General features: G+C 56.7%; 57 protein-coding genes (2 of these 57 cut by a window edge). 24 read left to right on the top strand and 33 right to left on the bottom strand.

Features of this window, described 5'->3' with window-relative positions:
* A protein-coding gene (locus tag ACE38U_RS07610; protein WP_375529424.1) for a LysR substrate-binding domain-containing protein crosses the window boundary here: on the bottom strand, positions 1-134 show its 5' end (the start). The gene continues 727 nt to the left of window position 1, outside the view; the window shows 134 of its 861 coding nt (coding positions 1-134); the start codon lies at positions 132-134; its stop codon lies beyond the left edge, outside the window.
* Between the two features lie 104 nt (positions 135-238).
* On the opposite strand from ACE38U_RS07610, the gene ACE38U_RS07605 reads away from it, so the two are divergent.
* The 4 genes from ACE38U_RS07605 to modA all read left to right on the top strand — a co-directional run bounded on the left by ACE38U_RS07605 (position 239) and on the right by modA (position 2795).
* Positions 239-571 carry a carboxymuconolactone decarboxylase family protein gene (locus ACE38U_RS07605; RefSeq protein ID WP_052048994.1) on the top strand — a complete coding sequence of 111 codons (333 nt, stop codon included), beginning with the start codon at positions 239-241 and terminating at the stop codon, positions 569-571.
* Complete coding sequence (locus tag ACE38U_RS07600) at positions 572-958, top strand: tautomerase family protein (RefSeq protein ID WP_038476639.1); 387 nt, start codon at positions 572-574, stop codon at positions 956-958.
* Positions 959-1038: 80 nt separating this feature from the next.
* Positions 1039-2091, top strand: a complete 1053-nt coding sequence (locus tag ACE38U_RS07595; protein WP_176981228.1) for an ABC transporter substrate-binding protein — start codon at positions 1039-1041, stop codon at positions 2089-2091.
* Positions 2091-2795 (top strand): molybdate ABC transporter substrate-binding protein, encoded by a 705-nt coding sequence (modA, locus tag ACE38U_RS07590; RefSeq protein WP_176981227.1) that lies wholly within the window; start codon positions 2091-2093, stop codon positions 2793-2795. The genes ACE38U_RS07595 and modA overlap by 1 nt, the downstream gene beginning before the upstream one ends.
* 55 nt (positions 2796-2850) lie before the next feature.
* Here modA and ACE38U_RS07585 read toward each other — a convergent pair whose 3' ends face one another.
* Positions 2851-3132, bottom strand: coding sequence for a YjcB family protein (locus ACE38U_RS07585; RefSeq protein WP_176981226.1), 282 nt, complete (start codon positions 3130-3132; stop codon positions 2851-2853).
* A gap of 439 nt (positions 3133-3571) precedes the next feature.
* Between ACE38U_RS07585 and pdeC the strand changes: the two genes are divergently transcribed.
* On the top strand, positions 3572-5170 hold the full coding sequence (gene pdeC, locus ACE38U_RS07580) for a cyclic di-3',5'-guanosine monophosphate phosphodiesterase PdeC (protein ID WP_038476625.1): 1599 nt from the start codon (positions 3572-3574) through the stop codon (positions 5168-5170).
* Here the strand turns inward: pdeC and soxS are convergent.
* Complete coding sequence (soxS, locus tag ACE38U_RS07575) at positions 5161-5484, bottom strand: superoxide response transcriptional regulator SoxS (protein WP_038476622.1); 324 nt, start codon at positions 5482-5484, stop codon at positions 5161-5163. The genes pdeC and soxS overlap by 10 nt on opposite strands.
* 80 nt (positions 5485-5564) lie before the next feature.
* On the opposite strand from soxS, the gene soxR reads away from it, so the two are divergent.
* The 4 genes from soxR to ACE38U_RS07555 all read left to right on the top strand — a co-directional run bounded on the left by soxR (position 5565) and on the right by ACE38U_RS07555 (position 10488).
* The gene (gene soxR / locus ACE38U_RS07570) at positions 5565-6020 is read left to right on the top strand and encodes a redox-sensitive transcriptional activator SoxR (protein WP_038476619.1); all 456 of its coding nucleotides are present in this window, start codon (positions 5565-5567) and stop codon (positions 6018-6020) included.
* A gap of 309 nt (positions 6021-6329) precedes the next feature.
* On the top strand, positions 6330-6998 hold the full coding sequence (locus ACE38U_RS07565) for a glutathione S-transferase family protein (RefSeq protein ID WP_176981225.1): 669 nt from the start codon (positions 6330-6332) through the stop codon (positions 6996-6998).
* A gap of 344 nt (positions 6999-7342) precedes the next feature.
* Complete coding sequence (gene ghxP / locus ACE38U_RS07560) at positions 7343-8692, top strand: guanine/hypoxanthine transporter GhxP (protein WP_038476613.1); 1350 nt, start codon at positions 7343-7345, stop codon at positions 8690-8692.
* 149 nt (positions 8693-8841) lie between these two features.
* Entirely contained in the window at positions 8842-10488 is a 1647-nt protein-coding gene (locus tag ACE38U_RS07555; protein WP_176981224.1) for a Na+/H+ antiporter, read from the top strand.
* 5 nt (positions 10489-10493) lie between these two features.
* On the opposite strand, the gene ACE38U_RS07550 is transcribed toward ACE38U_RS07555, so the two are convergent.
* Complete coding sequence (locus tag ACE38U_RS07550) at positions 10494-11393, bottom strand: LysR family transcriptional regulator (RefSeq protein ID WP_038476608.1); 900 nt, start codon at positions 11391-11393, stop codon at positions 10494-10496.
* Positions 11394-11494: 101 nt separating this feature from the next.
* Here ACE38U_RS07550 and ACE38U_RS07545 point away from each other — a divergent pair, with 101 nt between their 5' ends.
* On the top strand, positions 11495-11920 hold the full coding sequence (locus ACE38U_RS07545; protein ID WP_038476605.1) for a CidA/LrgA family protein: 426 nt from the start codon (positions 11495-11497) through the stop codon (positions 11918-11920).
* On the top strand, positions 11913-12602 hold the full coding sequence (locus ACE38U_RS07540) for an LrgB family protein (RefSeq protein ID WP_176981223.1): 690 nt from the start codon (positions 11913-11915) through the stop codon (positions 12600-12602). The genes ACE38U_RS07545 and ACE38U_RS07540 overlap by 8 nt, the downstream gene beginning before the upstream one ends.
* A gap of 39 nt (positions 12603-12641) precedes the next feature.
* On the opposite strand, the gene actP is transcribed toward ACE38U_RS07540, so the two are convergent.
* From actP to acs, 3 genes are all read right to left on the bottom strand, one after another.
* Positions 12642-14291 (bottom strand): cation/acetate symporter ActP, encoded by a 1650-nt coding sequence (gene actP, locus ACE38U_RS07535; protein WP_176981222.1) that lies wholly within the window; start codon positions 14289-14291, stop codon positions 12642-12644.
* Positions 14288-14602, bottom strand: a complete 315-nt coding sequence (locus ACE38U_RS07530) for a DUF485 domain-containing protein (RefSeq protein ID WP_061275976.1) — start codon at positions 14600-14602, stop codon at positions 14288-14290. The genes actP and ACE38U_RS07530 overlap by 4 nt, the downstream gene beginning before the upstream one ends.
* Positions 14603-14681: 79 nt before the next feature.
* Entirely contained in the window at positions 14682-16640 is a 1959-nt protein-coding gene (acs, locus tag ACE38U_RS07525; protein WP_038476593.1) for an acetate--CoA ligase, read from the bottom strand.
* A 426-nt stretch (positions 16641-17066) separates the two neighbouring features.
* Here acs and gltP point away from each other — a divergent pair, with 426 nt between their 5' ends.
* Positions 17067-18380 (top strand): glutamate/aspartate:proton symporter GltP, encoded by a 1314-nt coding sequence (gene gltP, locus ACE38U_RS07520; protein WP_176981220.1) that lies wholly within the window; start codon positions 17067-17069, stop codon positions 18378-18380.
* A gap of 103 nt (positions 18381-18483) precedes the next feature.
* On the opposite strand, the gene fdhF is transcribed toward gltP, so the two are convergent.
* A complete protein-coding gene (fdhF, locus tag ACE38U_RS07515; RefSeq protein WP_375529443.1) occupies positions 18484-20631 on the bottom strand; it encodes a formate dehydrogenase subunit alpha in 2148 nt (715 codons plus the stop codon).
* A gap of 294 nt (positions 20632-20925) precedes the next feature.
* Here fdhF and ACE38U_RS07510 point away from each other — a divergent pair, with 294 nt between their 5' ends.
* Positions 20926-21660: a response regulator gene (locus ACE38U_RS07510; RefSeq protein ID WP_038476583.1), complete on the top strand. Its 735-nt coding sequence runs from the start codon at positions 20926-20928 to the stop codon at positions 21658-21660.
* Here ACE38U_RS07510 and ACE38U_RS07505 read toward each other — a convergent pair.
* The 4 genes from ACE38U_RS07505 to ACE38U_RS07490 all read right to left on the bottom strand — a co-directional run bounded on the left by ACE38U_RS07505 (position 21657) and on the right by ACE38U_RS07490 (position 25923).
* The gene (locus ACE38U_RS07505; protein WP_375529423.1) at positions 21657-22340 is read right to left on the bottom strand and encodes a D-lyxose/D-mannose isomerase; all 684 of its coding nucleotides are present in this window, start codon (positions 22338-22340) and stop codon (positions 21657-21659) included. The two genes, ACE38U_RS07510 and ACE38U_RS07505, sit on opposite strands and share 4 nt — an antisense overlap.
* Before the next feature lie 94 nt (positions 22341-22434).
* A complete protein-coding gene (locus ACE38U_RS07500; RefSeq protein WP_038476577.1) occupies positions 22435-23379 on the bottom strand; it encodes an ABC transporter substrate-binding protein in 945 nt (314 codons plus the stop codon).
* A gap of 35 nt (positions 23380-23414) precedes the next feature.
* Entirely contained in the window at positions 23415-24407 is a 993-nt protein-coding gene (locus ACE38U_RS07495; RefSeq protein WP_375529422.1) for an ABC transporter permease subunit, read from the bottom strand.
* Positions 24400-25923 carry a sugar ABC transporter ATP-binding protein gene (locus ACE38U_RS07490; RefSeq protein ID WP_375529421.1) on the bottom strand — a complete coding sequence of 508 codons (1524 nt, stop codon included), beginning with the start codon at positions 25921-25923 and terminating at the stop codon, positions 24400-24402. Before ACE38U_RS07490 ends, ACE38U_RS07495 begins: the two co-directional genes overlap by 8 nt.
* 185 nt (positions 25924-26108) lie before the next feature.
* Between ACE38U_RS07490 and ACE38U_RS07485 the strand changes: the two genes are divergently transcribed.
* A complete protein-coding gene (locus ACE38U_RS07485) occupies positions 26109-28691 on the top strand; it encodes an ATP-binding protein (protein WP_375529420.1) in 2583 nt (860 codons plus the stop codon).
* Here ACE38U_RS07485 and alsK read toward each other — a convergent pair.
* The 6 genes from alsK to ACE38U_RS07455 form a co-directional block, all read right to left on the bottom strand.
* The gene (gene alsK / locus ACE38U_RS07480; RefSeq protein ID WP_375529419.1) at positions 28624-29568 is read right to left on the bottom strand and encodes an allose kinase; all 945 of its coding nucleotides are present in this window, start codon (positions 29566-29568) and stop codon (positions 28624-28626) included. The two genes, ACE38U_RS07485 and alsK, sit on opposite strands and share 68 nt — an antisense overlap.
* Positions 29552-30247, bottom strand: coding sequence for a D-allulose 6-phosphate 3-epimerase (alsE, locus tag ACE38U_RS07475; protein WP_038476562.1), 696 nt, complete (start codon positions 30245-30247; stop codon positions 29552-29554). Before alsE ends, alsK begins: the two co-directional genes overlap by 17 nt.
* 135 nt (positions 30248-30382) lie before the next feature.
* Positions 30383-31363 carry a D-allose ABC transporter permease gene (gene alsC, locus ACE38U_RS07470; protein WP_038476559.1) on the bottom strand — a complete coding sequence of 327 codons (981 nt, stop codon included), beginning with the start codon at positions 31361-31363 and terminating at the stop codon, positions 30383-30385.
* Positions 31342-32874 (bottom strand): D-allose ABC transporter ATP-binding protein AlsA, encoded by a 1533-nt coding sequence (alsA, locus tag ACE38U_RS07465; protein ID WP_038476554.1) that lies wholly within the window; start codon positions 32872-32874, stop codon positions 31342-31344. Before alsA ends, alsC begins: the two co-directional genes overlap by 22 nt.
* A gap of 198 nt (positions 32875-33072) precedes the next feature.
* Positions 33073-34008 (bottom strand): D-allose transporter substrate-binding protein, encoded by a 936-nt coding sequence (alsB, locus tag ACE38U_RS07460; RefSeq protein ID WP_038483011.1) that lies wholly within the window; start codon positions 34006-34008, stop codon positions 33073-33075.
* A gap of 55 nt (positions 34009-34063) precedes the next feature.
* Positions 34064-34954: a MurR/RpiR family transcriptional regulator gene (locus ACE38U_RS07455; protein WP_038476551.1), complete on the bottom strand. Its 891-nt coding sequence runs from the start codon at positions 34952-34954 to the stop codon at positions 34064-34066.
* A 354-nt stretch (positions 34955-35308) separates the two neighbouring features.
* On the opposite strand from ACE38U_RS07455, the gene rpiB reads away from it, so the two are divergent.
* Positions 35309-35758, top strand: coding sequence for a bifunctional allose-6-phosphate isomerase/ribose-5-phosphate isomerase RpiB (gene rpiB, locus ACE38U_RS07450; RefSeq protein ID WP_176981214.1), 450 nt, complete (start codon positions 35309-35311; stop codon positions 35756-35758).
* A 68-nt stretch (positions 35759-35826) separates the two neighbouring features.
* Positions 35827-36147, top strand: a complete 321-nt coding sequence (gene yjdP, locus ACE38U_RS07445; RefSeq protein WP_375529418.1) for a DDRRRQL repeat protein YjdP — start codon at positions 35827-35829, stop codon at positions 36145-36147.
* Here the strand turns inward: yjdP and phnP are convergent.
* The 11 genes from phnP to phnF are packed head-to-tail and all read right to left on the bottom strand — an operon-like array spanning position 36144 to position 44186.
* Positions 36144-36902 carry a phosphonate metabolism protein PhnP gene (gene phnP / locus ACE38U_RS07440; RefSeq protein ID WP_375529417.1) on the bottom strand — a complete coding sequence of 253 codons (759 nt, stop codon included), beginning with the start codon at positions 36900-36902 and terminating at the stop codon, positions 36144-36146. The genes yjdP and phnP overlap by 4 nt on opposite strands.
* Positions 36880-37347: an aminoalkylphosphonate N-acetyltransferase gene (gene phnO, locus ACE38U_RS07435; protein WP_375529416.1), complete on the bottom strand. Its 468-nt coding sequence runs from the start codon at positions 37345-37347 to the stop codon at positions 36880-36882. Before phnO ends, phnP begins: the two co-directional genes overlap by 23 nt.
* Positions 37340-37927, bottom strand: coding sequence for a ribose 1,5-bisphosphokinase (gene phnN / locus ACE38U_RS07430; RefSeq protein WP_255483319.1), 588 nt, complete (start codon positions 37925-37927; stop codon positions 37340-37342). The genes phnO and phnN overlap by 8 nt, the downstream gene beginning before the upstream one ends.
* Positions 37924-39060 (bottom strand): alpha-D-ribose 1-methylphosphonate 5-triphosphate diphosphatase, encoded by a 1137-nt coding sequence (phnM, locus tag ACE38U_RS07425; RefSeq protein ID WP_154188522.1) that lies wholly within the window; start codon positions 39058-39060, stop codon positions 37924-37926. The genes phnN and phnM overlap by 4 nt, the downstream gene beginning before the upstream one ends.
* The gene (phnL, locus tag ACE38U_RS07420) at positions 39047-39751 is read right to left on the bottom strand and encodes a phosphonate C-P lyase system protein PhnL (RefSeq protein WP_038476531.1); all 705 of its coding nucleotides are present in this window, start codon (positions 39749-39751) and stop codon (positions 39047-39049) included. Before phnL ends, phnM begins: the two co-directional genes overlap by 14 nt.
* A 9-nt stretch (positions 39752-39760) precedes the next feature.
* Positions 39761-40519, bottom strand: a complete 759-nt coding sequence (phnK, locus tag ACE38U_RS07415; RefSeq protein WP_038476528.1) for a phosphonate C-P lyase system protein PhnK — start codon at positions 40517-40519, stop codon at positions 39761-39763.
* A complete protein-coding gene (locus ACE38U_RS07410; protein ID WP_008455722.1) occupies positions 40516-41361 on the bottom strand; it encodes an alpha-D-ribose 1-methylphosphonate 5-phosphate C-P-lyase PhnJ in 846 nt (281 codons plus the stop codon). The genes phnK and ACE38U_RS07410 overlap by 4 nt, the downstream gene beginning before the upstream one ends.
* On the bottom strand, positions 41354-42418 hold the full coding sequence (locus ACE38U_RS07405) for a carbon-phosphorus lyase complex subunit (protein WP_038476525.1): 1065 nt from the start codon (positions 42416-42418) through the stop codon (positions 41354-41356). The genes ACE38U_RS07410 and ACE38U_RS07405 overlap by 8 nt, the downstream gene beginning before the upstream one ends.
* Positions 42418-43002 carry a phosphonate C-P lyase system protein PhnH gene (phnH, locus tag ACE38U_RS07400; protein ID WP_375529415.1) on the bottom strand — a complete coding sequence of 195 codons (585 nt, stop codon included), beginning with the start codon at positions 43000-43002 and terminating at the stop codon, positions 42418-42420. Before phnH ends, ACE38U_RS07405 begins: the two co-directional genes overlap by 1 nt.
* Positions 42999-43460, bottom strand: a complete 462-nt coding sequence (gene phnG, locus ACE38U_RS07395; RefSeq protein WP_176981209.1) for a phosphonate C-P lyase system protein PhnG — start codon at positions 43458-43460, stop codon at positions 42999-43001. The genes phnH and phnG overlap by 4 nt, the downstream gene beginning before the upstream one ends.
* On the bottom strand, positions 43461-44186 hold the full coding sequence (gene phnF / locus ACE38U_RS07390; RefSeq protein WP_038476516.1) for a phosphonate metabolism transcriptional regulator PhnF: 726 nt from the start codon (positions 44184-44186) through the stop codon (positions 43461-43463).
* A 224-nt stretch (positions 44187-44410) separates the two neighbouring features.
* On the opposite strand from phnF, the gene ACE38U_RS07385 reads away from it, so the two are divergent.
* Positions 44411-44590: a hypothetical protein gene (locus ACE38U_RS07385; RefSeq protein WP_375529414.1), complete on the top strand. Its 180-nt coding sequence runs from the start codon at positions 44411-44413 to the stop codon at positions 44588-44590.
* A 193-nt stretch (positions 44591-44783) separates the two neighbouring features.
* Here ACE38U_RS07385 and yjdN read toward each other — a convergent pair whose 3' ends face one another.
* Together yjdN and ACE38U_RS07375 are read right to left on the bottom strand one after the other, a co-directional pair.
* Positions 44784-45212, bottom strand: coding sequence for a VOC family metalloprotein YjdN (gene yjdN / locus ACE38U_RS07380; RefSeq protein ID WP_038476513.1), 429 nt, complete (start codon positions 45210-45212; stop codon positions 44784-44786).
* 99 nt (positions 45213-45311) lie between these two features.
* Complete coding sequence (locus ACE38U_RS07375) at positions 45312-45647, bottom strand: zinc ribbon domain-containing protein YjdM (RefSeq protein WP_038476510.1); 336 nt, start codon at positions 45645-45647, stop codon at positions 45312-45314.
* 409 nt (positions 45648-46056) lie between these two features.
* Here ACE38U_RS07375 and ACE38U_RS07370 point away from each other — a divergent pair, with 409 nt between their 5' ends.
* The 3 genes from ACE38U_RS07370 (at position 46057) to ACE38U_RS07360 (ending at position 50068) form a co-directional block, all read left to right on the top strand.
* Positions 46057-46725: a WYL domain-containing protein gene (locus tag ACE38U_RS07370; RefSeq protein ID WP_038476507.1), complete on the top strand. Its 669-nt coding sequence runs from the start codon at positions 46057-46059 to the stop codon at positions 46723-46725.
* A 104-nt stretch (positions 46726-46829) separates the two neighbouring features.
* Positions 46830-49196: a clamp-binding protein CrfC gene (gene crfC / locus ACE38U_RS07365; RefSeq protein ID WP_375529413.1), complete on the top strand. Its 2367-nt coding sequence runs from the start codon at positions 46830-46832 to the stop codon at positions 49194-49196.
* On the top strand, positions 49193-50068 hold the full coding sequence (locus tag ACE38U_RS07360; RefSeq protein WP_038476501.1) for a diguanylate cyclase regulator RdcB family protein: 876 nt from the start codon (positions 49193-49195) through the stop codon (positions 50066-50068). The genes crfC and ACE38U_RS07360 overlap by 4 nt, the downstream gene beginning before the upstream one ends.
* A gap of 14 nt (positions 50069-50082) precedes the next feature.
* Here ACE38U_RS07360 and ACE38U_RS07355 read toward each other — a convergent pair whose 3' ends face one another.
* Complete coding sequence (locus ACE38U_RS07355; RefSeq protein WP_375529412.1) at positions 50083-50442, bottom strand: winged helix-turn-helix transcriptional regulator; 360 nt, start codon at positions 50440-50442, stop codon at positions 50083-50085.
* Positions 50443-50564: 122 nt separating this feature from the next.
* Between ACE38U_RS07355 and ACE38U_RS07350 the strand changes: the two genes are divergently transcribed.
* From ACE38U_RS07350 to ACE38U_RS07335, 4 genes are all read left to right on the top strand, one after another.
* Positions 50565-51308, top strand: coding sequence for an SDR family oxidoreductase (locus tag ACE38U_RS07350; RefSeq protein ID WP_038476498.1), 744 nt, complete (start codon positions 50565-50567; stop codon positions 51306-51308).
* 386 nt (positions 51309-51694) lie between these two features.
* Positions 51695-52021 carry a PTS sugar transporter subunit IIB gene (locus tag ACE38U_RS07345; protein ID WP_375529411.1) on the top strand — a complete coding sequence of 109 codons (327 nt, stop codon included), beginning with the start codon at positions 51695-51697 and terminating at the stop codon, positions 52019-52021.
* Positions 52018-53421, top strand: coding sequence for a glycoside hydrolase family 1 protein (locus tag ACE38U_RS07340; RefSeq protein ID WP_375529410.1), 1404 nt, complete (start codon positions 52018-52020; stop codon positions 53419-53421). The genes ACE38U_RS07345 and ACE38U_RS07340 overlap by 4 nt, the downstream gene beginning before the upstream one ends.
* Positions 53408-54736, top strand: coding sequence for a PTS sugar transporter subunit IIC (locus ACE38U_RS07335; RefSeq protein ID WP_375529409.1), 1329 nt, complete (start codon positions 53408-53410; stop codon positions 54734-54736). Before ACE38U_RS07340 ends, ACE38U_RS07335 begins: the two co-directional genes overlap by 14 nt.
* Positions 54737-55149: 413 nt before the next feature.
* On the opposite strand, the gene ACE38U_RS07330 is transcribed toward ACE38U_RS07335, so the two are convergent.
* On the bottom strand, positions 55150-55797 hold the 3' portion of the coding sequence (locus ACE38U_RS07330) for an amino acid deaminase (RefSeq protein WP_375529408.1). The gene runs 573 nt beyond the window's last position; the window shows 648 of its 1221 coding nt (coding positions 574-1221); its start codon lies beyond the right edge, outside the window — the gene reads right to left on this strand; the stop codon is at positions 55150-55152.

Here is a 55797-nt window from a genome sequence, read left to right as displayed (position 1 = left end):
TGCTCTTCAAGTTTCTTGAGCTGAGCGCTGACGGCTGACGTCGATCGCCCCAGCCGTTCGGCCGCACGGGCAAAGTTGCCCAGCGTAATGCCGGTAACAAAAGTCCGCAGTACATCGAGATCTAAGTGGGTCATTGAGGATAGTCCTGAAAAACGGGATGGTTGGTCAAAAAGTATCTGATTTTTGGAATGATATTCGATGAGTATGCTGAGGCTGTCAACATCACTCAGGAGGCTCTATGAGCGAAACATCAGATGAAATTCAACGGGTTTTGAGTCGGGCGCCAAAACTCGCCAGCATGAGTAACGAACTGTTATTTAAAGATATCTGGGAAAGGCCTTTGCTCAATAAACGCGAGCGTAGCCTGATTACCGTGGCGGCGCTGCTGGCGCTGTACCGGCTGGAGCAGCTCCCCATTCATTTCGAACTGGCGGGCAAACATGGCGTAACCCACGAGGAATTAAGCGAACTGATTACCCATCTTGCCTTCTACGCAGGTTGGCCTGCCGCCCATAGCGCTTTAAAAGTGCTGGACGCAGTAATAGTCGCGGATAGTCAGGAGGAAAAATAAATGCCGGTTCTCCACCTCACTTTACTTAAAGGCAAAAACGAGGCGTACCTGGACGCGGTTTCGTCCAGCGTACAGCAGGCGCTGGTCGAGGCTTTTGAGGTCCCGGCAGCCGACCTGTTTCAGGTCTTTCACGAGTCAGAGAAGTCGGCGCTGCGGTTTGATCGCCATTATATGGCGGGACCGCGTAGCGATAATTGGCTGCTGATTGAGATAACGGCGGGTAAGCCGCGGAGTATTGAGACGAAAAAGCGTTTCTACCAAACCCTCACTGAAAAGCTGGCGGCGGCTCCCGGCATTCATCCCAACGACGTGATGGTGGTGATTCGCCACAATTCTTCTGAAGACTGGTCGTTTGGTGGAGGTGTTGCCAGCCTGCACCGGGAATAGTTCCTACCCCTTAAAATCGCTGGGCGCGGGGGAGTCATCGCTGTATATTTTTATACACAACGATCATAAGGACTCCCACCGTGAACCTATTTACCCGCCGCCTGACGTTAGGCGCCCTGTTAGTACTTTCCCCGCTCGCCGCGTTGGCGAACCGCACCATCACTGACCAGCTTGGCCGCCAGGTCACTCTCCCCGATGAAGTTGACCGCGTGGTGGTGCTCCAGCATCAGACGCTCAATCTGCTGGTACAAATGAACGCCACCGACAAAGTGGTCGGCATTCTTGCCAACTGGAAGCAGCAGCTTGGCAGCGGCTATGCTCGCCTGGCGCCGGAGCTTGAGCACAAAGCCCAACTGGGGGATTTAACCAGCGTGGACACCGAGAAGCTGGTGGCGCTGCATCCTCAGGCGGTGTTTGTGACCAACTACGCGCCAAAAGAGATGATCGACGGCATCAGCAAGCTTGGCATTCCGGTTATCGCCATTTCGCTGCGTCACGATGCGGCGGGCGAGCAGGACAAGTTAAACCCTTCTATGGGCGATGAAGAGCAGGCCTACAATCTTGGCCTGAAAGAGGGCATCGAGCTGATTGGCGAAGTGGTTAATAAAGAGAAGCAGGCGAAGGCGCTGATCGATGCCACCTTTGCCGGGCGCAAGCTGGTTAGCGACCGCCTGAAAGATATCCCGGAGAGCCAGCGCGTGCGCGCCTACATGGCTAACCCCGATCTGACGACCTACGGCTCCGGGAAATATACCGGCCTGATGATGGCTCACGCGGGCGCGCTAAACGTGGCGGCATCAACCGTAAAAGGCTTCAAGCAGGTGTCGATGGAGCAGGTGATCGCCTGGGATCCGCAGGCGATCTTCGTGCAGGATCGTTATCCGAAAGTGGTGGATGAGATCGTCCACAAGCCCGAGTGGCAACCGATCGATGCGGTGAAAAACCATCAGGTCTGGCTGATGCCAGAATACGCCAAGGCCTGGGGCTACCCGATGCCGGAAGCGATGGCCATCGGTGAACTGTGGATGGCGAAAAAGCTTTATCCGGCCAGATTCAAAGATATCGATATGAAGAAAGTGGCCGACAGCTGGTATCAGCGCTTTTACCGTACGCATTATGAAGGGGTGGAGTAATGCCTTTGCAGGTGCTGGCGGCTGGAAGCCTGCGGCGGGTCTGGCCGCCGCTAATGGCGGAGTTCGAACGGCAAACCGGTATCTTAACGGAAACGCAATTTGCCCCTGCGGGGATGCTGAGATCGCGTATTGAAGCCGGTGAAAACTGCGCTCTGTTTGCTTCGGCGAACATGGCGCACCCTCAGACGCTGTTGGCGCAGGGTAAAGCGCTGGCGGTTCAGCGGTTTGCCGGAAATACGCTCTGCCTGACGGCGGCGGCGCACTGTGTTGATGCGCAAAGCAGCTGGCTAACGCTGTTAAGCAATCCCGCGTTGCGCATCGGCACGTCTACGCCGGGGAGCGACCCTTCCGGGGATTATACCTGGCAGCTTTTTGCCAGATTAGAAGCTGAATTTGGCATCGCATTGCGCTCGAGGGCTCTGCGGCTGGTTGGCGGGCCGGGCACGCAGGCAGTGCCTGACGGTATGCTCGCCGCGCAGTGGGTTATTTCTGGCGGGCAGGCCGAGCTGATGATTGGCTATCGCAGCTACGCTGCAGCGCTGAAGTCTCACCGGGAGCTGCGGGTATTTGAGATCCCGTCTGACTACAATATTCAGGCCGATTACGGGCTGGCGTTGTGCGATGCACGAGCGGAGCCGTTGCAGGCTTATCTGACCTCGAGCACCGCGCGGAAGCTGCTGATGCAATACGGTTTTGGCGCCTGAAGCCTGAAAACAAAAAACCGCCGATAAAGGGCGGTTATTTTTATGCTTCTGCCCGTTAAGGCATCATGGTCGGCCATTCGGGTGGCATTCTGGCAATAATGTCGACCAGCCCCGTTTTAAACGAATCCCAGATGACAGGGAAGTCCCCGAGCGTCAGGCCAAGCAGCCCCATGGCGAACCAGCACGACGCGGCAACACCTAACCCACTGCAAATAAAGGCCAATGCGCGGGAGTCTGACCGGCGGAACTGAATATTTAAACTGCTTGCCAAAAACATCAAAACCGCGCTGAGCAGCGGCCAGCGCATCAAAATAACGCCGGTGGTGATTGTTGCCATGAACCTTATTCCTCAAAAGCTGCAATTTAGTTTTTTGTTGCACTTATAATGTGAAGTCTATCACTTTTGCGCGTTAAATCGCCAGCTTTGTGGTGGTTTTTTGCCCGCTTTGCTGGGGCGGCGAGCGGTGTTTTTTAGGCGAAATGGCTGGCAGGAGGTGTGAACATTTTGTTTATCTGACGTTTACCACAATTTCGTTTAAATAATCATTCCCTGCTGCTTTAACCCCAGAAAAACTCATATTAGTGCGGTGGGTGAAATCTTAAGCTAAACGGCATCCCGGTTAATCTTATCTCATTGTTGCGCAAATTAATTTCCATGGAGTTAACGGCTGAAGGCTATTGCTAAAGCCTGCTTTATGATGCAACGTAATCGGCGGTCATCAGGTTGTTCCTTTAAGGCATAAACAGGCGCATAAAAGCAGGGTCATGTGAGCATCATGGTGAGACGAGTTTATCTTAAGGTATTGCGTACCTCAGGTTTTGTCCTGATGGTTTGCCTGCCGATAATGCTGGCGATCTATTTTGCCCACGTGCGCGCAACCAGCGACACCCAGCAGCATCTGCACTCTTTCGGCAAACTGGTGATGGAAAAAACGGAAATTGTCATCAGCCATGTTAATGAGGCCCGCAGCGAAGCAGAACGTTTTTCAGGGGAAATATGCAGCCCTAAGCATATGGCAAATATGCTGGATATCGTGCGTGGTAAACTATTCGTCGCGGATTTAATTTACATCCGGGGCGATAAGATGCTGTGCTCTACCAGCTACAAGCCTTTAAAATCGCTGCCTGCTCCGCTGCCTTCTTATACCCGCAAACCGGACGTCGCAATCTATTATTATCTGGATACGCCGTTTTATGCCGGGCATAAAATGACCTATATGCAACGCGGGAATTATATGGCGGTGATTAACCCGCTGAGCTGGTCAGAAGTGTTATCCGAAGATGACTCACTGATTTACGGCGTATACGACACGGTGACCCGCAGCTTTTTCTCTTTGAGCCCCGGCGCTGACAGCGATCTGCTGCATCGTTTTATTCTGCGCAAAGAGAAAGCGTTTACTCAGGATGACCGCTTTTACACCATCGACCAGTCGGCTAAAAGGCCGATTGCGGTGATTGTCTCAACCTCCGAAACGCTGTTTAATCGCCAGTGGTATCACCAGCTTACTCTTACGCTTCCGCTCGGCGTTATTTGCAGCCTGCTGATTTTAATGATGTGGTCCCGTACCCGTCAGCAGTTAAATTCACCGCGCCGCATGCTATTAAGGGCGCTGGCCAGAAAGCAGCTAAAACTTCACTATCAGCCCATTATTGATATTCAAAACGGCTATTGCGTGGGGGCAGAAGCGCTGCTGCGATGGGTAAATTTTAACGGGCAAACCATCAGCCCTGGGACGTTTATTCCGCTGGCAGAATCTGAAGGTCTGATTCACAAAATATCTGACTATGTTGTTGATGCCGTATTTAAAGATTTTGGCGAATTTCTTGCCGACCATCCGGGACTTTATATTTCGATTAATCTTTCGGCATCCGACTTCCACTCCTCGCGCTTAATAACCGTACTTTCCGAACGAATTAAAACCTATAACATTCGGCCAGGGCAGATAAAAATCGAGGTCACCGAACGAGGGTTTATAGATGTTGAAAAAACCAGACCGGTTATTCAGGAATTCCGCAACGCAGGCTTTAAGGTTGCAATCGATGACTTCGGCACGGGTTATTCGAATCTGCATAACCTGCAGTACCTTAACGTCGATATTCTAAAAATCGACAAAAGCTTTATTGATTCCCTCGCCAGCGAACGAGCCAGCCATTTGCTGGTGGAGCACATAATTGAAATTGCCCACAGCCTGAACCTGACGACGATTGCCGAAGGGGTCGAAACCGAAGCACAGGTGGCCTGGCTGGTCGATCACGGCGTGGAGTACTGTCAGGGCTGGTATTTCGCGAAAGCGCTGCCGCCGCAGGAATTTATCGCCTGGCTGTATACGCCAGGCGGTATCAACCTTGCTTCGGCACCGGGTATTCAAGCCTGATGGCGGTAATCCGTTGGCGTGCGGTCAAACTCACGGCGGAAGACGCGGGAGAAGGTCTGCTGTGAGACGTAGCCGTAGTCCATCGCAATATCAAAAATAGGGCGCTGGGTGGTGCGCAGCGCCGTGGCGGCCATCAACAGACGGCGCTGGCGGATATAGTCGCCCAGCGTTTGGTGCATCACGGTACGGAACATGCGCTGTAAGTACCATTTTGAATAACCAGATTTTTTTGCCACCACGTCGATGTTCAGCGGCTGGTCAATATGTTCATCAATCCATTCAGTCAACGTATAAATGATGTCCTGGTGAGCCATGAGTCGTCCTCATTTCCGGGTTAGCTTGTTTCGTTGAGCCGGAGTATAATTCCTCAAGTTAACTTGAGGTAAAGAGCATTATGGAAAAGAAATTGCCCCGAATAAAAACGCTGTTAACGCCCGGTGAAGTGGCGAAGCGCAGCGGCGTGGCCGTCTCCGCGCTCCACTTTTATGAAAGCAAAGGCCTGATTAAAAGCACACGAAACTCAGGTAATCAGCGACGTTATCAGCGTGATGTGCTGCGTACGGTGGCGATAATCAAAATCGCCCAGCGCATCGGCATTCCGCTCAGTACCGTTGGCGACGCCTTTGGCGTGCTGCCCGACGGGCACTCAATCAACAAAAACGACTGGAAGAAGCTTTCGTCGCAATGGCGCGAGGAATTAAATCACCGCATTGATACGCTGACCGCGCTGCGTGACGAGCTGAACGGCTGCATTGGCTGTGGCTGTTTATCCGGGGCGGATTGCCCGCTGCGTAACCCCGGAGACAAGCTGGGCGAGCAGGGGACTGGCGCACGGTTGCTGGAGGATTAGCATTAGCTTCCAGACAAAAACTAAAGCGCCACAAGGGCGCTTTAGTTGTTTTCCGGTCTTTGTCTTTCGCTCTATCCCGTTCTGACAGGAGGGTTTCCCCCGACGTCGGCACCCCTCGATAACGCTTACACATACATACGTACATACTTCACTGACTTTGGAGGTTCCGGTCTGCACCGACAATTTAAGTGTAGGTCCGCCCCTTCACTTTGCAAGGTCAATTGGTCTTTTTTTGTTCATTTTTTTGACATGTGATTCGCGGCCGACTTTCCTATAGTTATTCCATTTGGCTAAACATAGGGTTACCCCATGCTAACGGTTCATCACCTCAATAACTCTCGCTCCCAGCGCGTACTTTGGATGCTGGAAGAGCTGGCGCAGCCCTACCAGATCGTGCGTTACCAGCGGGAGCCCACCATGCTCGCTCCGGAAGCGTTGAAAAAGATTCATCCGCTGGGTAAATCGCCGGTGGTGGAAGATAACGGCCATATCCTCGCCGAGTCAGGCGCGATTCTTGAATACCTGCAGGAGGCCTACGATAGCGAAAGCCGCCTGAAGCCGCAGGAGATTGACGACAAGATCCAGTACCGCTTTTGGCTGCATTACGCGGAAGGATCGTTGATGCCGCTGCTATTAATGAAGCTGGTGTTTGGCAGCCTCGGCAAAGCGCCGGTTCCCTGGCCGTTACGCCCGGTGGGCAAAGCGTTGGGGCAGGGCGTGCAGAAAGCCTGGCTCAACAAGCAAATCGCCACCCATGCCCGCTTCATTGAAGATTACCTGAAGCAGAACCGCTGGTTTGCCGGGCCGCAGTTTAGTGCGGCAGATATTCAGATGAGCTTCCCCGTGGCCGCGCTCCTGGCACGAGGTGAGGTGAACGATATGCCGCACACTCAGGCATGGATGAAAAATGTGCAAACACGTCCTGCCTGGCAGCGAGCGCTGAATCAGGGTGGCCCTTTTGAGATCCCCGGCACGTGATCGCCGCGGGGATAAAAGGAGAGAAAGCCAGCCCGATAATTTACGATTTTGTTGCGAAATTGCGCATTGACGATAACGTTTGCGCACCATGAGGCGATTAATTCATCAGCTGAGCACATTTTCCGCGAAAAGGGCAAAAGTTAAGTTGAAAATCCCGTCAGGAAGGCTGGATAATCGTTTGCTTTCATTCTGTGACACCGATTTGTCCGTGTGGAGTTAAACGATTGCTTTTTTGTGACACCCCTTTGTCACAATCGTAGCGCAGGGAGACAACGTTTAACTGGCAGCGGGTTGTCCACCACCCGGGCAAACGTCATTCTAAAAATCTCAGGGGATTTTTCACTATGTCTACACCTTCTCCGCGTGCCGGCGGTTCGCTCGACGCCTGGTTCAAAATTTCTGCACGTGGCAGTAACGTGCGTCAGGAAGTTGTCGCCGGTCTGACGACCTTCCTGGCCATGGTCTACTCCGTCATCGTTGTGCCGGGCATGCTCGGTAAAGCGGGTTTCCCACCAACGGCGGTCTTCGTGGCGACCTGCCTGGTGGCGGGCGTGGGCTCCATCGTTATGGGCCTGTGGGCCAACCTGCCTCTGGCTATCGGCTGCGCCATCTCGCTGACCGCCTTCACCGCCTTTAGCCTGGTACTCGGCCAGCACATCAGCGTGCCGGTCGCGCTTGGCGCGGTGTTCCTGATGGGCGTCCTGTTTACCCTTATCTCTGCCACCGGCATTCGTAGCTGGATTCTGCGCAATTTGCCGATGGGCGTGGCGCACGGCACCGGGATTGGTATCGGCCTGTTCCTGCTGCTGATTGCCGCAAACGGCGTCGGCCTGGTGATTAAAAACCCGCTGGACGGGCTGCCGGTTGCGCTGGGCCATTTCGCCAGCTTCCCGGTTATCATGTCGCTGATTGGCCTGGCAGTGATCATCGGTCTGGAAAAACTGAAGGTGCCGGGCGGCATTCTGCTGACGATTATCGGCGTGTCCATCGTTGGCCTGATTTTTGACCCGAACGTTCACTTCTCCGGTATCTTCGCCATGCCGTCGCTGAGCGATGACAAAGGCAACTCGCTGATTGGCAGCCTGGACATCATGGGCGCGCTGAACCCGATTGTGCTGCCAAGCGTGCTGGCGCTGGTGATGACCGCGGTGTTTGACGCCACCGGGACTATCCGTGCAGTTGCCGGTCAGGCAAACCTGCTGGACAAAGATGGCCAAATCATCGACGGCGGCAAAGCGCTGACCACCGACTCCCTGAGCAGCGTGTTCTCTGGCCTGGTGGGCGCAGCCCCGGCAGCGGTTTATATCGAGTCTGCAGCGGGTACGGCAGCAGGCGGTAAAACCGGCCTGACCGCGATAGTCGTTGGCGTGCTGTTCCTGCTGATCCTGTTCCTGTCTCCGCTTTCCTATCTGGTACCTGCCTACGCCACGGCGCCTGCGCTGATGTATGTTGGCCTGCTGATGCTGAGCAACGTTGCCAAAATCGACTTTGCGGACTTCGTGGATGCGATGGCCGGGCTGATTACTGCGGTATTCATCGTGCTGACCTGTAACATCGTGACCGGCATCATGATCGGCTTTGCTTCTTTGGTTATCGGCCGAGTGGTATCCGGTGAATGGCGCAAGCTGAACGTCGGTACCGTGGTTATCGCCGTTGCGCTGGTGGCGTTCTACGCCGGCGGCTGGGCTATCTGATTTTCAATTCGTGCGGGTTGCGCTCTGTAACCCGCCGCTTTTGCCCACTTCGGGTATTTCCGGTTCCAATGTGATGAAAAAAGTTGTTTTATTATTAAAACAACCTCCAAAGGTGACGCTTCAAATCACACATCACGTTCAGGGAAAACATGGAAATTTTCTTCACAATCTTGATTATGACCCTCGTGGTCTCCCTCTCTGGGGTGGTAACACGTATGTTGCCGTTTCAGATCCCGCTGCCGTTAATGCAAATCGCCATTGGGGCCCTGCTTGCCTGGCCGCACTTTGGCCTGCACGTCGAATTTGACCCTGAACTGTTCCTGGTCCTGTTCATTCCGCCGCTGCTGTTTGCCGACGGCTGGAAGACGCCAACCCATGAGTTTCTGCACCATGGCCGGGAAATTATTGGCCTGGCGCTGGTGCTGGTGCTGGTCACCGTGGTCGGCATCGGGTTCCTGATTTACTTCCTGGTACCGGGTATTCCGCTGGTGCCTGCTTTTGCGCTGGCCGCCGTGCTGTCACCGACGGACGCCGTGGCGCTTTCCGGCATCGTGGGCGAAGGGCGTATTCCTAAGAAAATCATGGGCATTTTGCAGGGCGAAGCGCTGATGAACGACGCCTCCGGCCTGGTGTCCCTGAAGCTTGCAGTGGCGGTCGCCATTGGGGCGATGGCCTTTAGCGTTGGCGGGGCATCGCTCGAATTCTTCAAGGTTGCCGTGGGTGGCCTGCTGGCGGGTATCGCGGTCAGCTGGCTGTACGGGAAATCGCTGCGCTTGATGAGCCGCTGGAGCGGCGATGAACCGGCAACTCAGATTCTGCTGCTGCTGCTGCTGCCGTTCGCTTCTTATCTGATTGCCGAGCATATCGGGGTTTCCGGCATCCTGGCCGCAGTGGCCGCAGGGATGACCATCACCCGCTCCGGCGTTCTGCGCAGCGCGCCGCTGACTATGCGCCTGCGTGCGAACAGCGTCTGGGCGATGCTGGAGTTTGTATTTAACGGCATGGTCTTCCTGCTGTTAGGCCTGCAGTTGCCGGGTATTCTCGAGACGTCCGTCGCGGCGGCCAATGCCGATCCGAACGTTGAACTGTGGATGCTATTCCTCGACGTCGGGATGATTTATTTCGCGCTGATTGCGGTGCGATTCCTGTGGCTGTGGTCGATGAAGCGCATCAGCCTGCGCTTTATGAAAAAACGCCCGCTGGAGTTCGGCTCCTTCACTACCCGCGAGCTGGGTATCGCCTCTTTCGCCGGCGTGCGTGGGGCGATTACCCTGGCCGGTGTGCTGTCTATCCCGCTGTTCCTGAACGACGGCACGCCATTCCCGGCGCGCTATGAACTGATTTTCCTCTCCGCAGGCGTGATCCTGTTCTCGCTGTTTGCCGGGGTTATCATGCTGCCGATTCTGCTGCGAAACGTTGAGGTAGGGGATAAGTCTTTAGCGCGTAAAGAAGAGCGTCTGGCCCGTTCCGCGACCGCCGAAGTGGCGATTGTCGCTATCCAGAAAATGGAGGAACGGCTGGCCGTCGACAGCAAAGAGAACATCGACGACCAGCTGCTGAAAGAGGTGAGTTCGCGGGTTATCGGCAACCTACGCCGCCGCGCAGACGGGCGCAACGACGTCGAAAGCAGCGAGCTTGAAGAAAACCTTGAGCGCCGCTTCCGCCTGACGGCGCTGCGTTCGGAGCGCGCCGAGCTTTACCATCTTCGCGCCACGCAGCAAATCAGCAACGAGACCCTGCAGAAACTCCTGCACGATCTCGACCTGCTGGAAGCGCTGCTGATCGAGAAAGAGTAACCGCGTTAGTTCTGGCCGGTTTCAATCTCCGGCCAGAACTCCTTGCAGCAATCAATCCACGCCTGCGCGCTCTGCGAAATATAAACCCCTTCACGCCAAATCATTCCTAACTGCCAGCTTAGATTACTGTTTAGCGGCAGCCACATCAGCGTGGCGTGGTCGAGCTTGCGGCAAATTGGCTCCGGCAGCACGGCAATCCCCACGCCGCCCTGAACCATCGCCGCCAGAAAATCCCACTGCCCGCTGCGCACCGCAATACGCGGGGTGAAGCCGTTGTCGGCAAACAGCTGCATAAGCTGGCGGCTAAGGGAGAAATCTTCGTTGTAGATAAGCAGCGGGTGTTCGGCCAGCTCGGCCGGGTCAACGCTTGTGCGGCCAATCCACGGGCCGGAGCGGGGCACCAGCACGCAGAGCGGATGGCGGAACAGCGGCATTACCGTCAGTGCGTCTTCGTCTTCTATCGGCATCGCCGTCACCGCGAGATCGAGGTCGCCGTTGAGCACCGCCTGCTGCACCGTCAGGCCGCCGAACTCGGAAATCTTAAACTCCACGCCGGGATAGCGGTGCTGATACACGCCTATCGGGCCGGTCATCAGGGTGCCGACCATCGGTGGAATGCCAAGACGCAGCACGCCGTTGGTGAGCTGTTTGATGTCGCTTAGCTCGGCCTCAAGCTGGCGAAACTCGGCCAGAATTGCCAGCCCGCGCTGGAACACCACCTGGCCGGTGTCGGTCAGCAGCAGGCGGCGGCCGTCGCGGATCAGCAGCGTGCAGTTCAGCTCATCCTCAAGGTTACGCAGCATTTTACTGATGGTGGGCTGCGTGACGAACATCTTCTCCGCCGCACGAGTGAAGCTCTGCTGGCGTACAACCTCAACGAAATAACGCAGCGTTCTGATGTCCATAACTATTCCCATTAACTATACCTGCAATGATTTTAATTCATTTCAGTAGCGATGAACCGCTCTCTATAATTGGGGCTGGTATTTTTTCTGGAGCACACATCATGGCTTTGGCGTTAGGTCGTTTTACGCCTGCTGTAATTCATAGCCTGCGCGTCCCTGTGCAGGTGGCCCTGTACGCCGGGCTTTTTGTTTTTGCCGAGCAGCTGGTCACGTGGGGGCACCTGCCGCTGCCAGCGAATCTGGTGGGAATGCTGCTGCTCCTGGCGCTGATTGTCTGCCGCATCGTGCCGCTGAAGTGGGTCAGGGAAGGGTCAAAATGGCTGCTGGCCGAGATGCTGCTGTTCTTTGTCCCGGCGGTGGTGGCCGTGGTGAACTACTCGCAGTTGCTGATGGTGGAAGGCTGGCGCATTTTTGCGGTGATCGCGGTCAGCACCATGCTGGTGCTGGCCAGTACGGCTTTTGTGGTGGAAAAAGTTTACCGCTTTGAGCTGGCTCGCGAAGCCCGCAGGCAGTCCCGCAATGACTAATTTTCAGCTCAGCGTGCTGTGCCTCGTGGTTACTCTGGTCTTCTACTTCGCCAACAAACGCCTGTATCGCCGCTTTCGTAAATTGCCGCTGATGCCGCTGGTCTTTACGCCGGTGCTGCTGGTGGGAATGCTTGTTTTCGGGCACATCTCTTACAGTAACTACATGGGCGAGGCGCACTGGCTGCTGTGGCTGCTCGGGCCTGCCACCATCGCTTTTGCGGTGCCGGTTTATGACAATCTCAGGATAATTAAACGCCACTGGATGTCGCTTTCCGCAGGCGTGCTGACGGCGATGATTGTGGCGGTAACCAGCTCGATTTGGCTGGCCCGCTTATTTACCCTGCCTGACGGCATTCAACGCAGCCTCGCGGTGCGCTCGATTACCACGCCTTTTGCCCTGGCGGCAGCTAAGCCTATCGGCGGTGAGCCTGAACTGGTGGCACTGTTTGTGGTGATCACCGGCGTGTTTGGCATGGCGGTAGGCGACATGCTGTTTCTGCGCCTGTCGATCAGGGAAGGGATAGCCAAAGGTGCCGGATTCGGTGCGGCTTCTCACGGCGCGGGCACCGCACGCTCTTACGAACTGGGGCCGCAGGAAGGGGTGATTGCCAGCCTGGTGATGATGCTGTCCGGCGTGGTGACGGTTCTGGTCGCGCCGCTGGTCAGCTGGCTGATGTTTTAACCTACCGGGGCAGACATAGCCCCGGTAAGCGCTTACTAACTAGTGAGCCCGCCCCTGATCGATACCGATGCCGGTTTGAGAACGAATAAACTGCGCGCGGAACTTCTCACGCTCCAGCTTACCCTCTGGCGTGTTATCGGTAATCGAGAACAGCCAGATGCCGACAAACGCAACCAGGATCGAGAACAGCGCCGGGTATTCGTACGGGAAGACCGCTTTTTCGTGGCCGAGAATTTGCACCCAGATTGTTGGGCCAAGAATCATCAGCACGACAGCGGTCAGCAGGCCAAGCCAGCCGCCGATCATTGCGCCGCGCGTGGTCAGCTTCGACCAGTACATCGACAGCAGGATAATCGGGAAGTTACAGCTTGCGGCAATGGAGAATGCCAGCCCCACCATAAAAGCAATGTTCTGTTTTTCAAACAGAATGCCCAACAGGATAGCCACCACGCCCAGCACCAGAACGGTGATTTTCGATACTTTTAACTCATCACGTTCGGAAGCGCCTTTGCGGAAGACGTTGGCGTAAAGGTCGTGAGATACCGCCGAAGCGCCCGCCAGCGTTAACCCGGCCACAACCGCGAGGATGGTGGCGAAGGCAACCGCAGAGATAAAGCCGAGGAACAGGTTCCCGCCCACGGCATCTGCCAGGTGAACCGCCGCCATGTTGTTGCCGCCAATCAGCGCGCCCGCCGCGTCTTTAAATGCTGGGTTAGCACCTACTAACATAATGGCGCCAAAGCCGATGATAAAGGTCAGGATGTAGAAGTAACCCATGAAACCGGTGGCGTAAAACACGCTCTTACGCGCTTCGCGGGCGTCGCTCACGGTAAAGAAGCGCATCAGAATATGCGGTAAACCAGCGGTGCCAAACATCAGGCCGAGGCCCAGAGACAGCGCAGAAATGGGGTCTTTCACCAGCCCGCCAGGGCTCATGATGGCCGCACCTTTAGGGTGAACCGCCATCGCCTCATTGAACAGGTTGTTGAAGCTGAAGCCGACGTGCTTCATCACCATAAACGCCATGAAGCTTGCGCCGAACAGCAGCAGCACGGCCTTGATAATCTGTACCCAGGTGGTGGCCAGCATGCCGCCGAACAGAACGTACATCACCATCAGCACGCCCACCAGCACCACGGCGATGTGGTAATTCAGGCCAAACAGCAGCTCGATAAGCTTCCCGGCGCCGACCATCTGGGCAATCAGGTAAAGGGCAACCACCACCAGCGAGCCGCAGGCGGACAGCGTGCGGATTGGGCCCTGCTTGAGGCGATAAGACGCCACGTCGGCGAAAGTATAACGGCCCAGGTTACGCAGGCGTTCGGCTATCAGGAACAGGATAATCGGCCAGCCGACCAGGAAGCCCAGCGAATAAATCAGGCCGTCATAACCCGAGGTATACACCAGCGCGGAAATCCCGAGGAACGAGGCGGCCGACATAAAATCACCGGCAATGGCCAGGCCATTCTGGAAGCCGGTGATATTGCCGCCTGCGGTGTAATAGTCGTTGCGGGAGCGAACGCGTTTGGACGCCCAGTAAGTGATATACAGCGTCAGAGCGACGAAAATCAGGAACATGATGATCGCCTGCCAGTTGGTTGGCTGGCGCTGCACGTCGCCGGTTATCGCATCGGCGGCGAAGGCTCCGGCCGGCAGCAGAGCGGCAAAAACCGCAAGAAAACGTTTCATTTAACCCCCACTTCACGCAGCACTTCGTTGTTCAGGCGGTCAAATTCGCCGTTAGCACGCCAGACATAAATCCCGGTGAGCAGGAAGGAAATAACGATAACGCCGATGCCGATAGGGATGCCTCGCGTGACGCTGGTACCGTCATGAAGCGGGGTGCCAAGCCACGCGGGCGCGAAGGCAATCAGCAAAATAAAACCAACGTAAATCACTAACATAATCAGTGACAGAATGGCGGCAAACCGTTGCCTTTTGGAAACCAACTCCCTGAAATGCGCACTGCTTTCTATCCGCTGATAAATGGTGTCATTCATCACAGAATCTCCAGAGGTTTTTGTAGGGTAGGTATTTGTAGTTATTCCCTCTCCCGGAAGGGAGAGGGGGAGAACAAGGTTACGAAGGTATGGTTAACGCCTGTTTTTCTTCCAGCAGTTTTTCTACCACGCCAGGATCGGCGAGGGTGGAGGTATCGCCCAGATTGCTGGTGTCACCGGAGGCAATCTTGCGCAGGATGCGACGCATGATCTTGCCGGAGCGGGTTTTCGGCAGCGAGTCGGTCCAGTGCAGTACATCCGGCGTGGCAAGCGGGCCAATCTCTTTACGTACCCAGTTGCGCACCTCGGCGTACAGCTCCGGCGTCGGCTCTTCGCCGTGGTTCAGCGTCACGTAGGCGTAAATCGCCTGGCCTTTAATGTTGTGTGGAATGCCCACCACGGCGGCCTCGGCAATCTTCGGATGGGACACCAGCGCCGACTCGATCTCTGCGGTACCAAGGCGGTGGCCGGACACGTTCAGCACGTCGTCCACGCGGCCGGTTATCCAGTAATAGCCGTCTTCGTCCCGGCGCGCGCCGTCACCGCTGAAATACATATTTTTGAAGGTGGAGAAGTAGGTCTGCTCGAAGCGCTCATGGTCGCCAAACAGCGTGCGCGCCTGGCCCGGCCAGGAATCGGTAATGGTCAGATTGCCTTCGGTGGCGCCCGGCTGCGGGTTGCCTTCATTATCGACCAGCGCGGGCTGAACGCCAAAGAACGGCTGGGTAGCGGAACCGGCTTTCAGCTCGGTTGCGCCAGGCAGCGGGGTGATCATAAAGCCGCCGGTTTCCGTCTGCCACCAGGTGTCCATCACCGGGCATTTCTCATTGCCGATGTGCTTCCAGTACCACTCCCAGGCTTCCGGGTTGATAGGCTCGCCCACGGAGCCAAGAATGCGCAGCGAAGAGCGGTCTGTGCCTTCGGTGGCCTTATCCCCTTCGGCCATCAGCGCGCGGATGGCGGTTGGCGCGGTGTAGAGAATATTCACCTTATGTTTGTCGACCACCTGCGCCATGCGGTTTGGCTTCGGCCAGTTAGGCACGCCCTCAAACATCAGCGTGATCGCGCCGCAGGCCAGCGGGCCATAAAGCAGGTAGCTGTGCCCGGTGACCCAGCCCACGTCCGCCGTACACCAGTAGACGTCACCCGGATGGTAATCGAAGACGTATTTAAAGGTGCTGGCGGCGTAAACGAGATAGCCACCGGTGGTGTGCAGCACGCCTTTAGGCTTGCCGGTAGAGCCGGAGGTATAGAGGATGAACAGCGGATCTTCGGCGCTCATTTCGACCGGCTGATGCTGGTCGCTGGCTTTCTCCACCAGCTCGCTCCACCACAGGTCACGGTTCTGGTGCCAGTCGATTTTGCCGCCGGTGCGTTTCAGCACGATAACGTGCTCGACGGTTTTCACATTTGGATTTTTAAGCGCGTCATCCACGTTCTTTTTCAGCGGGATGGAACGCCCGGCGCGTACGCCTTCGTCGGCGGTGATCACCAGCCGGGAGCTGGAATCGATGATGCGCCCGGCCACGGCTTCCGGCGAGAAACCGCCAAAGATGACGGAATGCACGGCCCCAATGCGTGCGCAGGCGAGCATCGCGACGGCGGCCTCAGGCACCATCGGCATATAAATGGCGACAACATCCCCTTTTTTAATCCCCAGCTCGACCAGCGTATTGGCAAAACGGCAGACATCGCGGTGCAGCTCGCGGTAGGTGATGTGTTTGCTCTGGGTTGCGTCATCGCCTTCCCAGATAATGGCGGTTTGATCGCCTCGTTCTTCCAGGTGTCGGTCGAGGCAGTTTGCGGCTAAATTCAGCGTACCGTCCTCATACCACTTAATAGAGATGTTTCCCGGCGCGAAAGAGGTGTTTTTCACCTTTTTGTAGGGTTTTATCCAGTCGAGGATTTTTCCCTGCTCGCCCCAAAACGCATCGGGATCCTGTATCGACTGCTGATACAGGGCCTGGTACTGCTCCGGGTTTATCAGGCAACGGTCCGCAATGTTTGCGGGAATAGCGTGTTTGTGTATTTGGCTCATGGCTTTTTTTCTCCTTTAGGATGTTAATAATATGTCACACAAACGTTAATTGTAGGGGTATAGGCAGCTTTGTTTACTTTTTGGGCGGCAGATCACGCATTAAAATAATCGCGCAAAAAATGTTCAAACAGATGAATCATAAGAAATAATTACCGGAGTGACTTAATTCTAAAAACAAATAATGAAAATTTTTCCATAACAATAAGTTATATCCACGGATGTGATGAAAATCCTGCTTATCAGCGTTAAGTCAGTGCATAACCTTGAAAATGAAGAGTTGCGCAGCAGGCTATCGGGATGGTACTCATACGGAGCTTTAAAAAACCCCGCTTAACACCTGACGTTTGTCATACCCCCTTTCAGTTTGTGACCTTCTCCTGAGTCAACAGCATGGGAATGGCGTTTTTTTGAGGAACTGTAGTCGTTATGAAAAACTTTAAAATCAGCCTGGCCTGGCAAATTTTGCTGGCGCTGGTGCTGGGCATTATCCTGGGAAGTTTTCTTCATTATCAAAGTGATAGCCGTGAGTGGCTGGTCGCTAACCTGCTTTCACCGGCGGGCGATATCTTTATCCACCTGATCAAAATGATCGTCGTGCCGATTGTGATTTCCACCCTGGTGGTTGGGATCGCCGGCGTTGGCGACGCCAAACAGCTCGGCCGCATCGGGGCAAAAACCATCATTTATTTCGAAGTGATCACGACGGTTGCCATCATTCTGGGCATTACGCTCGCGAATGTGTTCCAGCCGGGCCACGGCATAGATATGTCGCAGCTTGCTACCGTGGATATTTCGAAATACCAGCATACTGCCCAGGATGTTCAAAGCCATTCTCACGGCCTGATGGGCACCATTCTGTCCCTCGTGCCCACCAACATCGTCGCGTCGATGGCGAAGGGCGAGATGCTGCCGATCATCTTCTTCTCGGTGCTGTTTGGCCTTGGGCTGTCGTCGCTGCCGGCCACGCATCGTGAACCGCTGGTGACCGTTTTCCGCTCCATCTCTGAAACCATGTTCAAAGTGACGCACATGGTGATGCGCTATGCGCCGGTTGGCGTCTTTGCGCTTATCTCGGTGACCGTGGCGAACTTTGGCTTTGCCTCGCTTTGGCCGCTGCTGAAGCTGGTGGTGCTGGTGTACGTGGCGATTGCCTTCTTCGCATTTGTAGTGCTGGGCGCCGTGGCGCGGCTGTGCGGGCTGAAAATCACTATCCTGATGCGCATTCTGAAAGATGAACTGATCCTGGCGTTCTCTACCGCCAGCTCTGAAAGCGTACTGCCGCGCATCATCGAGAAGATGGAAGCCTATGGCGCTCCGGCGTCGATCACCAGCTTTGTGGTGCCGACGGGTTATTCGTTTAACCTCGATGGCTCCACGCTGTACCAGAGTATTGCGGCGATTTTCATCGCACAGCTGTACGGCATCGAGCTGTCGCTGTGGCAGGAAATCATCCTGGTGCTGACGCTGATGGTGACCTCAAAAGGGATTGCCGGCGTGCCGGGCGTCTCCTTCGTGGTGCTGCTGGCAACGCTTGGCAGCGTCGGTATTCCGCTGGAAGGACTGGCGTTTATTGCCGGTGTTGACCGTATTCTGGATATGGCGCGTACCGCGCTGAACGTGGTCGGCAACGCGCTGGCGGTGCTGGTTATCGCCAAGTGGGAACACAAATTCGACCATAAAAAAGCCCTGGCCTATGAGCGTGAGCTTTTTGGGAAATTTGACAGTAAAGCGAGCAGTTAAGTAAAGCCCCTCACCCCGGCCCTCTCCCCAAAGGGGCGAGGGAGGAAAACATGTTCTTTATCCCCTCTCCCCTATGGGGAGAGGGTTAGGGTGAGGGGATGTATTACCCCCTCGCGCTCTCGCGCAGACGGGCCTTCAGCTTGCTGTACTCATCAATTACATACTGCTCGGCGGCTTGCTGATCGGCAATCGGCTCGACGCGCACGGCGCAGTACTTGTACTCCGGCGTTTTGGTTATCGGGCTAAGGTTCTCCGTCACCAGCTCATTACAGGCACCAATCCACCACTGATAGGTCATGTACACCGCGCCTTTATTCGGACGCTCGCTGACCGCAGCCCGGGTGATAACCCGGCCTTTACGCGAATTCACCCAAATCAACGCTTCATCTTCAATGCCCAGACGGGCGGCATCTTCGACGTGGATTTGTGCATAACCCGGCTCATCGGCCAGCGCGGCCAGGGCGGCACAGTTGCCGGTCATTGAACGGCAGGAGTAGTGGCCGACTTCACGCACCGTGGAAAGCACCATCGGGTACTCGTCGGTGATGCGATCGATAGGCGGTGCCCAGTCGCAGGTGAAGAACTGCCCCAGGCCGTTAGGACGCTCGAACTTGCTCTCATAAAGATAAGAGGTGCCCTGGTCCGCGTCGGAAGTGTCCCGGCAAGGCCACTGGATATAGCCCAGCTCGCCCATCTTCTCGTAGGTCGCACCATAGAAATCTGGGCACAGATGACGCAGCTCGTCCCAAATTTCCTGGGTGTTGCTGTAGCGCATCGGGTAGCCCATGCGGGTGGCGATTTCGCTGATAATCTGCCAGTCCGTTTTGAGATCCCACTTCGGCTCAACCGCCTTAAAGAAGCGCTGGAAGCCACGGTCGGCGGCGGTGAAGACCCCTTCATGCTCGCCCCAGGAGGTTGACGGTAAGATAACGTCTGCCTCGGCGGCGGTTTTGGTCATGAAGATGTCCTGCACAATCACCAGCTCAAGTCCGGCAAACGCTTTGCGCACCGCAGAAAGCTCGGCATCGGTTTGCAGCGGATCTTCACCCATAATATAGGCGGCACGGACTTCACCATGTTCTACGCGGTGAGGCAGTTCGCTGATGCGGTAACCGTTGGCTTCCGGCAGCGCGTCAACGCCCCAGGCAGTAGCAAATTTGCTGCGGGTTTCCGCGTCACGAACGTACTGGTTACCGGGGAACATATCCGGCAGTGCGCCCATATCGCAGGCGCCCTGCACGTTGTTCTGGCCGCGAACCGGGTTCACGCCCACGTTAGGTTTGCCAAGGTTGCCGGTCATCAGCGCCAGGCTGGTGAGCGAGCGCACGGTTTCCACGCCCTGGTAGAACTGGGTCACGCCCATGCCCCACAGGATGGTGGCCGTTTTGGCTTTGGCATACATACGCGCGGCCGCACGGATCTCCCCGGCGCTAACGCCAGTGATTTCTTCGACGGACTCCGGCGTGTAGCCTTCAACGATTTTGCGATACTCCTCGAAGCCTTCGGTACGAGCCGCTACGAAAGCGTGGTCGTAAAGGTTCTCTTCAATAATGACGTGGCCAATCGCGTTCAGAAGCGCGATGTTAGAGCCGTTTCGTAACCTCAAATGCATGTCGGCAATGCGCGCGGTTTCAATTTTGCGCGGATCGACAACGATAATCTGTGCCCCTTTCTGCTTCGCTTTAATCACGCGATTAGCCACGATAGGGTGTGAATCTGCCGGGTTGTACCCGAACACAAAGACTAAATCAGTATCCTCAATCTCGACGATAGAGTTACTCATCGCGCCATTACCGACCGACTGGTGCAGACCTGCAACCGATGGGCCGTGTCAGACACGTGCGCAGCAATCGACGTTATTGGTTCCAATAACGGCGCGCGCAAATTTTTGCATTACATAGTTGGTTTCATTGCCGGTCCCGCGTGAGGAGCCGGTGGTTTGAATGGCGTTAGGGCCATACTTGGCTTTGATCTCGCTCAGACGAGAGCTGACATAGTCCAGCGCTTCATCCCAGGAAACCGCTTCCAGCTTGCCGCCGCGCTCGCGGCGAATCATCGGGGATTTCAAACGCGGAGTAAGGATTTTGGTGTCGGTGATAAAGTCCCACCCGTAATAACCCTTCAGGCACAGGTCGCCCTGGTTGGTTTTACCCTGTGCGCCTTCCGCCTTGACGATTTTGCCGTTATCCACCACCAGGTTTATCTTGCAACCCGAGGCGCAATAGGGGCAAACCGTGACGACTTTTTTCATCATGTTGCTCCAGTCAATGCTGTCATTTAAGTGCGGCGATAAATGCAAACCGCCTTGCTGCGCCACTCAATGCATTATCTATGCCACATAGAGTGAGTGGGTATTGGCGCGGGTTTGGCGGGCATCTTTCGCACGGGCTGACGAAAGGCCGGGGATTTCGTCATAAATGACGTGTCGAACTGACGGGCATTTGTGACAGTGATAGAAAATTCCGCACGGATCTGTGTTCTTTCTGCGGCGCGCAATCAACAATCGCTCACACTAAAAAGAACCTCCTCCCCTCCGGAGACAATAATGAAACCTGCAATCCTGGTGGTGGATGACGACAAGGCCATTTGCGACGTGCTGCGCGATGTGCTCAGCGAACACGTCTTCGACGTGCTGGTGTGCCATAGCGGCAATGAAGCGCTGCAGATTGTGGCGGCAGAGCCCTCCATCGCGCTTATCCTGCTGGATATGATGCTGCCGGATACCAACGGCCTGCTGGTGCTTCAGCAGGTGCAAAAGCTACGTCCGGCGCTGCCGGTGGTGATGCTGACCGGCATGGGCAGCGAGTCTGACGTGGTGGTGGGGCTGGAAATGGGCGCCGATGACTACATCGCCAAACCGTTTAACGGCCGCGTGGTCGTCGCGAGGGTGAAAGCGGTGCTGAGGCGCAGCGGGGCGCTGGCCGTAGAAACCAGCCCGACGAAAACCAGCGCGCTGCAGTTTAACGGCTGGCGGCTGGACACCGACCGCTGCCAGCTGATGAACGCCCGGCAGCAGCAGGTTGATCTCACCCAGGGGGAATATGGTCTGCTGCTTTCCCTGGTGCAGCACGCCAGAAAGGTGCTGTCGCGGGAAAAACTGCTTGAGCTAACCCACAGCGAAAGCCTCGAAGTGTTTGACCGGACTATCGACGTGCTGATTATGCGGCTGCGGCGCAAAATCGAGGTGAACCCACACCAGCCCACGCTTATCCGCACCATCCGCGGCGTGGGCTACGTCTTTGCCGCGGATGTCACCCACGGCGAAAATAATGCGGTTTAGATAAACCGGCGGTACTCATGACACAAAAGCAGCTCCGCCCCGGCGTCTTCGGTAAGGGTGCTGAAGCGCTCGAGAGGCTTTAAAAAACGGTTGTCGTGATCGTCATCGTTCACCATCGAAACCTCACCGACCAGCACGTCGCCGTAGCCGGGCTCGCCCCAGAAGCTGTGGTACATCTCCGGCACCAGGCTGATACTTTCCCCCGGAGAAAGGCGCAGCTGGCTGCCGGCGGCGTGCGTCTGGCGGCAGCCGTCAATCACCACCGTAATGTCCGATTCATCGGGCTGTTCAAACGGATCTGAATGCCACAGTTCGACAATCAAATTACCGCCGCCGCGGTTGATAATGTCTTCCTGTTTGCTCCAGTGAAAATGCATCGGCGTCATCTGATTTTCACGCACGTGCATGACTTTTTCGGCGTAAGTTTTGGCGTAGGGCGCACCTTCAGGTGAGCCGTTGCGCAGGGTAAACAGCGTGAGGCCCATGATAAGAAAATCGCTGCCGCCGAAGTCGGTAATATCCCATCCTAGCTTCAGATCAAACACTTCCTGCCAGCTGTGGGAATCAAGCTGCTGCCATGTTTGCGGCGAGAACCCGGCGAACGGCGGCAGCTGGATATCGTGGCGGGCAAAGAACTGGCGGGTTTCATTCAGGTACTGATTAACCTCGGAGCGTTTCATCTGGCCTCCCTTTGACGTGGACCCTCACCCTGGCCCTCTCCCTGGAAGGGAGAGGGGACTGACGGCGTTCTGACTCGACTGGGTGAGGGGAAAACTACTTCACCGTCCACCCTTTGTAGCTGCCAATATTGTTCTTATCGATCATCGTCACCGGGATTAGCACCGGGCCTTTCGGCGCGGGTTTACCCTGCAAAATGTCGTAGCCAATCTCGACCGCTTTCGCCGCCATTACCTGCGGATCCTGCGCCGGCGTCGCCACAAACAGCGAGCTGCCGCCGCGCTTCAGGGCCTCCTCACCGTCCGGGCTGCCGTCCACGCCGACAATAAAGAACTCATTACGCTGGGCCTGTTTTGCCGCCAGATCGGCCCCGATCGCCGTCGGATCGTTGATCGCAAACACGCCGTCGATCTTCGGATTCGCCGCCAGCAGCGAGGTCATTACTTCCAGGCCGCCTTCACGGCTGCCCTTAGCATTCTGATTAGAGGATAGGATCTTAATGTCCGGGTGCTTTTTGAATTCGGTTTCGCAGCCCTCAACGCGGTTCTGCACGGCGGAAACCGGCGGCCCGTTGATGATAACCACGTTGCCTTTATCTTTCAGGCGGTCGGAAATGTACTTACAGGCCATTTGCCCGGCCTGGGTGTTGTCTGAGGTGATCGTGGCATCGGCGCCGTCAGCCGCGACGTCCACCGCCACCACGACGATCCCGGCGTCTTTCGCGCGTTTTACCGCCGGGCCGATCCCTTTGGAATCTGCGGCGTTGAGGATGATCATGTCCACCTTGGCGGCGATAAAGTTATCGATCTGCGCCACCTGCTGGCCGAGATCGTAGCCGCTGGAGACCAGCGTCACCTTCACGTTGTCGCCAGCGAGCTTGCGGGCTTCCAGCTCGGCGCCTTTGGTTATCTGCACGAAGAACGGGTTGGCGAGGTCGCCCACCGTCACGCCGATAGACTTTAACTCTTTCGCCTGGGCAAACGGCGCGCCTGCGATCATTGCACCAGCCAGTAACGCAGTAACTATGGGTTTCAAACGCATGCTGTTTTCCTCACTCGTAGGGTAGGGTTTTGTTGTTATGCACTTTGATGGTGACGGGTACGGTATTTGTCGATCAGCACCGCTATGATGATCACCGCCCCTTTGATCACCAATTGCCAGAAGTAGGAGACGCCCATTAGCGTCATGCCGTTGTTGAGCGTGGCGATAATCAGCGCCCCCACCAGCGTGCCGGTGATGGTACCAATCCCGCCCACGAAGCTGGTCCCGCCGAGAATAACGGCGGCGATGGCGTCCAGCTCATAGCCCACGCCGAGGTTACCGTTGGCGCTATAAAGGCGCGACGCGCTCATGATGCCGCCGAGCCCGGAAAGCAGGCCGCTCATGCCGTACACGAACAGCAGCACCATCCACACTTTGATGCCGGTCAGGCGTGCCGCCTGCATGTTGCCGCCCACCGCATAGATATGAACGCCCAGCGTGGTACGGCGCAGGATGAACCAGCACACCGCAATCACCAGCAGGGCGATAACCACCAGCCACGGCACCGGGCCGAGATAGGCGTTACCAATCCATTCAAAGTTGATGTTGGAGTTAATCACCGTTGTGCCGTCGGCCAGCAGATACGCCGCACCGCGCAGCGCGGTATAGGTGCCGAGCGTGACGATAAACGGCGGCAGCCCAGCCCAGGCGACCAGCATGCCGTTAAACAGCCCCAGCCCGGTGCCCATCAGCAGCGCTGCCAGAATCGACAGGCCTTCCCAGCCGGGCATCAGCGACACGACCATTGCCGTCACGGCGGTGGTGCCGAGGATAGAGCCCACGGAAAGGTCAATACCGCCGGTCAGAATGATGAAGGTCATCCCAGCCGCCAGCACGATGTTGATCGACGACTGCCGGGCGATATTGAGCAGGTTAGACTCGGTGAAGAAGTTGGGCGCGACAAAGCCAAATACGGCGACGATCAGTATCAAAATCGGCAAAATGCCGACGGTTTGTAGTAAATCGCCGAACAGGGCTTTTTTAAGTGAGGCGGATTTTGCCACCGGTTGCGTGCCTGAGTTAGTCATGGTGCACCTCTTTCTTATGGGCCTCGGTCACGCCGGTAGCCAGGGTCATAATATTCTCTTGCGTAATGTCGTGGCGCAGCAGCTCGCCGGCAATGCTGCCTTCGCGCATGACGTACACCCGGTCGCTCATGCCCACCACTTCGGGCAGCTCGCTGGAAATCATTAAAATGGCCACGCCCTGGCGGGCCAGCTGGTTCATGATGCGGTAAATTTCGCTTTTAGCGCCGACGTCCACGCCGCGCGTAGGCTCGTCGAGGATCAGAATGCGTGGGCCAATAGCAACCCAGCGGGAAATCAGCAACTTTTGCTGGTTACCACCGGACAGGCCCCCGGCGCGAACCTGAGCATGCGGCACGCGGATATTCAGCAGGTTGATAGCATCGTCAGAAATGGTCTGGGCTTTTTTGCGGTCGAGCATGCCGAAATGAGCGTCACGCTCCAGCGTGGCCATGGTGATGTTGTCCTGCGCGGCAAGCTCGAGAAACAGCCCTTGCTCTTTGCGGTTTTCCGTCAGGAAGCCGATGCCGTGTTGAATCGCCTCGCGGGGGGAGTGAAGCGTCACCGGCTCGCCGTCGATCTCAACCGTACCGCCCGTGGCCTTACGCACGCCGAAGATAAGCTGCGCCAGCTCCGAACGCCCCGCGCCAACCAGCCCGGCCAGGCCGACAATTTCCCCGGAACGCACGTGCAGGCTGACGGGCTGCACCTTGCCGCTGTCCGTCAGGTGATGAACGTTGAGGCGAGGGCTGCCGAGCGGGATATCACGCTCTTTGTTAAACAGGTCGCTAAGGGGCCGGCCAACCATCATTTTGACCAGTTCGCTGGCGTTAAGGTTTTCGCGCGTCAGGCTGCCGACGTACTGGCCGTCGCGCAGGACGCTGACCCGGTCAGACAGCTCATAAATTTCCGCCATGCGGTGGCTGATGTAGATAATCGCCATGCCTTCATCACGCAGGCGGAAAATCAGCTCAAACAGGCGATGCGTTTCGCGAGATGAGAGGGCGGCGGTGGGTTCATCCATCACCAGAATACGGCTGTTGCGCTGGAGCGCGCGGGCAATCTCAACCTGCTGCTGCTCGGCAATGGTCAGCTTCATGACGAGGTCGGTTGCTTTAAACTGCGCCCCGAGGCGGTCAATCACCGCCTGCGCCTGCTGCACCATCTCTTTACGCTGCACCAGGCCGCCGCGCGCCAGTTCGCTGCCGAGGAAAATGTTTTCGGCCACGGTGAGGTTTGGCGCGAGCTGCATTTCCTGGTAAATCAGGGTAATGCCCGCGTTGAGGGCATCTTTCGGGCCTTTGATGGCATAGGGTTCGCCGTCAATCAGCACTTCGCCGCTGGTGGCGATGTAAGCCCCGGCGAGGATCTTCATCAGGGTGCTTTTACCCGCCCCGTTCTCACCCATTAGCGCATGGATTTCACCGGGAAATACCGTTAAATCGACGCCTTTTAGCGCATAAAACTTGCCAAATGACTTGGCAATATTGCGCATTTCCAGAATGGGGACTCTGCTCATGGTGCGGCGCCTGTGGTGGGTATCAATAAGCGCCAGTCAACCACACGCCGATAAATGCAAAATGTCAGCCGCCGTTCATATTTGTCATAGAGTTGAATAGTTAACCTGGATCACATTCCCGGTGTGGAAATATTTATCAAAATCCGTGCAATGCTTAACTGGAGTGAATCAACCACGGAGCCTCTATGACCCAGCCTCGTCCCTCCTTTTTCGCCAGCGCCCGTGGCCGCCTGCTGTTCTTCAATCTGCTGGTGGTGGCGGTCACGCTGATGGTCTGCGGCGTGGCGGTGCTCGGCTTTAAGCACGCCAGCCGCCTGCAGGAGCAGGTTCAGGGGCAAACGCTGCTCGATATGTCCGGTAGCATGGAGCTGGCGCGCGACACCTCGAACGTGGCGACGGCGGCGGTCAGGCTTTCTCAGGTTGTGGGCGCGCTGGAATACCAGAGCGAGGCGGCAAGCCTGAAGCAAACCCAGCTTTCGCTGCAAAACTCGCTTTCTCACCTGGCCAAAGCGCCGCTGGCGAGCCGTGAGCCGCAGCTGGTCAGCCGGATCATCGACCGCAGCAACGAGCTGGAAAGCAGCGTTACCAACATGCTGGTGATGGGGCACCGCCGCCATTTGCAGCGTAACCTGCTGCTGAGCGCCCTGTACCAGAATCAGAGCTACCTTGAACACCTGCAGGAAGTTAACGTCCGCGAAGGGCTTAACGTGCCGGATGCCGGGCTGCTCAAAGAGATGGATCGCCTGATTCTGGTGGCGATTCAGTCCTCCTCCCCGAGGCCGGCGGTGCGCCAGCTTAGCGAAGTGATGCAGCTTCTCCCCGAGCGGGCGGCGTCGGCGTTATCGGACAGCATTTTGCAGCAGTTCAGAAACGGCCTGCGCCAGCTGCCGCCGCTTTCTGCGCAGCTTGAGGAAAGCGACCTGGGCATCGCCTGGCACATGTACCACATCAAAGCGCTGGTGGCTTTTCTGAATCAGGACATCAACCTGTACGTGCAAAAAGTCGGGGAAGAATCCCGGCAGCGCAGCCAGCAAAGCCACCGGGATTTGCAGTCCATCATCGCTTTTATCGGCCTGTTTGCCCTGCTGGCGCTGGTGATCACCGGGTTTGCCGGGCTGTATATTTACCGCAACCTGGGCTCAAACTTAACGGCGATTTCCCAGGCGATGACGCGGCTGGCGAAAGGCGAAAAAGAGGTCAGCGTGCCCGCACAGCAGAGGCGTGATGAGCTGGGCGAGCTGGCCAGGGCATTCAACGTCTTTGCCCGTAATACCGCTTCGCTGGAGCACACATCCCGCCTGCTGAAAGAGAAAAGTACCTTGCTGGAAACCACTTTTCACGCCATGCGCGACGGCTTTGCGCTGTTCGACAGCGACGGTTTCCTGGTGGTGTGGAATCAGCAATATCCGCTGCTGCTGGGGCTTGAGCCGCAGCGCCTGCAGCGCGGCCAGCACTATCTCGGGTTGCTCAAGCAGGTTACGCCGCTGCAGGAGCACATGTTGGGTAATCTCTCCAGACCCTTGCCTAAGCCGCAGGAGTTGAGGCTGGCGGACGGCCGTACCATCGAGCTGCGTTTTAGCCCGGTGCCTGGGCGGGGCATGGTGAACGTAGTGCTGGAGCGTAGCGAACGCAAAGCGCTGGAAGAAGCGCTGGTGCACAGCCAAAAAATGAAGGCGGTGGGGCAGCTTACCGGCGGTCTGGCGCACGACTTCAATAACCTGCTGGCGGTGATCATCGGCAGTCTTGAGCTGACCGCGACAGACTCGCCGGACGCCGTGCGCATTCAGCGCGCGCTTAAGGCCGCCGAGCGTGGCGCACAGCTCACTCAGCGGCTGCTCGCGTTTTCCCGCAAGCAATCGTTACACCCGAGGGCGGTGGCGATGAAAAGCCTGCTTGAAAACCTCGACCCGCTGATGCGCCATTCTTTGCCCGCCCATCTCACGCTTGTCGTTGAAGCCCAGCAGCCCGCCTGGCCCGCCTGGATCGACGTCAATCAGCTGGAGAACGCGATCATTAACCTGGTGATGAACGCCCGAGACGCGATGGAAGGGCGCAGCGGTGAAATTAAGATCCGCACCTGGAACCAGCGCGTGGTGCGCGGCGAAGGGCGCAAGCAGGATATGGTGGTGGTTGAAGTGGCCGACACCGGGCACGGCATGACGGACGAGGTAAAGGCGCAGGTGTTTGAACCGTTCTTCACCACCAAACAGACCGGCAGCGGCAGCGGGCTTGGGCTGTCGATGGTTTATGGCTTTGTACGCCAGTCGGGCGGGCGGGTGCAGATTGAAAGCGAGCCGGGCACAGGGACTCGGGTCATACTTCAACTGCCTCGGGCGTCTGCGGAGGCGCAGCCGGAGGCCTTGCCGCTGGTCGATGAACAGGCCGATATTTCTGACCAGCTTGTGCTGGTACTCGAAGATGAGCCGGACGTGCGCCAGACGCTCTGCGAACAGCTGCATCAGCTGGGTTACCTGACGCTGGAAGCCAGCGACAGCCAGCAGGCGCTGCAGCTGATGCGCGAGGTGCCGGACATCAGCCTCGTTATCAGCGACCTGATGCTGCCCGGCGAGCTAAGCGGCGCGGACGTGCTCCAGCAGGCTCGCCGCCACCATCCTCAGCTGGATTTGCTGCTGGTAAGCGGGCAGGATTTACGTCGCAGCGAGCAACACCTGCCGGAGGTTGAGCTGCTGCGCAAACCGTTTACCCGAGCGCAGCTTGCTGAGGCGCTACGTAAAGCGCGGGCAGGAAGCAGGCGCGGGCCAGCGTAGCCGCACCTTGTGCGCCGTTAAACGCGGATGAAGACGCGTCGATAAAGCGCACGGCATCGTGAGGAAGCGGGCGGCGAAGATAGCGTTTAGTCTGCGCAATCAGCGCTTCGCGCGGAAAATCGACCATGTCCATTACGCCGCCGCCGAGGATCACCACATCCGGGTCGAACAGGTTCACGCTGGTGGCGATGGCGCGCGCCGCGTGGTCGAGCAGGGCAACGACAAACGGCTCCTGCGCGGCAACGCTGAACAGCTCGCCAATTTCATACGCACGCGGGCTGGCGTCGTACCAGCGTTTCAGGGCAATCCCCGAGCACACCGTTTCCAGGCACCCCGCATTTCCGCAGCCGCAGGTCAGGTGCATATCGCCCTGTGGAATATGGCCCAGTTCACCGGCAACGCCGTGGGCGCCGGTCCAGGGTGCCCCGTTCAGCCAGACGGCAAAACCCATGCCGGTGCCGAGATAAGCCCCCAGCACCTGCTGGGGCTGCAGGCCGTTTTGCGCGACGTCGAACGAGAGCTGCAGATTGACGTCACGTGAAAACTCGACCGGGCAGCCGAGCGCATCCTCCAGCTTGCCCGCCAGTTCGTTAAGCTCTGCGGCGGCAAGCGGCAAATTTGGCGTGGAGATAATCGTGCGCTTGTCTTTGCCGACCAGCGCCGGGAACCCCATCACCATGCCGCGGCAGCGGGCGTTAAAGCGATCCAGCCGATCGTTTAACAGACGGGCGATCCCGCAGACCACGCCCCCGGAGATAATCTCTGCGGTGCGCTGTTTTTCACAGTGCAGCACCGCGCCGGATTCATCCTGCAAACACAGGCGGATATGGGTGGCGCCCATATCCACTCCGGCCACCACGTTAAGCGGTTTTGGCATGGGGGATAACCTCGTTTTTGGCCGTCAGGATCTGTTCGCTCATCACCTGCCAGGCCTCGTCGATATCCCGGGCGTGGTTAAACAGCCCGGAAGTGCCAACGATAAACACATCTGCCCCGGCGGCCATGAGTCGTTCATAGGTTGCCGCGTTGCAGGAGCCGTCAATTTCGATTTCGTAGCTCAGCCCTTCGCGCTCGCGCCAGGCTTTCAGCTCCGCCACTTTTTCCAGCATTTCTGGAATAAACGGCTGGCCGGCAAACCCTGGGTCAACGGTCATCACCGTCACCTTGTCTGCCTTATGAATGTAGTACTTCATCGCCTCAACCGGGGTCTCCGGGTTCAAAATCAGGCCGACTTTCATGCCGTGGCGACGAATCTCTTCTATAAGGCGGAAGGCCTGGCCGTTAATAGTTTCCGGATGCAGGGTAATGATGTCCGCCCCGGCCTGCGCCAGCGGGACGATGTAATCCTGCGGGCGGGTGACCATCAGGTGGCAGTCCAGCGGCTTGCTGGCAAGCTTCCTGACCTGGCCGACGAAGAACGGGGACAGCGTCAGGTTCGGCACAAAGTGGCCGTCCATAATGTCGATATGGAAGTAGTCGGCGTGCTGGTCGATAAACGCAATCTGTTCCTGGAATTTTGCCAGATCCATGCACATCAAAGAGGGGGAAATTTTCATTATAAGCTCCTGTAATTCTATGGATTTCGGACGACAGAAAGGCGGCCAGGCTGCGAGTCCCCAGGAGCATAGCTAACTATGTGACTGGGGTGAGCTGATGCAGCCAACGCATCTGCCGTTCGAAAGACGACGAATTTACTTGCTGATTAGTCTATCCAGGGCCACCGCGGCGATGATCAGCCCGCCCATCACCACCAGCTGGTAATAGGTTTGTACCTGGAGAATGTTGAGCCCGTTGTTGATGGTGCCGATAATCAGGCCGCCAATCACCACCGAGAAAATTCGGCCTTTGCCGCCGAAGAAGCTGGTGCCGCCGATGATCGCGCTGGCGATGGCGTAGGTTTCAAACCCCATGCCCGCAAGGGGTTCTGCCGCCCCAAGACGCGCGGTAGAGACCACGCCCGCCAGCCCGGCGCAGATGCCGGAGATGATGAACACCACCAGCATGTGGAACTTCACGTCGATGCCGGAGTAGAACGCCGAGTTCTTATTGCCGCCGAGGGCGTAAATATTGCGGCCCAGGCGCGTGCGGGTGGTCAAGAACCACAGTATCCCGGCGACAATCAGCGAGAAGATCACCGGCACCGGAATGCCTAACGGCGTGGCGGCGAAGAAATTCACGAAGTCGAACGAGAAGCCGTACACCGAGTTGGCGTCGGAAATAACCAGCGTGATGCCCCGGAAGATGGCGTTGGTGCCAAGCGTGATGATGAACGGATGCAGCCCTGTCCAGTTTACCAGGCAGCCGTTAATCGCCCCGAGCAGCCCGCCGACAATCACGCCGCCAATCAGCGCCGCGAGGAACGGATCCACGCCTGCCAGCATCAGTTTGGCGGTCACCATGCCGGAAAGTGCCAGAATCGCCCCAACCGACAGATCGATTCCCGCTACCAGAATGGCGAAGAACTCCCCCATGCCGATAAGCACGGTCACCGAGCTTTGCACGAAGATGGCGCTGATGTTGCTGGCCGTCAGGAAGTACTCGGCGGAGAGCGTGCCGAAGATGGCGACGATAATCGCGAGGATGAAAAAGGTGCCGTATTTGTCCCAGAACTGGGCGAAATTGAACGGCTTTTTCTCACTTTCCTCGCGTTTCATTCTTGTGGTAATGCCCATGCCATAATCTCCTCTTCGCTGATATCGTCGCGATTGGTCAGGATTTGCGTCAGCCGCCCTTCGCAGAACACGGCAATGCGGTCGCAGACGGCGATAATTTCGGGAAGCTCAGACGACACCATCAGAATGACCTTTCCGTCATCCGCCAACTGCCGCATCACTTTGTAAATTTCGGCCTTAGCGCCGACGTCGATCCCACGCGTAGGCTCATCGAAGATAAGCACTTCCGGGTTGCAGCACAGCCACTTAGAAATCAGTACCTTCTGTTGGTTGCCGCCGGAAAGCTCGGTAATGTTCTGATCGACGCTGTGGCATTTGAGCGCCAGCAGCTGGCGCTGAGCTTCGGCAATTTTTCGTTCTTCGGCTTCGTTAAACAGCCCCATCGCGCCTTTGTAGCCGCCGCGCTTGAGGCTCTGGCTGACGGCCATGTTCTGCGCAATGGAGAAGTTGGCGAAGAAGCCGTTATCCCGGCGGCTTTCGGTGATGTAGCCCATGCCTTTTTTCAGCGCATCCATCGGCGAGCGGGGCGAAATGTTCTTGCCGTTAAGCAGAATTTCCCCTGATGAGCGTTTGTCGACGCCGAACAGGCAGTCCATCAGCTCGGTGCGCCCGGAGCCTACGAGGCCGGAAAAGCCCAGGATCTCGCCACGGTTGACGCTGAACGAAATGCCTTTCACCTTTTTGCGGTCGCGGCTGGTGACGTTCTTCACCTCAAACACCACGTCACGCTCCACGTTCCCGGCGCTCTCTTTCATCGCGCTAAAGCGGTTTTGCAGCTCGCGGCCAACCATCAGGCGCACAATGTCGTCGTTGGAGACGTCGCCGACCAGGCCGCTGCAGACGCTGCTGCCGTCCTTCATCACCGTGTAGCGGTCGCAGATACGGCGGATTTCGGCAAGCTTATGGGAGATGTACACCATCGCCGTGCCTTCTTTACGCAGCTGGTTCATGATGAGAAAAAGATAATCCACTTCTTTATTGGTTAAAGAAGATGTGGGCTCATCCATAATAATGACTTTGGCGTCCAGCATTAATGTTTTGGCAATTTCTAACATTTGCTTGTGACTGATGGATAAATTACCCACCTTTTCATCGAGATCCACTTTTAAGCCGACACGTAAAAGCATCATCGCGGCGCGAATACGCATCTCTTTCCAGTCAACAATATTAATCCCGAAGACTTTTTTTGTTGTATGGCGACCAATATAAAGATTTTCTAAAACGGTTAATTCATCAATGACGCTGAGTTCTTGATAAATAATACCAATGCCGAGCTGTGCCGCTAATTTATGATCGAGCTTTTCATAATTAACATTATTAATCGTAATGGTGCCTTTGGTCGGTTCATGAATACCCGACAGGACTTTCATCAGGGTTGATTTACCTGCACCGTTTTCCCCGAGAAGGGCGTGAATTTCGCCGGGGAATATTGTTAAATCAACCGATTTTAATGCGTGAACCGGACCAAAGGATTTGCCGATCCCCGCCATTGCAATGTATGGCGTGACCATGACGAGCCTCAATCATTTTTAGCGAAGGTTTCCCCTCACCCTAACCCTCTCCCCATAGGGGAGAGGGAATAACTACTGCCACCGCTTTTCTTTTAGTACTCTTTTCCCCTCTCCCTGTGGGAGAGGGCTACCCCTTTTTTCCCCCTCTCCCTGTGGGAGAGGGCCGGGGTGAGGGCATCAGGCCACTCAGACCAGAAACTATTTCGTCACCAGCACCGAATCCACCAGGCTGAACTGCGGCGCTTTATCCAGCGCAATCACCTTGCCGGTTTTTGCCGCGTCAACCAGCAGCTTCAGGCCGGTCGCACCGATGTCACCCGGATTTTGGGCAACGGTGGCGGTCATCTGCCCTGCATCAACCATTTTGCGTGCTTCCGGAATACCGTCGGTGCCGACGACCAGCACTTTTCCGTTTTTACCGGCGTTGGCTACCGCCTGCGCTACGCCCATTGCCATCGTGTCGTTCGCACAATAGAAGGCTTTCAGGTTTGGGTTACGCTGCAGTACGTTGGTCGCCACGTCGAGCGCCTTGATGCGGTCCCAGTCTGCGGGTTGGCTGGCGACGAGCTTAATCTGGCTGGCTTTTTTAAACGCACCGCTGGCTCCCACGCGGCGGGCCTCGCCGGAGGCATTACCTGCTTTCCCTTCGATAATTGCCACTTCACCGCCCGCGGCACCAAGCTTATCGATGATGAAGCCTGCGCCCTTCGCGCCGACCGCGACGTTATCGGTGGTAACAAAGGCTTCGACGTTACCGCCGGCTTTTTTCAGGTTATCCATATCGATTTTTTCATCGAGGTTGACCAGGTAAATGCCTTTCTTCCAGGCGTTCGCCACGGGCACCACGAGATTTACCGAGGAAAGCGGCGCAAAAGCGATGCCTTTGTATTTTTTATTCGTTAAATCTTCAAAAAGCTGTAATTGCGACTGGAAATCACCCTCCGAAGGCGAAGCAAAAATATCAACGCTAACGCCCAGCGTTTTGGCTTCATCTTCAATACCTTTTTTCATATCCACCCAATAAGGGTTGGATAATGTTTTTAATACCACCGCGTAATCGGCAGCGGCAAAAGCGCTGGTGGATAACATCAGGCCCATAGCAGCGCCGCTGAATATTTTCAGATATTTATTCATAATCATATTCTCAGTGTAGGGTGCAGTCAGATCCCGCTCACACGGGATCTCTTTTTTACTTCAGCGCGCCAGGTGAAAAGAAATCCACAATAGCGCCGGTTTTTTGCATATTTAATGTTGCCTGTTCAATGTTTTGCTGTGCGACTGAAACAAATAAAGCATCGAGTAACGTTAATTGTAATATACGCGCGGAGGCGTTGCGGCCTAATAAAGGCGTCTCTGGGGCTGGCGAACAAATAATAAAATCGGCCAGCCGTGCTATAGGTGAATGATAGCTATGGGTAATGCAAATTATTTTTGCGCCGTTCTTTTTCGCCAGCTCAACCGCCGCTTTTAAATCGCCGGTGCGCCCTGAGTGGGAAACCACCAGCACCACGTCACCTTCTTTAAGCAGCGAGGCCGACATCATCATGATGTGCGCATCCTGATAGGCCTGGCAGCGCACGCCGATGCGCAGGAACTTGTGCTGGATGTCGTTACATATGGAGTTCGAGCCGCCAACGCCGTACAAATCACGCTGTTTTGCCTGCGCGAAATAGCGTGCCGCGCGATGAATCTCGTCGACGTTAACGATCGACTGACCTTCCATAATGGTGCGTAAGGTAATGTTAAACACCTTATTGACCACGTCCTGCGGCGCTTCGTCGAACGCCAGCTCGGTCGGCAGCACCTGCTCTGACTCGGAAAAGTAGGCGACCAGCGCGCTGCGCAGGTTACGAAAACCGCTGAAACCCAGCAGTTTCGACACCTTCACAATCATCGCTTCCGACACCGCAAGGGCTTCGGCAACGTCTTTAATCGCCGGGGCATCGCTCAGATTACCGGGCTTTAACAACCAGTCGACGATACGGCTTTCGTTGTCCGTCATCCCCTCCTGCTTCATGCGCAGCCAGGGGGCAAGGCCGATGCCAAACGGCTGTTGTGAATCAATATCTGACTGACTCATCCTGTTCTCTCGTGTCCGTAGAGTGAAGACGCCACTATAACATCACAGCGTGAGCAGAAAATATGCTGACAACTTCACAAAAATAATTAATTCATAAAGTTTTATTTTTTGTGAAGTTTTGTTTTTGGCCTTAATAAGTTATCCATTTGAAAAACAATAGGTTTATTGCTTGCCTTTCGTTGTGTGATGCTGGCTACTGTTAGGTAATTAGCCGTAATCGACATTGTGTTGTGAAGCTGAACGGTGTAGAAATAGCCACGAACCCGGCGATTTTGCCGATTAATTGGGCAGTGAACCGGTCTTAAATCACAAAAGTCGCCGGGTTCGTAAAGTGACGGTTACGGTGAGGATAAAATGAAAAAAATTGCATTTGGCTGCGATCACGTCGGCTTCCTGCTGAAGGCAGAAATTGTGGCGCATCTTGAGGAAAAAGGGATTGAGGTGCTGGACAAAGGGACCTGGTCCGGGGAGCGTACAGATTACCCGCTTTACGCCAGCGCCGTAGCGCAGGCCGTGGTAAACGGCGAAGCCGAGGGCGGCATTTTGATTTGCGGCACCGGCGTGGGGATATCTATCACCGCCAACAAGTTTCCCGGCATCCGGGCGGTGGTGTGCAGCGAGCCTTATTCTGCGTTGCTTTCCCGCCAGCACAATAACACCAACGTGCTGGCCTTCGGCTCACGAGTCGTCGGGCTGGATTTGGCCAAAATGATCGTCGACGCGTGGTTAAGCGGGCAGTTTGAAGGCGGGCGACATCAGGCGAGGGTCGAGGCTATTGGCGCGCTGGAATCGCCTGGAATTTGAGATTCCTCCGCTACTGCGCGTGAGGCCGGCTGACTACGCTGAGGCCAGTCCATTCCGGAGACTGACCGATGAAACCTTATGCCGCCGCGCTGCTGCTCGGCACGCTGTACCTGGCCTCGCCGCTTGCGCAGGCCGACGTGATTGATGATGCCATTGGCAATATCCAGCAGGCGTTTAGCGATGCTTATAAACCCGATGGCGACCGCGTTTATCATGACGATAGCGATGACGAAGCGGCTCAGCGCAGGCTCAGCCGCCAGGATGAAGCGCGCTACCGCCAGCTGGAAGACAGGCGTCGCAGCCTTGATGACCGCCAGAACCAGCTTGACCGTGAACGCCAGCAGTTGGATGACGATGAGCGGCGCCTGCAGGACGACGACGACCGTTAATCCAGCACGATTTCCATGCCGTCAAAACCAGCTTCAAAGCCAGCGGGAAGCGAGTTGTGCATCAGCCATTCATCAAACTGGTGGCTGATGTGCGTCAGCACGACTCGGGGGCTACCAATCTGTTCGTTCAGCGCGATGACGGTCGTTAAGTCACAGTGATTTTTTGGCGTTTCTGGCCGGGGTTCGCGGCTGCAATCTATCACCACCACTTCCGGGCGGTTGGCGGCCAGAAACTTCAGGGTTTTGTCCGGCAGCCCCGCCGTATCGCTCAGCCACGCCAGCCTGCTGTAGGCCGTTTCAAACAGATAACCAAACGTCAGCTTTGAGTGCAGCAGCGGCAGCGGCGTGACGCGCAGCGCCTGAAGGGTAAAGGCAACAAACGGCTCCACGGTATGGCTAAAATCCAGCAGGCCAGGATGTTTAAACAGATCGTCGCAGCCCTGTTCATCCGGCGGGCCGTAAACCGGGATTTTCTCGCCCACGCCCCAGCGCAGCGGGAACAACCCCTGGACGTGATCCATATGGTAGTGGGTGAGCAAAAACTGCTGAAAATCACCGGGCTGCCAGCTCTCCATCAGATCGGGTAGCCCCGCATCCACCAGCGTAACCGCGTCGTTATACCTGACTACCGCGCTGCACGGACGGCGGCGATGAGCGGGGTTGCTGCGCGCCCGTGCACAGGCCGCGCAGCCGCAGCCCCAGGCGGGAACAAGCTGCGCCCCGCCGGTGCCGCTAAGCGTTAGCGTGAGCGTCATCAGGTGTCTCCACCGGTTTGGTAAAGCGGATATGGGTGGCGCGGTAGCCTTCACGCTCGTAGAAGCGGTGAGCGTCTTTGCGCCCGGTGCTGGTCGACAGCTCCGTCAGCTCGGCATCGGCTTTACGTGCCTGCTCTTCGGCCCAGGCAAGCAGCTGTTTGCCGACGCCGTGGCCGCGGGCTTCTTCCAGCACTACCAGCTCCTGGATCTCGCCAATGCGGCGGCCGTGGTGCAGATGGTATTGCAGGTGCAGGCTAATCATCCCCAGCGCTTTGTTGCCCAGCCACGCCAGCTGATAGTAGATATTCGGGTCGCGCAGGTTCTCGGTAAAACAGGCGTTAAAGCCGGGGCGATCTGCCTGAGCCTGCTTTAGCTCGCAAATCATGCGGTAAACGGTATCGCTGTCTTCGATAGCGGCGGCTTTTAACTTAACAACATCAGACATGGCGGGGCTCCTTGCGGTGAAGAGGGATAACGTTCGAGCGGTGCTGGGCTAACAGCCGCATAAATAATTCGGCTGACTGTAGCAGACTCCCGTCGTTGTTGAGTACCAGACAATCGCCGCCCTCTGGCGCATAGAGCGCCGCGCGCTGCAGCCGCTGCTCGATCTGTTCCGCATTTTCCCTGCCGCGCTGCTCCAGACGTTGGCGCAGCACGCTGGCAGAAACCTGCAGGCAGATGGGCACCAGCCCATCGCCATAGCGTTCCCTCGCCTGCTTCAGGTGCTGGCGCGAGCCGTTAACCACCACGTCAAATCCGGCCTCGAGCCATATATCCATTTCCACGCCGACGCCGTAGGACTGCTCGTGCGCCTGCCAGCTCAGGGCGAACAGCCCCAGTTGCTGACGCTGTTCAAACTCTTTTGCGCTCAGCGCAATGTGGTTTTCGCAGCCTGCGTCGGCGGCGCGGGTTATATAGCGGTGCGCCACCAGCAGCCTGGCGTGCTCCTGCTGGCGCAGGGCGCTCAGCAGGCTGTCTTTACCGGAGCCGGACGGGCCCATCAGCCAGATTAATTTACTCATCAGAACACCCGCGTTCCCTGGCGCCAGACGTGATCGACGTGGATATGGTCGCCGTGCATATGTGCCAGCACCAGATCCGCTCGTTTACCTTCCGCCAGCGTCCCACGGTCGGCCAGGTTCAGCGCCCTTGCAGGGTTGCGCGTCACAAGGTTTACCGCCTGAGCCAGCGTGAAGCTGTTGCTGTCGTCGTGCGCCACGCGGAAGGCCGCATCCAGCAGGCTCGCCGGATAGTAATCCGAGGAGAGAATATCCAGCAGCCCGGCCTGGGCCAGATGGCTGGCCGCCACGTTGCCGGAGTGGGAGCCGCCGCGCACGATGTTCGGTGCGCCCATCAGCACGCTCATGCCGTGGCGACGAGAAGCTTCTGCGGCTTCCAGCGTGGTCGGGAACTCGGCGATCACGCTGCCGATTTCGTGGGATTCCACAACGTGGGCGGAGGTGGCATCGTCATGGCTGGCGAGGGCGATATTGCGGTCGCGGCAGCGGGCGGCAATGGCCTGGCGGTTTGGCTGTGACCAGCGCGCCGCCAGCGTCAGCTGCTCTTCCTCAAACCGATCCATCTGCTCGTTGGTGAGATGGTATTTGCCCTGATAGTAGTCGCGGTATTTCGAGAGTTCCGCGTACTGGCGCTGGCCCGGCGAGTGGTCCATCAGCGAAACGAGGGACACCAGTTCGCGGTCTACCAGCTTGTCGAACAGCGGCAGCGTGGTGTGGTGCGGCAGCTCGCAGCGCAGGTGCAGGCGGTGTTCGGCGCGGTTGAGGCCGCGTTTTTGCGTATCCTCCACGGCGTTAATCATCTTTTCGAGGTTTTCCAGGCGGTCGCCGCCGTCGCGCACGTCGCCGATGGCAACGGCGTCCAGCACGGTGGTGATGCCGCTCGCTACCATCAGCGCGTCGTGGCTGCTCATGGCGGAGTGCGCCGGCCAGTCAACCTTTGGCCGTGGGGTGAAGAATTTATCCAGGTTATCCGTGTGCAGCTCAATCAGCCCCGGCAGCAGCCAGCCGCCGCCGCCGTCGTGTGCGCCCGGCAGCTGGCTTTGGGTCTCGGCAAAGTTGCGAATCACACCGTCGGCCACTTCCAGCGAGCCACTGACTACTTCTTCTTCCAGTACCAGGCGAACGTTATTGATTATCATGTTGGGGCTCCATCGCGGACATCGTATGCAGGCGGTCGGCCACCTGTTCACGCACTGCTTCATCGTGGAAGATGCCGACGATGGCCGCTCCACGTGCTTTTGCTTCCTGAATCAAAGCCACCACGGCGGCGCTGTTCCTGGCGTCCAGCGAGGCGGTTGGCTCGTCCAGCAGTAAAATCGGGTAGTCGACAATAAAGCCGCGAGCGATGTTCACGCGCTGCTGTTCGCCGCCGGAAAAGGTCGACGGCGCCAGGTGCCACAGGCGTTCAGGCACGTTGAGGCGGGTCAGCAGGCTGGCGGCTTTTTTCTCGCACTCTTCACGCGGCACGCCCAAATCAAGCAGCGGCTGCATGACGACTTCGAGCGCGGAAATTCGCGGAATAACGCGCAGGAACTGGCTCACCCAGCCGATGGTCTGGCGACGCACCGCCAGCACTTCACGCGCCGGAGCCTGCACGATGTCGAGCCATTCGTCGTTGTGCTTAACCCAGATGTGTCCTTCATCCGGCAAATAGTTGGCGTAGAGCGAGCGCAGCAGGGTGGATTTCCCGCTGCCGGAGTGGCCGTGCAGCACCACGCATTCTCCGCCTTTAACTTCCAGCGAAGCGTCCGCCAGCACCGGCAGGCGAATACCGTGCTGGTGGTGCAGGACAAAGGTTTTGCTCAGGTTTTCAACCCGTATTCTGGTCATAGCGAGTACCTAATTCTGAAGGACGGAGGACACCAAAAGCTGGGTATACGGGTGATGCGGGTCGTCCAGTACGCGGTCGGTCAGCCCACTTTCCACCACTTTGCCCTGTTTCATCACCAGCAGGCGGTCGGCCAGCAGGCGAGCCACGCCCAGATCGTGGGTGACAATCACCACGGCCAGGTTCAGCTCCACCACCAGGCCGCGCAGCAGGTCGAGCAGGCGCGCCTGAACTGAAACATCCAGCCCGCCGGTAGGCTCATCCATAAATACCAGCTTCGGATGGGTCACCAGGTTGCGGGCGATCTGCAGGCGCTGCTGCATCCCGCCGGAAAACGTGGTCGGCAGGTCGTCGATGCGTGATGCAGGAATTTCGACTTCTTCCAGCCAGCGCTGGGCGGTGGCGCGGATGTCGCCGTAGTGGCGCGCCCCGGTTGCCATCAGGCGCTCGCCGATATTACCGCCGGCAGAAACGTGGCGGCGCAGGCCGTCCATCGGATGCTGGTGTACCACGCCCCATTCGGTGCGCAGCAGGCGGCGGCGTTCGCCTTCCGACATCCCGTACAGGGAGCTGTCGAGGTAAATCACTTCCCCTTCCTGCGGCGCAAGGCGGGCGGAAATCGCCTTCAGCAGCGTCGTTTTACCGGAGCCGGACTCGCCCACGATGCCCAGCACTTCACCGGGCCAGAGGTCGAACGACACGTCCATAAAGCCTTTACCGGGCGCATAGAGGTGGGTGAGGTTATTCACCGAAAGTAACGGGCTGGTCATGACTGAGAGGCCTCACTGTTCTGGCGGCAGTAGTCGGTATCGGAGCAGACGAACATGCGGTTGCCCGCGTCGTCGAGCACCACTTCATCAAGGTAGCTGTGGCGTGACCCACAAATAGCGCACGGCTCTTCCCATTCCTGGACCTGGAAAGGATGGTCGTCGAAGTCGAGGCTCTCTACGCGGGTAAACGGCGGCACGGCGTAAATGCGTTTTTCGCGCCCGGCGCCAAACAGCTGCAGCGCAGGGGACATGTGCATTTTCGGGTTATCAAATTTCGGGATTGGCGACGGGTCCATCACGTAGCGATCGTTCACCTTCACCGGGTAGGCGTAGGTGGTGGAGATGTGGCCGAAGCGGGCGATATCTTCGTACAGCTTCACCTGCATCACGCCGTACTCTTCCAGCGCGTGCATGGTGCGGGTTTCCGTTTCGCGTGGCTCGATAAAGCGCAGCGGTTCAGGGATCGGCACCTGATATATCAGGATCTGGTCTTCAACCAGCGGCGTTTCCGGGATGCGGTGGCGGGTCTGCACCAGCGTTGCGTCTTCGGTGCGCTCGGTGGTGTTCACGCCGGTCACGCGCTTGAAGAAGTTACGAATCGAGACGGCGTTAGTGGTGTCGTCCGCGCCCTGGTCAATCACCTTCAGCACGTCAGACTCGCCAATCAGGCTGGCGGTGAGCTGAATGCCGCCGGTGCCCCAGCCGTAAGGCATCGGCATTTCGCGGCCGCCAAACGGCACCTGGTAACCTGGGATCGCCACGGCTTTCAGCATCGCGCGGCGGATCATGCGTTTGGTTTGCTCGTCCAGATAGGCAAAATTATAGCCGCTCAGGTTAGCCATTTGCTCGCTCCTTTATCAGGCGGTTAAGCAGCTCCAGTTCGGCCTGGAAATCTACGTAATGCGGCAGCTTGAGGTGGGACACAAAGCCGGCCGCTTCCACGTTATCCGCGTGGGATAACACAAATTCTTCGTCCTGCGCCGGGCCTGCGACGGTTTCGTCGTAGTCGGGAGCCTGGAGCGCGCGGTCAACCAGCGCCATCGCCATGGTTTTGCGCTCGCTCATGCCGAATGCCAGACCGTAGCCGCGCGTGAAGTGCGGGGCTTCATCTTCGGGAGCGACAAAGCCGTTCACCATTTCGCATTCGGTCATCAGCAGTTCGCCGATGTTCACCGCAAAACCCAGCTCTTCCGGCACAATTTCGATATCCACGTAGCCGCTGCGGATCTCGGCAGCAAACGGGTGATTGCGCCCGTAGCCACGCTGGGTGGAGTAAGCCAGCGCCAGCAGGTAGCCTTCGTCGCCGCGCACCAGCTGCTGCAGGCGCGAAGAGCGCGAGCACGGGTAAACCGGCGGGTTGCGGGTGATGTCGTCCGGCTGCGCGCCGTCGTCTTCTTCGACTTTCGCCAGGCCCTGCTTTGCCAGCATGCTGAACACGTGCGGAGAAGGGGCGCTTTGCTCGTCGGCAGGTTCTGCATCAGGCACTTCGCCATTGGCCAGCAGCGTGAAGTCCAGCAGGCGGTGCGTGTAGTCATAGGTTGGGCCCAGCAGCTGGCCGCCAGGGACGTCTTTATAAACGGCGGAGATACGGCGCTCGAGGCGCATCTCAGCGGTGTTCAGCGGCTCGCTAACGGCCAGGCGCGGCAGGGTTGTGCGGTAGGCGCGCAGCAGGAAAATGGCTTCAATCATGTCGCCGCTGGCCTGCTTGATAGCCAGCGCGGCGAGTTCCCGGTCGGCGATGCCGCCTTCCGTCATCACGCGGTCAACCGCCAGGCCAAGCTGCTGTTCTATTTGCGCGACGCTCAGCTCCTTCAGCGTTTCATCGCCGCGTCGGTTGCGCTCCTGCAGGGCGTGGGCGGCGGAGATTGCCTTCTCGCCCCCTTTGACGGCAACGTACATCAGCACACCTCCACGTGGGTGGTCCGTGGGATAGCCAGCAGGCGATCGCCACAGGTCAAAATCAGGTCAATGCCCAGCGGGAACGGATGCGGGCGTTCGGTCAGTTCGTGCAACACGCATTCCGGCAGCTGTGGGGCAATCATGCGTTCTTCGTTGATCCCGGCGCCGGTCAGGCGAAGCATGCGCCCGCCGCTCAGGCTGGAAACCTGCAGGATCAGCGTCGCGCTGGTATCAGGGGCAATGTCGCAGCCCTGGGCCAGCAGGTTCAGCTGTTCAGAAGAGATAGCGTCGCTGGCGACGGCAAACTGCGCGTGTTCAGGCTGCTCGCACAGCGGTGCATTGGTGTGAAAACGAATATTCTGTGCGGCAATATCGTTGCCCAACGTGCTGTCAATCCACACCGGCGTGTCGTTATCGGCCAGCGTCAGCAGCACGCTGGTGGTGGCGACGTTCAACGGCAGCCAGCCCTGTTGTAGCGAGGTCAGCGCGACAATCACGCCCGGCTCGCTCATGGCTTTAAGCAGGCGACGGAAACTCTGCTGGGCGTCCTGCACCGGAAGGGTAAAAGCGGTCATTAGTGTCATGCGTTGTCTCCGCGTACCAGCGTGAAGAAGTCCACGCGGCTGCTGTTAACTTCCGCACGGCGAGCGGCAAGGCGTTGTTCACGGTTGGCCGCCAGCGGTGCAATTAAGGTTTCTTGTAGCGTTTGAAAATGCGCGGTTTCCTGCATCAGGGCGTCGATCACCGCGCAGCATTCGGCGTGCTGTTTATGCCGGCCGAGCAGGTAGCTGTAGCCGTAGGTTCCGCTCGCCAGTTTGACCACCGAGCGGGTCAGCGTGGCGTCACCGGTAAAGAAGCGCTGGCCGGTGCCGCCCATGCGGGCCTGCACCTGAACCAGGCCGATTTCTGGCGCGCGAATGAGCGTGTAATCCGCGCTGATGTTCAGGCTGTTCCAGCGCTCGAGAAGCTCCTGCGGTTGGCTGTGTGACAGCACCGCCATCCACTCGCGGCGCTGTTCGGTGTTGAAATGGCTGGTGTCCATTTAGTGCTCCATGGTGAATTCAATCATGTCGGCACGGGTCAGGCTGACGGAGTATTCCGTCGCTCTGGCCTCGCCTTCACGGTGATTAAGGGTGCGTACACAGAGCAGCGGCGCCATGTTGGGAATTTCCAGCAGGCGGCTCTCTTTGGCCTGGGAACGGCGGGCGCTGATACGGGTTTGGGCGCGGGTCAGGGCAATGCCTAATTCCGCCTGAAGAAAATCGTGCAGCGATCCGTTGCCGAAAGTTTGCAGCGTCGGCCACCAGCTCTGTTCGGAAAAATAATGGTCGATGATGCACACCGCGATGCCGTTGACCCGGCGCAGGGTGCGCAGGTGAATAACGTTATCTCCCTCGGCCAGCCCCAGCGCATCTGCGACATCCTGCGAGGCCGGGCGGATCACCGCCAGCAGGCGTTCGCTGGTCGGGTGGCTGCCCTGATCGAGAAGGTTTTGGCTAAAGCGAGCCTGCGCGTTAAGCGGGTAGTCAAACGGGCGCATCAGCACCAGCACGCCAACGCCCTGGCGGCGCTGCACCCAGCCTTTGTTGACCAGCTCGTCAATGGCGCGGCGGAGCGTGTGGCGGTTAACCTCATAGTAGGCGGCAAGCTGGGTTTCAGCGGGCAGGTAGTCGCCGCAGCGGTAGTTGTTCCGCAGCTCCTGTTCGAGCCGGGCGGCTATCTCCTGATAGCGGGTTGGGTAACTGGTCGGATGTCTGGACAAGTGCATAACAGTCAAAGCCTCTCGAATCAGATAAAGCAAATACGCAGCGGCAGGGCTGTGCAGGGGTTTTGCTTGATGAGGTGAAGAGTCGTTTGCATCACGGGCCTCCTTCAAAAGTTGCCTCATGGTGCCGGGGAAAAGTGACGGTTTTGTTAATGATTGGTTTCTGTACGATGAAGAGTTGAAGTTTGCGGCCGGGGAAGTGGCGGGTTTATCGTGGAATCAGACAGTTGGCTCGTTTTGCCGAAAAAACTGACAGAGAGAGGGATAAAGAAATATTAACAATGTGGGTATGTGGCGAGGAAAAAATGCTGTGCGCAAGCATTAAATATATTCTATATCCTAATCATGTTTTGCCTTTTTATTATTGGCTTATCGCTGAAATAATGAATGCCGTGCCGTGGTTTTAATTTATCTCCTCTTTGATCATTACCTTCGTAGGTTTATTCATTTTTGTCTGGAATAAATTTTGTAAAAAGGAATAATTAAATAACATCAAAAAAATGAATATACCCGTCGCTTTGATTTCCTTAGTTTTTTAATCACCAGGAAAAATAAAGGGCCCGGCAGAATGGGCCCTGAATGAATAATAGAACACAGGCTTTATCTTTCGACGTTGACCATCCACGGAATGCCGAACTTATCCGTCAGCGAGCCATACCCTTTTGCCCAAAAGGTTTCGCTCCACGGCATGGTGACGGTGCCGCCTGCCGAAAGCCCTTCAAACCAGCGTTTACCCTCTGCCGTATCGTGGCTTGCCAGGCAGAGTGAAAAGCCGCTGTGCTGCGGTTTGTCTCCGCTCATGCTGGCGTCGGTCATCATCAAATCGTTGCCGGCCACCCGCAGGCTGGCGTGCATGATGCTGTCGTCTGCGTAGGCAACGGCGCCGCTGCAGCCTTCGGTATTCGTCGCTTCTTTGGGCATTTCACCGAAGGTGATTTTGAACGTCAGTTCGGCGCCCAACGCCTGCTGGTAAAAGGCAATAGCCTCGGCGCAGCGGCCGTTTAATGAAATGTAGGGTCCTAAAGGCATAACCGAATCCTCTGTAAGGAGAGTGCAGAGGAAGTGTAGATTGTGCGGGAAAGGTAAGCCAGGCGGGGCAGGCGGCCAGGCCACCTGCCGGGGGAGTCATCAGTTCTTTTTCACAAACTCAGATTTCAGCTTCATTGGGCCAAAACCGTCGATTTTACAATCAATGTTGTGATCGCCTTCAACCAGGCGGATATTCTTCACTTTTGTGCCGATCTTCAGCATTGAAGAGCTGCCTTTGACCTTCAAATCTTTCACCACGGTGACGCTGTCGCCGTCGACCAGCAGGTTACCGTTGGCGTCTTTTACCACTAATTGAGCGTCTTCTTCGCTCGCGGCGGCCGGGTTCCATTCATGAGCGCACTCCGGGCAAATCAGCATGCCGTTGTCTTCATAGGTGTATTCGGAATTGCACTGCGGGCAATGAGGGAGTTGCATTATCTGATCCTCAAGGTGAGATAAAGTAATGAAAAATAGCGACTTGGCAGCAAAAGCATGCTGAGTCGCGAAAAAGTGCTGAGATTATACATCAAATCCCTACATTTGCAGGGATTATTGCCGCAAGCCAGTGCCCGGTGGCCTCCCCGCCAGCCTTAAATCGCAAAAATTCTTTCATTCAGAGAAATAAGCCTCAAATTTAACTTAAAGTTCAGGCTTTAATTGCCGTTAAATAAGGCTAATTTAACTTAGTTTCACTTCGCTTCAAGCAAGTCTGCCAGCATGGGCCACTGCGCTATACCTGTTTGAAAAAATAAAAAAAAGCGTATTGCGCTGACACCTCCTGTCACTTGACAGGGGTATGGTTGGGCCTATGGATGTACCGATACAGAGGCAGGAACCGATGAGAATGAAAGGCGCAAAAGTAAAAGTTGCAGATCGACTGGCCGAAATCGTCTTAAGTCTTTATCAGGGGGAAACCCTTTCCGCTGATATTATCCGCCAGCGTTTTGATGTAGATATGCGAACTGCGTATCGTGATTTGAACCGGCTTGGTGCTATTCTGGAGGATGTCGGCGAGGGGAAAAAGCGTCTCTCTTCGCATTTAAAAGGACAGTTTAACGTAAACGACCTGTTACGCATTACCAAACGCGTAGGGCTTGCTGCGTTTTATCCGTGGTACGACATAAAGAGCCATAATCAATATATTACCTTACGGGCTATTCCAGATTTATTGGTTGTAGGGTATGAATATGAAAATAGTCCGCAGCGTAAAGCTATTTTTTATCCATTATTTGACGATCGGGATGATCCTGGCGGGGAAAGGGTGAAAACGGAGGTGCTGTTACAAGTTTCGGCGCAGGCAGCCGAACATTTTAAACAGCGCAAACTATTACCTTTTCAAAAAACCATCAGAGAGCTTGATAACGGAGAGTTGCTTTTGGCAAGCCATATTGCTTCGCCTGAGCAATTGTTTCCGCTGGTGCAGTATTGGATACCGCATCTCACCATTATTTCCCCGCAGGTCTGGCAGAGTGACTTAAAAGCCAGGATCGCGGCATGGTGTAATGTTAATTAATAAATTATTTTCCTCACGTAATTATAAAAACCGGTATTGCCATGATTACAACTAAACGATGGCGGAGATAAAACCGGATAATTTGAGTTAAGGAAAGATTTTTTATGCACACACAAACCATTTTTGAACTGAGTCAGGAAGCCGAGCGGCTATTGCAATTAGCGTTGCAAAATCTTAACGCTTTAAAAGTCGCTCCGCTGGCTTTACAGCATGAACAAAATAGCGCTTTGGCGAACCCCGTGGCCTCGGTACATCCATTGAAATTTAGCCCACGCGGGATCGAATTGCAGAAAGACATGCTGCAAAACGAAAGGCGCAAAATAACCCAACATGAAATGGTGCTGGCGATTGTCGGCACCATGAAGGCGGGGAAATCGACCACCATCAATGCCATCGTGGGCACTGAGGTATTGCCTAACCGCAACCGGCCGATGACGGCGCTGCCGACGCTGATTCGCCACACGCCCGGCCAGCGCGAGCCGGTGCTGCACTTCCCGTATGTGCAGCCGATAGAAAGCCTGATGGGGACGCTGCAGGAAAAGCTGCTGACCACCCAGCGGGAAACGCTGACCAGCAGGCTGGAAATGGACCGGGATATGGAGGCGCTGATTGCCCGTATCGCCAACGGCACCGGCTTTGAACGTCACTATCTGGGCGCGCAGCCTATTTTTCACTGCCTGAAGAGCCTGAACGATCTGGTGCGCTTATGCCGCGTGCTGGACGTCGCCTTCCCCTTCAAGGCCTACGCTGCGATTGAACACGTGCCGGTCATTGAGGTGGAGTTTGTGCATCTGGCGGGCCTCAAAAATGGCCACGGGCAGCTGACGCTGCTGGACACGCCGGGGCCAAACGAAGCGGGGCAGCCGCACCTGCAAAAGATGCTGAAAGAGCAGCTGGCCCAGGCCTCCGCCGTGCTGGCCGTGATGGACTATACGCAGCTCAAATCTATTTCTGACGAAGAGGTGCGCGAGGCGGTGCTTGGCGTCAGCAAATCCGTGCCGCTTTATGCGCTGGTGAATAAGTTCGACCAGAAGGACCGCAATGGCGACGATGAAACCCAGGTGAAAGCGATGATTGCCGGCACGCTGATGAAAGGCAGCATTGAGCCGGACCACGTTTTCCCGGTGTCGAGCATGTGGGGTTATCTTGCTAACCGCGCCCGCTATGAGCTGGTAACGCATGGCCGCCTGCCCGATCCCGAACAGCAGCGGTGGGTGCAGGATTTTGCCGAAGCGGCATTGGGCAGGCGCTGGCGCAGTGCGGATTTAGCCGATATTGAACACCTGCGGCACGCGGCGGATCTGCTGTGGGAAGACTCCATGTTTGAGTCGCCGATTGAGGCTATCCTGCATGCCGCTCACGCCAATGCTTCGTTGTATACCCTACGTGCGGCGTGCCATAAGCTGCTGGACTATGCCGAGGGCGCCGAGCGCTACCTGAGCTTCCGTTGCCAGGGGCTGCAGGTGACCAACGACAGTCTGCAGGAGAATATCCAGCAGTTGGAGCAGGATATTCAGCTGCTACAAACTTCGCAGCAGCTGGTCAGTACGATGATTCAGCGGCAGGTCAGCGAGGCGCTGGAAGGCATCGGCTCCTTTGTGCGGCGCTTTGAAGCTCAGATCCATAACGACCTGAGCGCCTATTTCCGTGAAGGAAGGTTAGGCGAAGAGAAGCTGCATCCGCTTTACCCTCATGCGTTAACGCGCAGCGTAGATTTTGCCCCGGGAAGCGACAAGCTGCTGGGGGAGGATGAGGCGACGGCCCGCACGCTGCTGCACAAGGTCCGCGCTTCCAGCGAAGGCATTTTATTTTCCGCCCAGGAGACGCTGACCGGAGAACTTGGTTCGCTACTTAGCAACCTTGAGGCGAGCCTGGGCTATACGCTGCAGTCCGCGTTAAAACCCATCGAGCAGCGGGTGAGTGATGGCCTGAAGGTGGCAGGGTTCCGCGCCCAGATAAGCCTGCCTGCATTCCAGGCCAGCCAGCTTAACTTTAATATCCGGCAGGCGTTCACCAACGTTATCGAAAGCCAGGAGGTGCCGATGTCGCAAATGCAGCCGCAAAACGGCATGCGTGGCGTGCTGGCGCGTTGGCTTAATAGCGTGGACTGGGGCTGGGAAGACTATGCGGCCACGCACAGCCGCTACGTTATCGACCTGGAGAAGCTTCAGCAGAAGCTGCACGACCACGTGGCAACTTTCCTGGCCCAGATAAACCAGGCTATTACCGCGCAGGTTGATGTTTCGGTCACGGCCGGTATGGCGACCTTTTTCGCCGATTATTCTCGGGCCCTGGACGCTATTCGCAGCAATCTGCAGCAAAGTCTTGCCGCTAAACAGCAGAATGACACCGTGCTGTTTTCCCTCCAGAGCCAGCTGGAACAAAGTGTCAGAACGGCACGTTACATTCACGAGGATACCCGCCTGTTGCGCGACGATATCCAGACGCTTTTCTCAGCGGAGCAACAATGAGCGGTGTATTAATGGAAGGGCCGGTTAGAACCCTCAGCAGTCTTAGCGAAAAATTTGTCGTCGATTTTGCGATGGGCATTGATGTTGCCCGCCAGCCGTGGAGCAGCCAGCAAAGCAAAGAGTTTTACGAGCAGCTTGTGGAAGTGTTTGTCGTGGGCGCCAGGCGGAATTCAGTACTGGCCGCTATGGCACCGCAGGACGACCTGGAGGCGTCGCTGGTGAGGCTCGGCCTGCTGTCGGCTGACCTGGCGAAAAGCTACCTCGCCAACAGCCAGATAAGCGAGAGAATTGCCCAGCTCGAGCCGGTTTCCGCGCGAACGGCGCATCACTCCGATGCGGCTCGTGGGCGGCTGCTGGCCCTGCGCCAGCAAATATCTCAGCGACTGTCGCGGATAGAAGCGGACCTGGAGCATAGCGATCTTCTCAGGCAGGGGATGGTGCACAGCGAACAGATTTTCTCCCGCTGGCGCAGCGGGCACTATTTTTCCTTCTCTCCTGCTGCACGTTGCTATGTCGCGCTCGAAGAGCTGCGCTGGGGCACCTTCGGCGATGCCGTACGTTTAGGCAGTCCGCAGCAGGCAGAGCAGCTGATTGAGCATGTGCGCGCTCTGGCCATCAGCCGCCTGGCGGAGGAGGTTGATGCTTCCCCGCGCACCCGTCACTATTTCCATGAGTGGCTGGCCACGCCGACTTCACCGGGCCTGCTGGAGCACAAAGACGCGCTGACCTGGCTCGGCGATGGCTGCAATATCGAGCGTCAGCCGGTCAGCTACTCGGTCACGCAAAGCTGGCAGGGCGTGGCGTTGGGTATGCCGCGAATCTGCTCGGCCATGCGCCTTGGTAGCGCGCTGGTCGACGAAGTTTTTGGTTAGGTGATTGAACGTTCTCAGGGAAGAGATTGTTCCATCTCAGCGGCATTTTGCCGCATCCACTCGGCAAGTGAATCCAGCGTCGGCCGCAGAGATTTTCCCAGCGCCGTTATCTGGTATTCCACTCGCGGCGGAACCTCGGCAAACACCTGCCTGACGACCAGCCCGCGAGCCTCAAACTGGCGCAGCTGGCGCGTTAACTCTTTCTGAGTGATGGGGCTAACCGCTCGCTGTAGATCGCTGAAACGCACCGCCTCGTCAATTACGATCAGGCGGTAAAGGATTGGGATCGCCCACTTCCCCGAAATGAGATTTACGAAGCTCACCATCGGACAGCTGCTTCCGGCCTCGGGCAGCCGCGAAATATTTTTTGTCATGCCAACTCCCGGCTTACGCCAATGCGCTCAATGTGGTGCTTTAGTATCTAATTGGTGCCTACTATCCAAAGGATACTATAGCGGAAATAATGCCCTCACCAGAGATTTATAAGGAAACGATGATGGGCAGACTTAACGGCAAATATGCCTTAATTACCGGTGGCACCAGCGGCATCGGCCTGGAAACCGCGCGGCAGTTTATGGCTGAAGGCGCGACGGTGGCGATCACCGGGCGCAGCGAGCAGGGGCTACGAGAAGCCAAAACAGTTTTGGGTAATGTACACCTGATTAAAAGCGATGCCGGTGACGTTGCCGGGCAGCGCGAAGTGGCCGCGGAGTTAGAGCAGCTTTGGCCGCAGCTTGATGTGCTTTATCTCAACGCGGGAGACGTGACGCATCACTCGCTGGAGGACTGGGATGAGCAGGCGTATGACCGGCTGATGAACATTAACCTTAAAGGCCCGTTCTTCCTGATCCAGGCGCTGCTGCCTCTGTTGGCTAACCCTTCCTCGGTGATTGTTTGCGGTTCCGTCAGCGCCCGCATCGGCCTGCCGCAGACCAATGCCTACGCGGCCAGCAAGGCGGGTATTCTTTCGCTGGCGCGCACGCTGTCTGGCGAGCTGCATCCTCGCGGTATTCGGGTCAACGGACTTAGCCCTGGCCCGACGGAAACCCCGGCATTAGGAAAATTAGGCAATGGCGTTGAGGCTGACGCGCTGCGTGAAGCCATCCGCGAGCTGGTGCCGATTGGCCGCCTCGGCACCGCGCTGGAGCTGGCCAAAGCCGCCGTGTTCCTGGCGTCTGACGAGTCGGCTTTCGTGGTCGGCACCGATCTGCTGGTCGACGGCGGCGTAGGGAATTTATAGCTTTTTACCCTCACCCTCACCCTAACCCTCTCCCTGGAAGGGAGAGGGGATAAACCATGTTCCCCGCCACCTGTTTTCCCCCTCTCCCTCTGGGAGAGGGCCGGGGTGAGGGTATGACGTAATATTCAAATAAGCTTCTGGCTGTGACCGCTGCACCATTCCCGTCAATAAAACGACACGTGAAGGCGAACATCGTCAGAAAAGTAACACTCTTATCCATCTGTTTATTAATGGATTTAATAAGGTTTAATCATTTATTTCGCCAAAAGTACCAGCCGTTAAAAGCAAATCTGTGCCACCCCTCACTTGTGGCTTTTTTCGCCGCTACCCAGAATATATTTGGCCGCATACCGCGGACACTGCATTGATTCTCTGAGGGAAAAACGATGAAAAAAATCTTCTTATGCTGTGCTGCGGGAATGTCCACCAGCATGTTAGTGGAAAGAATGAAGCAGTCCGCGCACAGCCGCGATGTGGCGGTGGAAATTACCGCCGTGCCGGTGTCAGATTTCGACCAGATCATCGATGAAGCCGATGTCATCCTGCTCGGGCCGCAGGTGAAGTTCCAGTTGCAAAACCTGAGCGCGGCGGCGGCACCTCACGGCGTTCCGGTGGCGGCCATCGACATGATGCATTACGGCTCAATGCAGGGTGATAAGGTGCTGGATCACGCGCTTTCGCTGCTGAAAACTGCTGGCCAGGGGTCCGTATGAAATACCGTTTTCCCGACAAATTCTGGTGGGGCACGGCGACCAGCGCCACGCAGTCTGAGGGACGAGTTGAGGGCGATGGCAAGGGCGAGAATATCTGGGATTACGCCTCGCACGAGTTTAACAGCCGTTTTTACAACGGCGTCACCGCTGACGATACCTCTACGTTTTACCAGCGCTGGCGGGAAGACATTCAGCTGGCGAAAAACATTGGCCTGAATTCATTCCGCACGTCGATTTCCTGGTCCCGGCTGATCCCTGATGGCGACGGCGAGGTCAATCCTCAGGCCGTGCAGTTTTACAGCGACGTGATTGATGAGCTGATTCGCCGGGGGATCGAGCCTTTTATCAATCTCTACCATTTTGATATGCCGATGGCGCTGCAGGCAAAGGGCGGATTTGAGAACCGCGAGGTGGTGGACGCTTTCGCTCGCTATGCGGGAATTTGCTACCGGCTGTTTGGCGACCGCGTGCGTTACTGGTTTACCTTCAACGAGCCGCTTATCCCCGCCGAGGCAGGTTATTTACATCCACGCCATTATCCTTACGTGACGGATTTTCGCCGTGCGGCCCAGGTGCTGCACCACATTGTTATCGCCCACTGTAAGGCGGTGGCCGCCTGGCGAGAAATGAACCTGGACGGGCAGATTGGCATCATCATGGACGTCATCCCCGTTTATCCGCGCAGCGACAGCCCGGAAGATCTGCGGGCTGCGGAAATGGCTGACCTGTTCTACACGCGCAGCATTAACGAACCGATGCTGCTTGGGCGCTACCCCGACGAGCTGGTGGCACTGCTGAAAGAATACGATGTGCTGCCGAAGGTATTGCCGGGTGACTGTGAGCTGATTGCCGCGACCCGCGTTGATTTGCTGGGCATCAATTACTATCGCCCACGCCGGGTTAAGGCGCGTGAAACGCTGCTTGAAGAGCCTCACGGGTTTGTGCCGGAGCGTTTTTTTGAAGAGTACGTGATGCCGGGGCGGCGCATGAATACCTCGCGTGGCATCGAGATTTACCCGCCCGCGCTGTACGACATCGCCATGCTGGTGAAAGAGCGCTACGGCAACCTGCCGTGGTTCGTCTCGGAAAATGGCATTGGCATCATGGACGAAGAGCAGTTCATGGTGGACGGCGAAGTGCAGGACGATTACCGCATCGAGTTTCTTCGGGAGCACTTAACCTGGCTGCATAAAGCGATGGCGGAAGGCAGCCAGTGCCTGGGCTACCAGATGTGGACCTTTATCGACTGCTGGTCGTGGCAGAACGCCTATAAAAATCGCTACGGTTTCTACCGGCTTGATTTAGCGACGCAGCAGCGTTCGCTGAAAAAGTCCGGGCGCTGGTTCCGTGGCGTGATCGAGAACAACGGGTTTGAGGAGGCTGACCATGTCGACCTTTGATAAGTTAGCCGACAAGCTGATGCCGGTGGCGAACGCTATCGGCAACCAGCGCCATATGCAGGCGATACGCAACGGGCTTATCTCTATTTTGCCGCTGACCATCGTCGGCTCTTTCTTCGTGATCCTGCTGAATATCCCGATTAAGGGCTACATGGACTTTATTGCGCCGTGGCGCGATATGCTGGACGTGCCGTTCCGCTTTACCGTCGGGCTGATGTCGCTGTACGCCGCGTTTACCATCGGCTCGTTCCTCGGTAAAAGCTACAAGCTGAACGATATCACCAGCGGCCTGCTGGCGATGCTGGCGACGTTGCTGATGATTGTGCCGGTAAATATCAAGCAGGGCGTGACCGTGGCGGGTGAAGCGGTGGCGGGGCGCTATATTCCTGTTACGTCGCTAAGCTCTCAGGGGCTGTTTGGGGCGATTATCTCCTCGCTGATTGCCATTGAGATTTACCGCTTTATCAAAGTCCGCAACATCGAAATCAAAATGCCTGCGGGCGTGCCGCCGGTGGTCGCCAGCTCGTTTTCGGCGCTGTTCCCGACGCTTGCCGTGGTGCTGGTGTTCTGGATACCTCGCCACTTCCTGAACATCGATATTAACGCCATCATCAGCTACATCATTATGCCGCTGAAGGGCTTTATGACCGGTACCAACCTGTTTGGCGGGATTGTCACCCAGTTCTTTATCGACGTGTTCTGGGTGCTGGGTATCCACGGTCATGCGGTGATGGGGCCGCTGATCCGCCCGCTGTGGGATCAGGCGATCGTGCAGAATATGGAGCTGTTCCAGTCCGGCGTGAGCGCCTATGAGCTGCCGAATATTTTCACCGAGCAATTCTTCCAGTGGTACGCCCAGATGGGGGGCACCGGCTCAACGCTTGCGCTGGTGGTGCTGTTTATTCGCTCCCGCGTTATTTACCTGAAGCAGTTGGGCAAGCTGTCGTTTATTCCGGGGCTGTTCAACATCAATGAGCCAATGATTTTCGGCGCGCCGATCGTGATGAATCCGATCCTCGCGATCCCGTTTATTCTGGCGCCGATGGTGAATACCGTGGTGGTGTATCTGTTCACGATTAGCGGCCTGATCCCGCGCATGATGGTGAAGCCGCCGTTTACCCTCCCGGCCCCGCTGGGGGCGCTGATCACCACTAACTGGAACCTGATTGCCTGTGGGCTGGTGTTTATCTGCTTCTTTATCTCGCTGGCTATCTATTATCCGTTCTTCAAGGCGTACGAGAAGAAGATGCTGGAAACCGAGCTTCAGCAGAAGGAAGAAGAGGAGCAGGCTAAGGCGCTGGCTGAGGCGAAATAAATTTGCTAGTGCCCCTCACCCCGACCCTCTCCCGGAGGGAGAGGGGGAAAACAAAAGCTATGGGAAACATTGTTTATCCCCTCGCCCTTCCAGGGAGAGGGGGAAAACAAAAGCTATGGGAAATATTGTTTATCCCCTCGCCCTTCCAGGGAGAGGGTTAGGGTGAGGGTAAAAATAAGAAGCGAGGCACGGTTCCGGCTTAAATCGCCTCCGTTTTCTCTCCGACCCAGGACTGGGAGATAAAACGGAGGTCTGCCGCTTGAGCGGTCGATTTATTTGGCCGGGAGTCCGGGGTCTCGGGGGAATGACGGTGATTCTCCCGAGACGTTCACCAGTGCGGGGGTGACATATGAAACAGAGCTGGAAGTGAACGGAACCTCCGCTGGCCCTGCATCATCGTGGAAGAAAGCAACCTAGAACGCCGTCTCTAACTCATCCAGCACGTTATACTCGTCGTCCACCAGCAGCAGCGCTTTCCACTTATCAAACGTCAGGCACGGATGTGAGGTGCTGAACACCAGAATATCGCCGACCTGCACATCCGCGCCCGGCTTGAGTTTCAGCATAGCGTGCTGATCCATAATTCCGGTGGTTTCGAGGGTTTCGGACGGCGATGCCAGCGGCTTGCCCTGGCGGTAGTGCGCTATCGGCTGCGGCAGGCCTGCATCAAACGCGCTGTCTCGCTTGCCAAAATTCACGATTGCCCGGTCGCTTTCCGGCACCGACTGCACCATGGCCACCAGCTCCAGCGCGGAAACCAGATCGCCGCCAAGATCGCAGGCGATCCGATCGCGCGCGATCAGCTGCTCCTGAGCTTCCTGATAGATACCGCCGTCGTGGGTGATGTAGCAGCCGGGGCGGATCGCAATACGGCAGTTGGCCGGTTTCTCTGCGGCGAGCCAGATATTGCACACTACGTCATACCAGACCGAGCCTGCGCCGGTTAACAGAAATTCGCCGTCAACATAGCGCGCCATCTGGCAGGCTAATGCCGCCGCGTCTTGCAGCAACGATTCTATTTTTGGCTGTGGATTTTCGCCGTGCAGCACGCCTTCGTACAG

Source organism: Cedecea selenatireducens, assembly GCF_042138895.1.
Taxonomy (GTDB): domain Bacteria; phylum Pseudomonadota; class Gammaproteobacteria; order Enterobacterales; family Enterobacteriaceae; genus Cedecea; species Cedecea selenatireducens.
This window is presented reverse-complemented; position numbering and strand designations above follow the sequence as displayed.

Bases quoted from the DNA above. Each gene is read 5' to 3' on its own strand.
- actP (WP_176981222.1), bottom strand. From the start codon at position 14,291: ATGAAACGTTTTCTTGCGGTTTTTGCCGCTCTGCTGCCGGCCGGAGCC.
- phnH (WP_375529415.1), bottom strand. From the start codon at position 43,002: ATGACACTAATGACCGCTTTTACCCTTCCGGTGCAGGACGCCCAGCAG.
- ACE38U_RS07350 (WP_038476498.1), top strand. From the start codon at position 50,565: ATGGGCAGACTTAACGGCAAATATGCCTTAATTACCGGTGGCACCAGC.
- alsB (WP_038483011.1), bottom strand. From the start codon at position 34,008: ATGAATAAATATCTGAAAATATTCAGCGGCGCTGCTATGGGCCTGATG.
- alsK (WP_375529419.1), bottom strand. From the start codon at position 29,568: ATGCCAAAACCGCTTAACGTGGTGGCCGGAGTGGATATGGGCGCCACC.
- ACE38U_RS07410 (WP_008455722.1), bottom strand. From the start codon at position 41,361: ATGGCTAACCTGAGCGGCTATAATTTTGCCTATCTGGACGAGCAAACC.
- phnL (WP_038476531.1), bottom strand. From the start codon at position 39,751: ATGACCAGAATACGGGTTGAAAACCTGAGCAAAACCTTTGTCCTGCAC.
- ACE38U_RS07550 (WP_038476608.1), bottom strand. From the start codon at position 11,393: ATGGACATCAGAACGCTGCGTTATTTCGTTGAGGTTGTACGCCAGCAG.
- alsA (WP_038476554.1), bottom strand. From the start codon at position 32,874: ATGGTCACGCCATACATTGCAATGGCGGGGATCGGCAAATCCTTTGGT.
- ACE38U_RS07540 (WP_176981223.1), top strand. From the start codon at position 11,913: ATGACTAATTTTCAGCTCAGCGTGCTGTGCCTCGTGGTTACTCTGGTC.
- ACE38U_RS07345 (WP_375529411.1), top strand. From the start codon at position 51,695: ATGAAAAAAATCTTCTTATGCTGTGCTGCGGGAATGTCCACCAGCATG.
- ACE38U_RS07530 (WP_061275976.1), bottom strand. From the start codon at position 14,602: ATGAATGACACCATTTATCAGCGGATAGAAAGCAGTGCGCATTTCAGG.
- phnG (WP_176981209.1), bottom strand. From the start codon at position 43,460: ATGGACACCAGCCATTTCAACACCGAACAGCGCCGCGAGTGGATGGCG.
- ACE38U_RS07455 (WP_038476551.1), bottom strand. From the start codon at position 34,954: ATGAGTCAGTCAGATATTGATTCACAACAGCCGTTTGGCATCGGCCTT.
- yjdN (WP_038476513.1), bottom strand. From the start codon at position 45,212: ATGCCTTTAGGACCCTACATTTCATTAAACGGCCGCTGCGCCGAGGCT.
- acs (WP_038476593.1), bottom strand. From the start codon at position 16,640: ATGAGCCAAATACACAAACACGCTATTCCCGCAAACATTGCGGACCGT.
- ACE38U_RS07360 (WP_038476501.1), top strand. From the start codon at position 49,193: ATGAGCGGTGTATTAATGGAAGGGCCGGTTAGAACCCTCAGCAGTCTT.
- ACE38U_RS07605 (WP_052048994.1), top strand. From the start codon at position 239: ATGAGCGAAACATCAGATGAAATTCAACGGGTTTTGAGTCGGGCGCCA.
- alsC (WP_038476559.1), bottom strand. From the start codon at position 31,363: ATGGGCATTACCACAAGAATGAAACGCGAGGAAAGTGAGAAAAAGCCG.
- ACE38U_RS07505 (WP_375529423.1), bottom strand. From the start codon at position 22,340: ATGAAACGCTCCGAGGTTAATCAGTACCTGAATGAAACCCGCCAGTTC.
- yjdP (WP_375529418.1), top strand. From the start codon at position 35,827: ATGAAACCTTATGCCGCCGCGCTGCTGCTCGGCACGCTGTACCTGGCC.
- ACE38U_RS07340 (WP_375529410.1), top strand. From the start codon at position 52,018: ATGAAATACCGTTTTCCCGACAAATTCTGGTGGGGCACGGCGACCAGC.
- soxS (WP_038476622.1), bottom strand. From the start codon at position 5,484: ATGGCTCACCAGGACATCATTTATACGTTGACTGAATGGATTGATGAA.
- phnO (WP_375529416.1), bottom strand. From the start codon at position 37,347: ATGTCTGATGTTGTTAAGTTAAAAGCCGCCGCTATCGAAGACAGCGAT.
- ACE38U_RS07600 (WP_038476639.1), top strand. From the start codon at position 572: ATGCCGGTTCTCCACCTCACTTTACTTAAAGGCAAAAACGAGGCGTAC.
- phnP (WP_375529417.1), bottom strand. From the start codon at position 36,902: ATGACGCTCACGCTAACGCTTAGCGGCACCGGCGGGGCGCAGCTTGTT.
- ACE38U_RS07565 (WP_176981225.1), top strand. From the start codon at position 6,330: ATGCTAACGGTTCATCACCTCAATAACTCTCGCTCCCAGCGCGTACTT.
- ACE38U_RS07555 (WP_176981224.1), top strand. From the start codon at position 8,842: ATGGAAATTTTCTTCACAATCTTGATTATGACCCTCGTGGTCTCCCTC.
- ACE38U_RS07585 (WP_176981226.1), bottom strand. From the start codon at position 3,132: ATGGCAACAATCACCACCGGCGTTATTTTGATGCGCTGGCCGCTGCTC.
- ACE38U_RS07500 (WP_038476577.1), bottom strand. From the start codon at position 23,379: ATGCGTTTGAAACCCATAGTTACTGCGTTACTGGCTGGTGCAATGATC.
- alsE (WP_038476562.1), bottom strand. From the start codon at position 30,247: ATGAAAATTTCCCCCTCTTTGATGTGCATGGATCTGGCAAAATTCCAG.
- ACE38U_RS07510 (WP_038476583.1), top strand. From the start codon at position 20,926: ATGAAACCTGCAATCCTGGTGGTGGATGACGACAAGGCCATTTGCGAC.
- pdeC (WP_038476625.1), top strand. From the start codon at position 3,572: ATGGTGAGACGAGTTTATCTTAAGGTATTGCGTACCTCAGGTTTTGTC.
- ACE38U_RS07370 (WP_038476507.1), top strand. From the start codon at position 46,057: ATGAAAGGCGCAAAAGTAAAAGTTGCAGATCGACTGGCCGAAATCGTC.
- gltP (WP_176981220.1), top strand. From the start codon at position 17,067: ATGAAAAACTTTAAAATCAGCCTGGCCTGGCAAATTTTGCTGGCGCTG.
- ACE38U_RS07355 (WP_375529412.1), bottom strand. From the start codon at position 50,442: ATGACAAAAAATATTTCGCGGCTGCCCGAGGCCGGAAGCAGCTGTCCG.
- ACE38U_RS07375 (WP_038476510.1), bottom strand. From the start codon at position 45,647: ATGCAACTCCCTCATTGCCCGCAGTGCAATTCCGAATACACCTATGAA.
- phnM (WP_154188522.1), bottom strand. From the start codon at position 39,060: ATGATAATCAATAACGTTCGCCTGGTACTGGAAGAAGAAGTAGTCAGT.
- ACE38U_RS07335 (WP_375529409.1), top strand. From the start codon at position 53,408: ATGTCGACCTTTGATAAGTTAGCCGACAAGCTGATGCCGGTGGCGAAC.
- ACE38U_RS07490 (WP_375529421.1), bottom strand. From the start codon at position 25,923: ATGAGCAGAGTCCCCATTCTGGAAATGCGCAATATTGCCAAGTCATTT.
- rpiB (WP_176981214.1), top strand. From the start codon at position 35,309: ATGAAAAAAATTGCATTTGGCTGCGATCACGTCGGCTTCCTGCTGAAG.
- phnK (WP_038476528.1), bottom strand. From the start codon at position 40,519: ATGACCAGCCCGTTACTTTCGGTGAATAACCTCACCCACCTCTATGCG.
- ACE38U_RS07405 (WP_038476525.1), bottom strand. From the start codon at position 42,418: ATGTACGTTGCCGTCAAAGGGGGCGAGAAGGCAATCTCCGCCGCCCAC.
- soxR (WP_038476619.1), top strand. From the start codon at position 5,565: ATGGAAAAGAAATTGCCCCGAATAAAAACGCTGTTAACGCCCGGTGAA.
- ACE38U_RS07545 (WP_038476605.1), top strand. From the start codon at position 11,495: ATGGCTTTGGCGTTAGGTCGTTTTACGCCTGCTGTAATTCATAGCCTG.
- phnF (WP_038476516.1), bottom strand. From the start codon at position 44,186: ATGCACTTGTCCAGACATCCGACCAGTTACCCAACCCGCTATCAGGAG.
- crfC (WP_375529413.1), top strand. From the start codon at position 46,830: ATGCACACACAAACCATTTTTGAACTGAGTCAGGAAGCCGAGCGGCTA.
- ACE38U_RS07495 (WP_375529422.1), bottom strand. From the start codon at position 24,407: ATGACTAACTCAGGCACGCAACCGGTGGCAAAATCCGCCTCACTTAAA.
- ACE38U_RS07485 (WP_375529420.1), top strand. From the start codon at position 26,109: ATGACCCAGCCTCGTCCCTCCTTTTTCGCCAGCGCCCGTGGCCGCCTG.
- ghxP (WP_038476613.1), top strand. From the start codon at position 7,343: ATGTCTACACCTTCTCCGCGTGCCGGCGGTTCGCTCGACGCCTGGTTC.
- modA (WP_176981227.1), top strand. From the start codon at position 2,091: ATGCCTTTGCAGGTGCTGGCGGCTGGAAGCCTGCGGCGGGTCTGGCCG.